The sequence below is a fragment of the Halostagnicola alkaliphila genome (genome assembly GCF_055379965.1).
On record NZ_AP043824.1, the window covers coordinates 115,344 to 173,014 of the forward strand.

General features: G+C 59.3%; 46 protein-coding genes and 1 pseudogene (1 of these 47 only partly in view). 25 read left to right on the forward strand and 22 right to left on the reverse strand.

Features of this window, described 5'->3' with window-relative positions:
• Positions 1 to 1,089 carry the 5' portion of a cytosine deaminase gene (locus ACZ5C7_RS00495; protein WP_464374440.1) on the reverse strand. It extends 210 nt beyond the left edge of the window, so the window shows 1,089 of its 1,299 coding nt (coding positions 1-1,089); it begins with the start codon at positions 1,087 to 1,089; its stop codon lies off the left edge, out of view.
• Positions 1,090 to 1,242: 153 nt separating this feature from the next.
• Between ACZ5C7_RS00495 and codB the strand changes: the two genes are divergently transcribed.
• On the forward strand, positions 1,243 to 2,631 hold the full coding sequence (gene codB / locus ACZ5C7_RS00500) for a cytosine permease (RefSeq protein WP_464374441.1): 1,389 nt from the start codon (positions 1,243 to 1,245) through the stop codon (positions 2,629 to 2,631).
• Positions 2,632 to 2,673: 42 nt separating this feature from the next.
• Here codB and ACZ5C7_RS00505 read toward each other — a convergent pair whose 3' ends face one another.
• Positions 2,674 to 3,099: a universal stress protein gene (locus ACZ5C7_RS00505; protein WP_464374442.1), complete on the reverse strand. Its 426-nt coding sequence runs from the start codon at positions 3,097 to 3,099 to the stop codon at positions 2,674 to 2,676.
• Positions 3,100 to 3,222: 123 nt separating this feature from the next.
• On the opposite strand from ACZ5C7_RS00505, the gene ACZ5C7_RS00510 reads away from it, so the two are divergent.
• Positions 3,223 to 4,266 (forward strand): alcohol dehydrogenase catalytic domain-containing protein, encoded by a 1,044-nt coding sequence (locus tag ACZ5C7_RS00510; RefSeq protein ID WP_464374443.1) that lies wholly within the window; start codon positions 3,223 to 3,225, stop codon positions 4,264 to 4,266.
• 36 nt (positions 4,267 to 4,302) lie between these two features.
• Here ACZ5C7_RS00510 and ACZ5C7_RS00515 read toward each other — a convergent pair whose 3' ends face one another.
• Entirely contained in the window at positions 4,303 to 5,673 is a 1,371-nt protein-coding gene (locus tag ACZ5C7_RS00515; RefSeq protein WP_464374771.1) for a uracil-xanthine permease family protein, read from the reverse strand.
• 138 nt (positions 5,674 to 5,811) lie between these two features.
• Here ACZ5C7_RS00515 and ACZ5C7_RS00520 point away from each other — a divergent pair, with 138 nt between their 5' ends.
• Positions 5,812 to 6,975, forward strand: coding sequence for an MFS transporter (locus tag ACZ5C7_RS00520; RefSeq protein ID WP_464374444.1), 1,164 nt, complete (start codon positions 5,812 to 5,814; stop codon positions 6,973 to 6,975).
• 61 nt (positions 6,976 to 7,036) lie between these two features.
• On the opposite strand, the gene ACZ5C7_RS00525 is transcribed toward ACZ5C7_RS00520, so the two are convergent.
• Positions 7,037 to 8,923 carry a CocE/NonD family hydrolase gene (locus tag ACZ5C7_RS00525; RefSeq protein ID WP_464374445.1) on the reverse strand — a complete coding sequence of 629 codons (1,887 nt, stop codon included), beginning with the start codon at positions 8,921 to 8,923 and terminating at the stop codon, positions 7,037 to 7,039.
• 316 nt (positions 8,924 to 9,239) lie between these two features.
• Here ACZ5C7_RS00525 and ACZ5C7_RS00530 point away from each other — a divergent pair, with 316 nt between their 5' ends.
• From ACZ5C7_RS00530 to ACZ5C7_RS00555, 6 genes are all read left to right on the forward strand, one after another.
• Complete coding sequence (locus tag ACZ5C7_RS00530) at positions 9,240 to 10,844, forward strand: uracil-xanthine permease family protein (RefSeq protein ID WP_464374446.1); 1,605 nt, start codon at positions 9,240 to 9,242, stop codon at positions 10,842 to 10,844.
• Positions 10,845 to 10,916: 72 nt separating this feature from the next.
• Positions 10,917 to 11,393, forward strand: coding sequence for a hypothetical protein (locus ACZ5C7_RS00535; protein WP_464374447.1), 477 nt, complete (start codon positions 10,917 to 10,919; stop codon positions 11,391 to 11,393).
• A 44-nt stretch (positions 11,394 to 11,437) separates the two neighbouring features.
• A complete protein-coding gene (locus tag ACZ5C7_RS00540) occupies positions 11,438 to 12,649 on the forward strand; it encodes a molybdopterin molybdotransferase MoeA (protein ID WP_464374448.1) in 1,212 nt (403 codons plus the stop codon).
• A 90-nt stretch (positions 12,650 to 12,739) separates the two neighbouring features.
• Complete coding sequence (locus ACZ5C7_RS00545) at positions 12,740 to 13,945, forward strand: CaiB/BaiF CoA transferase family protein (RefSeq protein ID WP_464374449.1); 1,206 nt, start codon at positions 12,740 to 12,742, stop codon at positions 13,943 to 13,945.
• 8 nt (positions 13,946 to 13,953) lie between these two features.
• Positions 13,954 to 15,105, forward strand: a complete 1,152-nt coding sequence (locus ACZ5C7_RS00550) for a thiolase family protein (RefSeq protein ID WP_464374450.1) — start codon at positions 13,954 to 13,956, stop codon at positions 15,103 to 15,105.
• Positions 15,106 to 15,115: 10 nt separating this feature from the next.
• Positions 15,116 to 15,478, forward strand: coding sequence for a Zn-ribbon domain-containing OB-fold protein (locus ACZ5C7_RS00555; protein ID WP_464374451.1), 363 nt, complete (start codon positions 15,116 to 15,118; stop codon positions 15,476 to 15,478).
• Positions 15,479 to 15,883: 405 nt separating this feature from the next.
• Here the strand turns inward: ACZ5C7_RS00555 and arcD are convergent, their stop codons facing one another.
• The 5 genes from arcD to ACZ5C7_RS00580 form a co-directional block, all read right to left on the reverse strand.
• Positions 15,884 to 17,320 carry an arginine/ornithine antiporter ArcD gene (gene arcD / locus ACZ5C7_RS00560; protein WP_464374452.1) on the reverse strand — a complete coding sequence of 479 codons (1,437 nt, stop codon included), beginning with the start codon at positions 17,318 to 17,320 and terminating at the stop codon, positions 15,884 to 15,886.
• A 270-nt stretch (positions 17,321 to 17,590) separates the two neighbouring features.
• Complete coding sequence (locus ACZ5C7_RS00565) at positions 17,591 to 17,803, reverse strand: hypothetical protein (protein WP_464374453.1); 213 nt, start codon at positions 17,801 to 17,803, stop codon at positions 17,591 to 17,593.
• Between the two features lie 58 nt (positions 17,804 to 17,861).
• Entirely contained in the window at positions 17,862 to 21,143 is a 3,282-nt protein-coding gene (fdhF, locus tag ACZ5C7_RS00570) for a formate dehydrogenase subunit alpha (protein WP_464374454.1), read from the reverse strand.
• Positions 21,144 to 21,156: 13 nt separating this feature from the next.
• Positions 21,157 to 22,752 (reverse strand): NADH-ubiquinone oxidoreductase-F iron-sulfur binding region domain-containing protein, encoded by a 1,596-nt coding sequence (locus ACZ5C7_RS00575; protein ID WP_464374455.1) that lies wholly within the window; start codon positions 22,750 to 22,752, stop codon positions 21,157 to 21,159.
• A 76-nt stretch (positions 22,753 to 22,828) separates the two neighbouring features.
• Positions 22,829 to 22,990 (reverse strand): hypothetical protein, encoded by a 162-nt coding sequence (locus tag ACZ5C7_RS00580; protein ID WP_464374456.1) that lies wholly within the window; start codon positions 22,988 to 22,990, stop codon positions 22,829 to 22,831.
• Positions 22,991 to 23,293: 303 nt separating this feature from the next.
• Here ACZ5C7_RS00580 and ACZ5C7_RS00585 point away from each other — a divergent pair, with 303 nt between their 5' ends.
• The 6 genes from ACZ5C7_RS00585 to ACZ5C7_RS00610 all read left to right on the forward strand — a co-directional run bounded on the left by ACZ5C7_RS00585 (position 23,294) and on the right by ACZ5C7_RS00610 (position 31,506).
• Positions 23,294 to 24,664 carry an aspartate aminotransferase family protein gene (locus ACZ5C7_RS00585; RefSeq protein ID WP_464374457.1) on the forward strand — a complete coding sequence of 457 codons (1,371 nt, stop codon included), beginning with the start codon at positions 23,294 to 23,296 and terminating at the stop codon, positions 24,662 to 24,664.
• Positions 24,665 to 24,732: 68 nt separating this feature from the next.
• On the forward strand, positions 24,733 to 25,122 hold the full coding sequence (locus ACZ5C7_RS00590; protein ID WP_464374458.1) for a Rid family detoxifying hydrolase: 390 nt from the start codon (positions 24,733 to 24,735) through the stop codon (positions 25,120 to 25,122).
• Positions 25,123 to 25,272: 150 nt separating this feature from the next.
• Positions 25,273 to 26,607 carry an amidohydrolase gene (locus ACZ5C7_RS00595; protein WP_464374772.1) on the forward strand — a complete coding sequence of 445 codons (1,335 nt, stop codon included), beginning with the start codon at positions 25,273 to 25,275 and terminating at the stop codon, positions 26,605 to 26,607.
• A gap of 228 nt (positions 26,608 to 26,835) precedes the next feature.
• On the forward strand, positions 26,836 to 27,483 hold the full coding sequence (locus ACZ5C7_RS00600; protein WP_464374459.1) for a hypothetical protein: 648 nt from the start codon (positions 26,836 to 26,838) through the stop codon (positions 27,481 to 27,483).
• An 846-nt stretch (positions 27,484 to 28,329) separates the two neighbouring features.
• Entirely contained in the window at positions 28,330 to 30,003 is a 1,674-nt protein-coding gene (locus ACZ5C7_RS00605) for a BCCT family transporter (RefSeq protein ID WP_464374460.1), read from the forward strand.
• A 141-nt stretch (positions 30,004 to 30,144) separates the two neighbouring features.
• Positions 30,145 to 31,506, forward strand: coding sequence for an aminotransferase class III-fold pyridoxal phosphate-dependent enzyme (locus tag ACZ5C7_RS00610; RefSeq protein WP_464374461.1), 1,362 nt, complete (start codon positions 30,145 to 30,147; stop codon positions 31,504 to 31,506).
• A gap of 321 nt (positions 31,507 to 31,827) precedes the next feature.
• Here ACZ5C7_RS00610 and ACZ5C7_RS00615 read toward each other — a convergent pair.
• From ACZ5C7_RS00615 to ACZ5C7_RS00630, 4 genes and pseudogenes are all read right to left on the reverse strand, one after another.
• Positions 31,828 to 32,177, reverse strand: a pseudogene (locus tag ACZ5C7_RS00615) (PIN domain-containing protein).
• Positions 32,178 to 32,273: 96 nt separating this feature from the next.
• Positions 32,274 to 32,534, reverse strand: a complete 261-nt coding sequence (locus ACZ5C7_RS00620; RefSeq protein ID WP_464374462.1) for an AbrB/MazE/SpoVT family DNA-binding domain-containing protein — start codon at positions 32,532 to 32,534, stop codon at positions 32,274 to 32,276.
• A gap of 246 nt (positions 32,535 to 32,780) precedes the next feature.
• Positions 32,781 to 34,013: a threonine ammonia-lyase gene (gene ilvA / locus ACZ5C7_RS00625; protein WP_464374463.1), complete on the reverse strand. Its 1,233-nt coding sequence runs from the start codon at positions 34,011 to 34,013 to the stop codon at positions 32,781 to 32,783.
• Complete coding sequence (locus ACZ5C7_RS00630; protein ID WP_464374464.1) at positions 34,010 to 35,386, reverse strand: amidohydrolase; 1,377 nt, start codon at positions 35,384 to 35,386, stop codon at positions 34,010 to 34,012. Before ACZ5C7_RS00630 ends, ilvA begins: the two co-directional genes overlap by 4 nt.
• A gap of 127 nt (positions 35,387 to 35,513) precedes the next feature.
• Between ACZ5C7_RS00630 and ACZ5C7_RS00635 the strand changes: the two genes are divergently transcribed.
• The 3 genes from ACZ5C7_RS00635 (at position 35,514) to ACZ5C7_RS00645 (ending at position 37,311) form a co-directional block, all read left to right on the forward strand.
• Entirely contained in the window at positions 35,514 to 36,485 is a 972-nt protein-coding gene (locus ACZ5C7_RS00635) for an NAD(P)-dependent oxidoreductase (protein ID WP_464374465.1), read from the forward strand.
• A 110-nt stretch (positions 36,486 to 36,595) separates the two neighbouring features.
• Positions 36,596 to 36,952 (forward strand): TrmB family transcriptional regulator, encoded by a 357-nt coding sequence (locus ACZ5C7_RS00640; protein WP_464374466.1) that lies wholly within the window; start codon positions 36,596 to 36,598, stop codon positions 36,950 to 36,952.
• Entirely contained in the window at positions 36,949 to 37,311 is a 363-nt protein-coding gene (locus tag ACZ5C7_RS00645) for a type II toxin-antitoxin system PemK/MazF family toxin (RefSeq protein WP_464374467.1), read from the forward strand. Before ACZ5C7_RS00640 ends, ACZ5C7_RS00645 begins: the two co-directional genes overlap by 4 nt.
• Before the next feature lie 50 nt (positions 37,312 to 37,361).
• Here ACZ5C7_RS00645 and ACZ5C7_RS00650 read toward each other — a convergent pair whose 3' ends face one another.
• The 4 genes from ACZ5C7_RS00650 to ACZ5C7_RS00665 all read right to left on the reverse strand — a co-directional run bounded on the left by ACZ5C7_RS00650 (position 37,362) and on the right by ACZ5C7_RS00665 (position 43,030).
• A complete protein-coding gene (locus tag ACZ5C7_RS00650) occupies positions 37,362 to 38,543 on the reverse strand; it encodes a M24 family metallopeptidase (RefSeq protein ID WP_464374468.1) in 1,182 nt (393 codons plus the stop codon).
• A gap of 212 nt (positions 38,544 to 38,755) precedes the next feature.
• A complete protein-coding gene (locus ACZ5C7_RS00655; protein WP_464374773.1) occupies positions 38,756 to 39,553 on the reverse strand; it encodes an ABC transporter permease in 798 nt (265 codons plus the stop codon).
• Positions 39,554 to 39,588: 35 nt separating this feature from the next.
• The gene (locus ACZ5C7_RS00660; RefSeq protein WP_464374469.1) at positions 39,589 to 40,641 is read right to left on the reverse strand and encodes an ATP-binding cassette domain-containing protein; all 1,053 of its coding nucleotides are present in this window, start codon (positions 40,639 to 40,641) and stop codon (positions 39,589 to 39,591) included.
• A gap of 1,111 nt (positions 40,642 to 41,752) precedes the next feature.
• A complete protein-coding gene (locus ACZ5C7_RS00665) occupies positions 41,753 to 43,030 on the reverse strand; it encodes an orc1/cdc6 family replication initiation protein (protein WP_464374470.1) in 1,278 nt (425 codons plus the stop codon).
• Positions 43,031 to 44,108: 1,078 nt separating this feature from the next.
• Between ACZ5C7_RS00665 and ACZ5C7_RS00670 the strand changes: the two genes are divergently transcribed.
• Positions 44,109 to 44,660, forward strand: a complete 552-nt coding sequence (locus ACZ5C7_RS00670; protein WP_464374471.1) for a hypothetical protein — start codon at positions 44,109 to 44,111, stop codon at positions 44,658 to 44,660.
• A gap of 65 nt (positions 44,661 to 44,725) precedes the next feature.
• Here ACZ5C7_RS00670 and ACZ5C7_RS00675 read toward each other — a convergent pair whose 3' ends face one another.
• Positions 44,726 to 45,376, reverse strand: coding sequence for a type I 3-dehydroquinate dehydratase (locus tag ACZ5C7_RS00675; protein WP_464374472.1), 651 nt, complete (start codon positions 45,374 to 45,376; stop codon positions 44,726 to 44,728).
• A 983-nt stretch (positions 45,377 to 46,359) separates the two neighbouring features.
• Here ACZ5C7_RS00675 and ACZ5C7_RS00680 point away from each other — a divergent pair.
• Positions 46,360 to 47,532: an MFS transporter gene (locus ACZ5C7_RS00680; protein ID WP_464374473.1), complete on the forward strand. Its 1,173-nt coding sequence runs from the start codon at positions 46,360 to 46,362 to the stop codon at positions 47,530 to 47,532.
• A 448-nt stretch (positions 47,533 to 47,980) separates the two neighbouring features.
• Here the strand turns inward: ACZ5C7_RS00680 and ACZ5C7_RS00685 are convergent, their stop codons facing one another.
• The 3 genes from ACZ5C7_RS00685 to ACZ5C7_RS00695 form a co-directional block, all read right to left on the reverse strand.
• Positions 47,981 to 49,462: a tripartite tricarboxylate transporter permease gene (locus ACZ5C7_RS00685; RefSeq protein WP_464374474.1), complete on the reverse strand. Its 1,482-nt coding sequence runs from the start codon at positions 49,460 to 49,462 to the stop codon at positions 47,981 to 47,983.
• A 5-nt stretch (positions 49,463 to 49,467) separates the two neighbouring features.
• Positions 49,468 to 49,935 carry a tripartite tricarboxylate transporter TctB family protein gene (locus ACZ5C7_RS00690; RefSeq protein WP_464374475.1) on the reverse strand — a complete coding sequence of 156 codons (468 nt, stop codon included), beginning with the start codon at positions 49,933 to 49,935 and terminating at the stop codon, positions 49,468 to 49,470.
• 455 nt (positions 49,936 to 50,390) lie between these two features.
• Complete coding sequence (locus tag ACZ5C7_RS00695; RefSeq protein ID WP_464374476.1) at positions 50,391 to 50,810, reverse strand: universal stress protein; 420 nt, start codon at positions 50,808 to 50,810, stop codon at positions 50,391 to 50,393.
• A 401-nt stretch (positions 50,811 to 51,211) separates the two neighbouring features.
• Here ACZ5C7_RS00695 and ACZ5C7_RS00700 point away from each other — a divergent pair, with 401 nt between their 5' ends.
• Positions 51,212 to 51,856 carry an MBL fold metallo-hydrolase gene (locus ACZ5C7_RS00700; protein ID WP_464374477.1) on the forward strand — a complete coding sequence of 215 codons (645 nt, stop codon included), beginning with the start codon at positions 51,212 to 51,214 and terminating at the stop codon, positions 51,854 to 51,856.
• Positions 51,857 to 52,053: 197 nt separating this feature from the next.
• On the opposite strand, the gene ACZ5C7_RS00705 is transcribed toward ACZ5C7_RS00700, so the two are convergent.
• Positions 52,054 to 53,097 (reverse strand): zinc-dependent alcohol dehydrogenase, encoded by a 1,044-nt coding sequence (locus ACZ5C7_RS00705; RefSeq protein WP_464374478.1) that lies wholly within the window; start codon positions 53,095 to 53,097, stop codon positions 52,054 to 52,056.
• A 296-nt stretch (positions 53,098 to 53,393) separates the two neighbouring features.
• On the opposite strand from ACZ5C7_RS00705, the gene ACZ5C7_RS00710 reads away from it, so the two are divergent.
• The 4 genes from ACZ5C7_RS00710 (at position 53,394) to ACZ5C7_RS00725 (ending at position 57,616) form a co-directional block, all read left to right on the forward strand.
• On the forward strand, positions 53,394 to 54,407 hold the full coding sequence (locus ACZ5C7_RS00710; RefSeq protein ID WP_464374479.1) for a Bug family tripartite tricarboxylate transporter substrate binding protein: 1,014 nt from the start codon (positions 53,394 to 53,396) through the stop codon (positions 54,405 to 54,407).
• A gap of 199 nt (positions 54,408 to 54,606) precedes the next feature.
• Positions 54,607 to 55,947, forward strand: coding sequence for a glycerate kinase type-2 family protein (locus ACZ5C7_RS00715; protein WP_464374480.1), 1,341 nt, complete (start codon positions 54,607 to 54,609; stop codon positions 55,945 to 55,947).
• 84 nt (positions 55,948 to 56,031) lie between these two features.
• Positions 56,032 to 56,721 carry a 4-carboxy-4-hydroxy-2-oxoadipate aldolase/oxaloacetate decarboxylase gene (locus ACZ5C7_RS00720; protein ID WP_464374481.1) on the forward strand — a complete coding sequence of 230 codons (690 nt, stop codon included), beginning with the start codon at positions 56,032 to 56,034 and terminating at the stop codon, positions 56,719 to 56,721.
• Positions 56,722 to 56,839: 118 nt separating this feature from the next.
• Complete coding sequence (locus ACZ5C7_RS00725) at positions 56,840 to 57,616, forward strand: IclR family transcriptional regulator (protein WP_464374482.1); 777 nt, start codon at positions 56,840 to 56,842, stop codon at positions 57,614 to 57,616.
• Positions 57,617 to 57,671 lie beyond the last annotated feature (55 nt).

A 57,671-nucleotide genomic window follows, 5' to 3' on the forward strand; every position in this document is an offset into this window, starting at 1 on the left:
GACGCCGAAAACATCGGCGTTCGCCGTCGTGAGCATCTCCCAGAGCGGCCCCACATCGCTTCGGCCGCTCATATGGGCGTAGTGGAGGAGGACGAACGCGGCGTCTAACTGATCGCCGCGCCCGTAGTGATACCACGGATCCATCACGGAGTCGTGCCCGATCCCGACGGTCACGTCGGCCTCGCGCAGTTCGTCGATCCGAGTGTGACCGCGCCGTCGCGGGTAGTCGTCGTACCGTCCCTGCAACACCGCGTTGTCCGGCGGGTTGGTGATCACACTGGCCCCGCTCTCGGCGAGGAGCGAGATCACCTTCGCCGCGTACGCGTTGGAGTAGGAGTGCATCGCCGTCGTGTGACTTGCCGTCACCCGATCGCCGATACCGCGCTTGATCGACTCGCTCGCGAGCACCTCGGTGAACCGCGACCCGGGATCGTCCGTCTCGTCGATGTGCATGTCGACCGGTCGGTCGTAGCGCTCGGCGAGATCCATCGCGAGTTCGACCGACGCGACACCGTCCTCCCGCGTGTGTTCGTTGTGCGGAATGCCGCCGACGAGGTCGGCACCCATCTCGAGGGACTCCCTAAGCAAGTCCTCGTGAGATTCGTCCGTAAAGATGCCGTCCTGTGGAAACGCGACGACCTGGAGGTCAACCAGATCCGCGACTTCTTCGCGGAGTTCGAGCAGGGCACGAACGCCGGTAAGGGACTCCTCGGTGGTATCCGCGTGTGTCCGAACGCGGGTAACGCCGTTGGCCGCCATCCACTCGATGGCCTGTTCGGCCCGTTCTTTCACGTCGTCGGCCTCAAGCGATTCCTTCCGATCGGCCCAGATACCGATCCCCTCGGCGAGGGTTCCGGACTCGTTCCAGCTCGGCTCGCCCGCGGTGAGCGTCGCGTCGAGGTGGATGTGAGGCTCGGTCAGCGTCGGCGTCACGAGCCGGCCGGCCGCGTCGTATCGTCGATCCTCGGGAGCGACGGACGGATCGATCGAGCCGGCGTCCTCGAGCCGGGAGACGGTGCCGTCCGCTATCGCAATATCGACCGAGGATCCCTCGAGCGTCGTTGCATCGGTGATAAGCCACGTAGTCATACGGTCCGAACGTACCCCGGCGCGATAATAGTCTCTTGGGTACGTGGATCAGCCAAATAGAATCGGTTATTGTGCCCAGAGCCAAACTTCTACACCGATACGTTGATCGTTTGTCGGAAAGATTAATTACGGTCGGGTGACCTGTCATGCTCAATGGCAACACGCGACGGTGGCTTCGACTGGCGACGCATCGTATTCGGCGACGAGAACCTTCCCGATCCCGACTATCCGCTCGATCACGTCCCGAAGGACGAACGAAAGGGGCTCGTTAGCCTCTCTGCGGTATTACTCGGACTCGTCTTCTTCGCGGGAACGATGTGGGCGGGTGCAGAAGTGAGTGCGGCGATGGGGTTCCAGGAAATGTTGTCCGCGATGGTCGTCGGCCACATTATCCTCGGCGGGTACGTCGCCCTTCTTTGTGGAATATCCGCGAAGGCGGGGCTCACGACGGTCTTGCTGGCCCGATACTCCTTCGGTCGCGTCGGCGCGAAATGGGCCGACCTCCTGCTTGGCGGGACGCAGGTGGGCTGGTTCGGCGTGACCATCCCGATGGTCGCGGTTCCAACCGCGACGTACCTCGGTCTCGAGAGCGCGGCGATGCTCAGCGCACTCATCCTCATTTGGGGACTCTTACACATGATGACCGCGTACTTCGGGTACGAAGGGATGGAGAAACTATCCTACGTGGCCGTTCCGTTTCTGATCCTCGTCGGCGTCCTCTCGATATACCTCGCGATCGGTGACGCCGGCGGTATCGACGGACTGATGGCCCAGACCGGCGGCGGCGAGATGTCGTTCGGACTGGCGGTGACGATCGTGGTCGGCACGTTCATCAGCGCCGGCACGCAGGCCCCGAACTGGGCGCGCTTTGCGATCAACTCTCGAGTCGCGTTCTGGGCCGGGTTGATCGCCTTCCTCGTGGGGAACAGCTTTCTCTTTCTCAGCGGGGCGGTCGGCGGTGCCGTCTACGATGTCACTCCTCAGGGCGACCTGTACGAAGTGCTGGTCGCACAGGGACTGGCGACGGTCGGCCTGATCGCGCTGATCCTGAACATCTGGACGACCAACGACAACGCGGCCTACGCGTTCAGCGTCGCCGGTGCCGAAGCCTTCGAGTTCGACCGCAAGCGACCGTTCGTCATCGCGGGCTGTCTGATCGGGATCGGACTCGCGCTGGCGGGAGCCGACAACCTGCTCCTGCCGTGGCTCGAGCTGCTGGGACAGTACATCCCACCGCTCGGTGCGATCATCATCGCCGATTTCCTGCTGTGCTGGCGCGGCCCGATTCCGCGAATGGGCGACGTTCGATTTACGAGCGTCCGATGGACGAGCGTAATCGCCTACATCGTAGGCTGTCTCGTCGCGGTGCTGACCGCCGGATCGGTGATTCCTGGCGTCGCGGTGACGGCTCCGATTCCCGGAATGGCGGCACTCAACGGGATGATCGCGGCGGCAGTCGTCCACATTGTCGGCTACTACGCCCTCGAGCAAACCGGCCTGCTTCCGTCTCACCAGATTCCCGAGAACGCAGATCAAGTCTGACCGCAGAACGCGTTTCCGGGCTCTTCTGAACGTTACAACGGACTATCTGACGACCGTCACCGGAACCGGAGACCGGCGCGTCACGTTCTCCGCGACGCTTCCGAGGAGGATCCGGGCCACGCCATCGCGGCCGTGACTGCCGATGACGATCAGGTCGTACTCGCCGTCCTCGGCCCGTTTGACGATCAACTGATCGGGGCGGCCCCGTCCGCGTTCGGTGTCGACCTCGACGCCGCGTTCCTCGCCGCGCTCGCGGGCAGCCTCGAGGATCTCCTCGGAATGTTCAAGTGCGGCCTCGTCACCGGGAACGTTCCCCGTCATTCCGGATAACGCACCGATATCACCCTGCCCCGCCGAAATTACGTGAAACGCCGTGATCTCCGCGTCCGGAAACACATCGATCGCGTACTCGAGCGCGTCGTCGGATCGTGTCGAACCGTCGACCGGAACCAAGATATGGTTAGGCATACCAATCTGATGGACGGCATCGGTATTATATCTTCTCCGACATTTAGGATCGCGAGAAGGAGAAGATTGCGAGAGCGTATCCGTCGGGGATAACGCTATTAGTCTCCCGCGAACACGGTACGTATGACCATGAACGCTTGCGTTCTCGAGGAGTGGGGCGGATCGCTCTCGGTCGAAACGGTCCCCGAACCCGAACCCAGCCAGGGAGAAGTGCGGATCGACGTTCGCGCGTGTGGCGTCACCCGAACGATCGAAAACGCGATTCAGGGCGGGCTCTCGGACGACACCAAACTCACGCCGCGGATTCCGGGTCACGAGTTCGCCGGGATCGTCGACGCCGTCGGCGAGGATGTCGAGGGCGTCACGCCGGGCGATCGAGTCCTCGCGTACTTTTACCTCTCGTGTGGCACCTGCGAGGCGTGTCGCCGCGGCGAGACGAACCAGTGTCTCGACTTCGGCGGCTGGTACGGCGTGAACTGCGACGGAGCCTACGCCGAGAAAGCGGTCGCACCCGCGACGAACGTACTCCCACTGCCCGACGGGGCGAGTTTCGCCGAAGGGGCAATCGCCGCAGACGGGCTCGCGACCCCGCTTCACATCTGCCGACGAACGGAGATCGACGACACCGACACAGTCGTCGTCATCGGGGCCGCGGGGCGGGTCGGTATCCACCTCTCACAGCTCGCGGCCTGTCGGGGCGCTCGAGTGCTTGCAACCGATATCGACGACGAGCGACTCGAGCACGTCGACCGCGTGACCGGCGGAGCAGTTGTGCCGATCGACGCTCGCGGAGGCCGACTCGACGAGCGGCTTCGCGAGGCGGCGGCGACCGACCGCGGACCGACGGTCGTCGTCGATACGGTCGGCGACGTCGACACGCTCGGTGACGCCTGGAACGCGCTCGGAATGGGCGGGCAGGTCGTCACGCTGACGACCCACCACGACCGCTCGTTCGCACCGCTGTTGAAAGAGTTCGTCGTCAAGGAAGGATCGCTCGTTGGATCGCGATACGCGACGAAAGACGAGATCGTCCGAGCGGGGGAGCTATTCGCCGCAGACAGGATAGAGCCGGTCGTCACCGACCGTATCGGCCTCGAGGAGGTTCCGGATGCACACGAACGCATCAGGAACGGCGAAAGCCACGGGATGGTCGTTCTCGAGCCGTAATTCGTCGAGAAAAACTCCTTATCACTCACTATCCGTTCAGTCGTCGCTCACCGTTTGGGCCGATTCTTTCTCTAGTCCACCGTCGCCCGGCAGAACCAGGTTGAGAACGAGCGCCGCGACGCCGCCGACGAGCAGACCGGAGCCGACCAGCACCTCCACGTCCTGCGGCAGTTGCTCTAACATTTCGGGGGTGATTTCCACGCCGACGCCGAGGACGACGGAGGCGGCGATGATCGTCAAGTTTCGGCGATTAAGTTCGACGCGATTTGCGATGATACGGAGGCCGATGGAGAAGATCATCCCGAACAGGACGATGGCGGCACCGCCGAGTACGGGATCTGGCATCGCCGCGGCGACGGCCGAGACTTTCGGGATGAGGCCGAGGACCACGAGAAAGATGCCGCAGATTCCGACGACGAATCGACTCGCGACGCCGGTAAATCCGATGAGCCCCACGTTCTGGGAGAACGACGTGTTGGGAAAGGCGTTGAACACGCCGGCGAACATGCTCATGACGCCGTCCGCGAGAAGACCGCCGCTCATTTCGTCCGAAGTCGCTCTTCGACCCACCGTTCCGGTCGTTCCTTCGATGTCGCCTATCGTCTCGATCGAGGCAATAACGTAGGCGAAGGCGGCGATCAGGATGGCGCTCGGGTGGAACTCGAGGCCGAACTCCAGGGGCATCGGCACTTCGACCCACGCGGCGTCGGCAACCCCCGAGAGATCGAGCAAGCCGAGCGGGTACGCGACGAGGTAGCCGACGACGACTGCGATCAGGATGCTCGAGATCGAGAGAAAGCCCTCGAGGTATTGGTTCAGTCCGATCGCGAGGACGAAGACGAGTCCGGCGAGTCCGAGGTTGTACAGCGCGCCGAAGTTTTCGGACCCCGCCCCGCCGGCGGAGTAGTCCATGGCGACCGGAATGAGCGTGAGGCCGACGAGCATGACGACGATTCCCGTCACGAGCGGCGGGAACAGTCGACGAAGATCCTCGTAGAAGTAACCGATCGCGAGTTCGACCGGTGCGGCGACGATCACCGCGCCGAAGATCGCGGCAACGCCGTACGTCGCGCCGATGTTGATCAGCGGAGCGACGAAAATCGCGCTCGTGCCCATCACGATCGGCAACCGTGCGCCGACGGGTCCGATCGAGTACACCTGAACGATCGTCGCGAGGCCGGCAACCAGCAACGCCATCTGCACGATAAACGCAGTTTCGGCGTCGTTGAGCCCGATAGCGCCCGCGATCACAAGCGGCAATGCGACCGTCGAGAGGAACATTGCCAGCAGATGTTGCAACCCGAGCGGAATCGCCTCGGCCAGCTTGGGTTTGTCTTCGATCCCGTATTCGATCAGTTGGTCGTCTCCGGACGAAGAAGAGCGCGTAGCGTCACCATCTGGCTGCATAGTGTTACCATCCATCTTACAAACTGAGATTAAATTTCACACGTATATACTTTTCTTCGGTTTATCCACATTATCGACAACTCCGGCGTCGACGCTTCGCCGTAACGCATTTAGCGGGGTAACGGGTTGGACATTCCAATGGCAACCGCGAAACGGGCATCGGCCAGTAGCCGAGAGATTCCTTGGAATGCCGTGAGTTCCGTCGGCGTCGGATTGTTCGGCCTGGGCCTCGCCGTCGGCGCGTACGGAACGTACGTTTCGTTGCTTATTGCAAGCGGCGTGGAACCCGATGCGGCGGGATTCGGCATGTCTCTGTTTTTACTCGGCCAGCTGCTCGCAGTCGTTCCCGCGGACAGGCTGACTCGGATGGTGCGGGTCGAACGGGTCGCCGCGCTCGGACTCGCCGGAGCCGGCGTCGGAATCGCGATCGGGGGCGTCGTTACCCTCGAGACAACGTACCTCTCGAGACTCCTGCTCGGGCTCGGACAGGGGACGGCGTTCGTCGCGGGAATGAAATACGTCGGACTGCGAACCAGCGGTTCCGATACCGCGACCGCACAGGGAATGCTCGGAGCGCTCTTTACGCTCGGACTCGCCGTCGGGTTGGCAGCGAGCCCGCCCACAGTCGACGTGTTCGGGGAGACCGCACCCGCGATAACCGCAGCCGCGGTCACGTTCGCGGGCTGTGCGCTCACGGTCCGACTCGCCGCCGTTACCGGGAACGCCGTAACTGCGCTCCGGTCGTACGTCGAGCCGTTCACCTCGGCAAGCGGGCTCGCGCTCGGGCTGGGAAACATGGCGACGTTCGGCTTTCTGATGGTCGCGGCGACCTGGTACACGGAAGTCCTCGCCGACGTCGCCGTCCCTGCGGTCGCCGTCCTCGTCGGATTCGCGCTGGCGACCGTTTTGGGCCGCGGGCTCGGCGGGTGGCTCTCTCGAGATTACGGCGAGCGGGCGACGGTCTCCGGATCCCTGCTCGGGCTCGCGGTCGTCCTCGTCGGGCTTGCAGTGGCTATTCGAGCGGGTTCTCCGATCGGGATTTCGGCGGGACTCGTCGCGACCGGGTTCGGATTCGGAATCCCCTTCGGCCCGCTGTTCAGCCTCGCCTTCTCCGAGCTGACGGACGACTCGGGGGTGACGCTCTCGGGGATGTTACTCGTCGGAAACGCCGGGGCGCTCGCGTACCCGTGGCTCGTCGGGTGGTTACTAACGGCGACGGCGGGGTACGCCGCGGGCTTCGCGGCGATGGGACTCTCCGTCGGAGCGATCTGGCTGCTCTGGATCCGGTCGGTCGGCTACTGAAAATCGAAAGAGTGCGACGAAATTCGGAAAGCGAGTTCGACGGAGCGCTGTCAGCAATCGGCTACCGGGGCTGGACCGGCAATTCGATCTGCGTCGCGTACTCGCTATCGTGGTGGACCGTGTTGTTCGCGACGTTGTACTCGCGGTCGCCGTAGAGCGGACCGCCGGTGTTGTGGTTCACGTCGAAGCGCGGGTAGTTCGACGAGGAGATGTCGAGTCGGATGCGGTGGCCCTCCTCGAAGACGGTCGACGTCGGGTACGGCTCCATCTCGAACTCGTAGACCTCGCCCGTCTCGAGGAAGTCCGGTTCGTCGCGGTAGCCGCGATAGCGACCGCGGCAGATGGAGTCCGAGACGTTGACTGCGAATCCGTTCGGGAAGTCCTCGCTGGCTGGATACTCGTCGATCAGCTTCGCGGTGAAGTCGGTATCCGGCGCGTCGGTCGATCCGTACACTGTCACGCTGATCGGACCGGTTACCTCGACGGCCTCCTTGAGCGGCGGCGTGCGATAGACGAGCACGTCGTTTCGCTCCTCGAGCGGCCCGTAGGGTTCGTCCGCGCCGAGCGTGTCGGGGCGCGTGCGCTGGTCGTAGCCGCCCCGACCCGTGAGATCCTGCAGTTTCCGCTGTGCGAGGGGGTACTCGAGGATGTTCTCCTCGCGCTGTTCGTAGGTGATGTACGACGAGCAGTTCCCGCCCAGCGTCGGGACGGGATCTTTCGGGTCGAACTCGTAGGTGGTCGAAGCCCCCTCGACGGTCGGTTTCTCCGTCGAGAGCGTCCCGTCGCCGTGAATGTAGTAAGTCTCGAATTCGGTGTCGGGAAGCGGCCACTCGGTCGCCGAACGCCACTCGCCGCCGTGGAAGAGGCGGTCTCCCGAGCGCGAGCCGTCGCCGGTTCCCATCTCGAAGTACTGGACCGTCGGCTGGTTCGACCACGTGTCCTCGCCCTTGAGGTAGTGATCGAAAAAGCGCAAGCGGGTGTGTTGGTAGTCCCGGAGACTCTCCTCGCCGAACTCGAGTTCGCCCGAGTAGGACTTGTTCCACGAGGGCAGCGGGTAGCCGTTCCAGCCGTGGGTCCACGGGCCCATCAGCAAGTAGTGGTCGCTCTCCTTGCGGTCGGCCAGCGACTCGAAGTTGTCGCAGGTCGCCTTCGTGTAGGAGTCGTACCACGCGCCCGAGTAGACGGTCGGCACGTCCGCGGATTCCTCGTAGAACGCTTCGAAGTTGAGACCGGGTTCCTGCCAGAGTTCGTCGCTGGCGCTTCCCTGCGTCATGATGTCGAAGGCCCACTCCTCGTAGTCGGGGATGTGTCGGAGCGGCGACTGTCCGCGCTGGACGGGGCCGTTCTCGAGGACATCGCCGACGTCGACGTTGGCCAGTCGCTGCTGGACGTCCTCGTTCTCGAGCGCTCGTTTGGCGAAGCCGCCGCCGAGGGTAAAGGCCCAGGCGAGCCAGCGCAGTTCGAACGCACCGTTGTGTCGGAACGTCGCCTTCCGGCCGTTGGCCGCGCCCTGATTGACGAACATGGCCTCGAGGTGGGGCGGGTCCTGCGTCGCGAGCGCGCTCTGGACCCACGCGCCGTAGGAGGTACCGAAAGTACCGACCTGTCCGTCACAGTAGGGCTGTTCGGCGAGCCACTCGACGGTGTCGTAGCCGTCTTCGGGTTCGTTCTTGAAGATATAGTACTCGCCCTTGCTGTCGAACCGGCCGCGACAGTCCTGTATGGCGACGACGTAGCCGCGTTCGGCGTACCATTCGCCGTGTCGTTCCATGCGTCCCCGCTTGCCGTAGGGCGTCCGATCGAGCAAGACCGGTTTCGGCTCGTCGATCGGCTCGCCCGTCTCCGGGTCTGCGGGACGGTAGACGTCCGTCGCAAGCTGTATCCCGTCGCGCGTTTCAACCTGCACGTTCAACTCGGCGTGGACCGCGTACTCCGGATCGGATGCCATCACTCCCACAGAGACGGTCATCCTGTAAGAGTGTATCCCCACGTGATCGGTTTCTGATACGGGCGGTCGCACCCGAGGAGAGAAATTAGTACGAGTAATCGCGCTTGGATCGGGAACTCGAGAGATTTCTGGACGAATACCGATCGACGGCGCGTATTTCCGACCAACGACACACGGTGGACCGAACCCCGTCGAATCGTTCCCGCTTGCGCCGGTACCTTTATGTACATTCCCTGGGTTTTTGGTCGCATGTCTGTTCGAGTGTGGCATACCCTCGTACAGCACACTCGGTGAGAACCGAGGGAAAGAGATACACATGACACAAGATACTGGAAATTCGGACGATATAGAGACGGACGGGGGCTCCGTCTCTCGAGAAGAAGCATCGTTCGTCGAATACGGAATCGAAGATAAACCGCCGCTGGGGGAATCGATCCTTCTCGGGCTACAACACTATCTGACGATGATCGGGGCGACGGTCGCGATTCCCCTGATTCTCGCGGGAGCGATGGGAATGCCCGACGGGGAGACAGCAAGACTCGTCGGGACCTTCTTCGTCGTCTCGGGAGTCGCAACCCTGCTACAGACGACGTTCGGGAATCGATACCCGATCGTTCAGGGCGGGACGTTCGCACTGCTTGCACCCGCGCTGGCGATCATCGGAGCGCTCGGCGCGCAAGGCGTCGGTTGGGAAGTGACGATTCTCGAGTTGCAAGGGGCGATCATCGCGTCCGCGGTCGTCCAAGTTGGACTCGGATACGTCGGCGTCCTCGGGAAGCTCAAGTACTACCTTTCACCGGTCGTGATTGCGCCGGTGATTGTACTGATCGGTCTCTCCCTGTTCGACGTCGCGGACGTGACGGCGGTCGATCAGAACTGGTGGCTGCTCGGGCTGACCCTGTTCCTGATCGTGCTGTTCTCGCAGTACCTTGATCAGTACAGTCGGTACGCGAAGCTGTTCCCGGTGCTTCTGGGGATCGCCGTCGCCTGGATCGTCGCCGCAGTACTCTCGTTTACCGGCGTCTACGGCTCCGAAACGACCGGCTACGTCGACACCGCAGCTGTCGCCGATGCGTCCCTGATTCAACCGATCACGCCCCTACAGTGGGGTATTCCGGAGTTCACCTTCGCGTTCGCGATCGGTATCTTCGCCGGAATCCTCGCGTCGATGGTGGAAAGTCTCGGCGACTACTACGCGGTCGCCCGAATCGCCGGCGTCGGCGCGCCGAGCGAGAAACGGATCAACCACGGAATCGGGATGGAAGGTGTCGGAAACATCATCGCCGGCATCATGGGAACGGGCAACGGTTCGACCTCCTACGGTGAGAACATCGGCGCGATCGGTATCACCGGCGTCGCATCCCGTTACGTCGTCCAGATCGGAGCGGTCGTGATGCTCGTCGTCGGGTTTATCGGCTACTTCGGCGCGTTCATCACGACGATTCCGGCACCGATCGTCGGCGCGCTGTACATCGCGATGTTCGGACAGATCGCCGCGGTCGGTCTCTCGAATTTGAAGTACGTCGACCTCGACTCCTCGCGCAACGTCTTCATTATCGGTATCGCCCTGTTCATGGGACTCGCGATTCCGGTGTACATGGGCAACATCGAAGCGGCCGCCGGGGCCGCCGATATGGGTGCAACCGACTACTTCCGTGAGGAAATTACGTCCAACGCCGCCGTTATTGGGCCAATCCTCGGTCAGCAGGTGATTTCTGATACGATCTTCGTCATCGGATCGACGACGATGGCGGTCGGTGGGATCATCGCGGTTCTCCTCGATAACACGATCCGCGGCACTCGAGAGGAACGCGGGCTCACGCAGTGGGACCAGCTTGCCGAAGGCGAAGACGAATTCGTCACCTACTTCGAGCAGATGCGTTCCGGTGACGAGCAAAAACCGGTCGATCAGGCGGACTAATCGACGCGGCTCGACGCGTTTTTTGCGAGTCGGGGGAAAATTTGATTAGGTGGCTTCACTCAGTGACTGACAATGCCGAGCAGACATGGACTCGACCTCGATCGCGGTGAACGGCTTCACTACAGAGGCGAGCTTCGAAAGGACGGGGAGGTCGGTGTCACCGAAAAACGTCTGCTCGTCAATGGAGACGACGGACTCACGAGTATCCCGTACACGAACGTCGACGAAGTCAACAACGAGGCGTTCAACTGGTTTCTCGCAATCATGAGCGCGGCGCTCGTTGCCTTCGGAGTCTACTCGATGACGTCGAATCCACTCCTCGGGGGCGGGTTTGCCGCGGTCGGGATCTGGAGCCTGTATCGAAGTTACCGCCACCGAAATCGCGTTCGGATACATACCCACAGTCAACCAAAGCCCGTGGAAATCTTTCCCGAGGACGTCGAGACGCTCTACGCGGAACTCGAGCCCGCAATCGAGGCGGTCCGCGAGGAACAAGAACGAGACCAGAAACGAGAGCAAGAACAGCGACGAGAACGGAACCAAGAGTAGCCGATTCTCCAAACGCTTTTTTCGATTCCGGGTGAGCTAGTGCCATGAGCGAGTACGACGATCTCATCTGGCGGGAGGAAGCGACGAACCGTGTCCGCTCCGTCCGCACGGAGTTCCTCGAGTCTCAAGCGACGATGTCCCGTCCGGTCGAGGATATCGCCGGTCACCACCTCGCCGAGGATCTCCTCGCATCCGCCGATCAGCCCGCCACCGATCGGGCGACGATGGACGGCTACGCGTACAATTCCGACGACGACGGACCGCTCGAGGTTGTTTCCGAAACGAGTTACCCGGAATCGGATCGCCCGGAGATCGAATCGGGGCAAGCGATCGAAATCGCGACGGGAGCACCCCTGCCCGAGCGAGCCGATACGGTCGTCAAACAGGAAGACGTCGACCTCGAGGGCGGACGATTCGACAAACCAACGCTCTCGGCGGGAACGTACGTCTACGAGCGCGGCTCGAACCTCTCGGCTGGCGATCGACTCTACTCGAGCGGGGATCAACTCTCCGCGATGGACGCGATTTTGCTCCGCGATATCGGTCGCGAAGCGGTCGACGTCGTCGAACCGTTCTCCGTCGGCGCGCTTGCGACCGGCACCGAGATCCACGAGGGCCGTCACACCGACCTCGACTCCCCGATGCTGTCTAACCTGATCCGCTCGTGGGGTCACGAGCCGATCTACGAGGGGTCGGTTCCCGACGAAGGAAACCGAGTCGAGATGCGGATCGAAGAACTCGCCCTCGAGCACGACGTGGTCGTCACCACGGGTGGGACGAGCGTCGGCGCGAAGGACTACGTCATCGACGCCCTCGAGAGCCTCGGGGACGTCGACTTTCACCGCGTCCGAATTCGTCCGGGGAAACCCATCGCCGTAGCCCGTCTGCCGGAGTACGATGCGCTCGCGGTTGCCATTCCGGGAAAGCCGATCGGCGCGTACGTCAGCGCCGCGTTCGTCGCCCGAGCGCTGTTCACCGGCGAGAAGGATGTCCCCACCGTCGAACACCGAATGACCCACGATATCGGTCTCGGCCCAGAAGGGTTCGAATATGTGATTCCGGTCACGCTCGAGGACGAAACAGCGACCCCGCTCGGTCACGTCGATTCCCCGCTCGCGGTGTACGAGGAGACGTTCGACCCGAGCGTGCTCTCCTCGAGTACGCGGGCGGCCGCGGCCGACGGATTCGTCCTGACGACGAGCGATATCGCGGCCGGCGAGAACGTGGCAGTGGTTCGAACGTCGGCGCTCGAGTGACGGCCCGTGGAGGCCAACGCTCGCTCGGGCAGGTCGCCGAATCTGATAGGAACCTTTTTCCCCGATCCGAACAGAGTGATACGACATCACATGACTGGCAGCGATCGCATTTTAGACGGCGTGAGAGTCCTCGATCTAACGACGTTCGTCACCGGCGGCTTCTGTTCGTTGATGCTCGCGAACCAGGGCGCGGAGGTCATCAAAGTCGAACGACCCGACATCGGCGACGACAACCGCCACTCCGGACCGCCGTTCGTCGACGGCGAATCGCCCTACTTCTGGTCGGTCAACTACGGAAAGAAGAGCGTCGAACTCGACTTGAGGTCCGATGCCGGCCGAGAGGCACTTTACGAACTCGCGAGCGAGGCCGACGTTTTCATCCAGAACTACCGTCCCGGCACCGCCGAGCGCTTGGACGTCGACGAGGACGCGATCCGATCGCACAACGACGACATCATCTACTGTGCGATTTCGGCGTTCGGCCAAACCGGTCCCTGGCGCGAACGACCCGGCTACGACTTGCTGATTCAGGGCATGAGTGGCATCATGAGCGTCACTGGAGAGCCCGACAGCAAACCCGTCAAAGTCGGGCTTCCGATGACCGACCTCATCACCGCGATGTGGGCCGCTTTCGGCGTCTCGAACGCGCTCTACCGACGCGAGCGAACCGGCGAGGGCGAGTACATCGATCTGGGCATGCTCGACGCCGCGCTCCCGTGGCTGACCAAACAGGCCGGCAAAGTCTTCGCCGACGAATCGCCCTCGCGAATGGGAACCAAAGATCCCGTCCTCGCGCCCTACCAGACGTTCGAGACCGCCGACGGCCACATCAACGTCGCCTGTCTGAACCAGAAGCTCTGGAAGGGGCTCTGTACGGCCCTCGAGCGGCCCGACCTCGTCGAGGACGAGCGCTTCGAGACGAACGCCGACCGCGTCGAACACATGGACGAACTCGAGGCGGAACTCGAGGAGACGTTCCGCGAACTGACCACCGACGAGTGGATGGTCCTCCTCGTGGAGGAAGCCGGTATTCCCGCGGGGCCGGTTCTCGAGGCCGAAGACGCCCTGTACAACGAACAGACCGATGCTCGCGACAGCGTCACGACGATCGAGGATCCCGAACGCGGCGAAATTCCGGTCATCGAGCATCCGCTCAAGTACGACCGCTCGAGTAGCGGGTTCGAGTCCCCGCCGCCGCAACTGGGCGAACACAACCGGGACGTGTTCGCGGCCCTCGGCTACAGCGAGGACGAACTGGACGACCTCGAAGCCCGCGGCGCGTTCGGCGGGGAGTGACAGCCCGGATGGACGTCTCCATCACCGGCGTCGGCATGACTCGCTTCGAAAGCGACGGCTCGGCCAACACGCTCGAACTCGCCGAACGAGTCGCCTGGGACGCCCTCGAAGATGCCGAGATCGGCCCCGGAGTCGTCGAATCGGTCCACGTCGGAAACATGGCCGCCGAGGCACTCGACAGTCGAACGGGCCTCGAGAACGCCGTCTGTGGTGCGCTCGGAATCGTTGGCGCGACGGCGGATCGAATCGAAAACACCAGCGCCAGCGGAGCGAGCGCACTCCTTCGTGCGGTCGATGCGATCCGCGCCGGTCGATCGCAGACGGCCCTCGTCGTCGGCGTCGAAACCATGTCGTCAGTCGACACCGACACTGCGACGGACGTAATCAGCAGTCTCACACACGATCGCGAGTACGTGCAGGGACTGACGCTGCCCTCGTTCGCCGGACTGGCGGCTGACGCGTACCTCGAGCGCTACGACGCCGACCGAGAGGCGCTCGCGACGGTCGCGGTCAAGAACCACCGAAACGCGGCCGCAAACCCGTACGCGCAGTTTCAAAAACGAATCACGATCGAGGACGCGCTCGAGTCGCCTCCGGTCGCCGAACCGCTCCGACTGTACGACTGCTGTCCGACCAGCGACGGCGCGGCCGCGGTGGTGCTCACCGCCGGAAGCGACGGCGCAGACGGCGAGATTCGGCTGTCCGCCATCGAAGGGGCGACCGGCTCCCACGCGGTCGCCGAGCGAGCCGACCCGCTCGAGATCGAGAGCGTTGCTCTCGCGGGCGAACGGGCGATGGCGAACGCGTCGATCACCCACGAGGACGTCGACGTGGCGTGCATCCACGACGCGTTCACGATCCTCGAACTACTCGAACTCGAAGAGTTGGGCTTTTACGACAACGGGGAAGCCTGGCGAGCGACGATGGACGGGCGCACCGATCTGGACGGGGAGTTGCCGGTCAACCCGGGCGGCGGGCTCAAAGCTCGAGGGCATCCCCTCGGCGCGACCGGCGTCTCGCAGGTGATCGAACTCGTCTGGCAACTTCGCGGCGAGGCTCCGGGCGAAGGCCGTCAACTCGACGACCCGACGGTCGGGCTGGCGATCAACGTCGCCGGGTTCGGCAACAATTCGATCTGTACGATCGTGAAACAAGCATGAGAAAGGAACCATGAACGAACACGGAGAACCGACGGTCGAGAACGAAGACGCCGATCGGGCGCTTCGATGCGAAAGCTGCTCGAGGAGTTGGTATTACACCCGCGCTCGCTGTCCCGACTGCGGATCGTCGTCGTTCGAGACGTACGGACTCGGCTCGGGACGGGTCTTCGCGACGACGACCGTGCACGCGACGCCGCCGGGCGTGAGAACGCCGAACCGACTCGGACTGGTTCGGTTCGACGACGACGTGAGCCTCATCGCGCAGTTACGGGATTCCGATATTTCGATCGGCGACTCTGTCGGCTTCGGCGAAATCGTCACGCTGCGGGACGGAGACGCGGCGAGTACCGGTCCGCAACTGGCAACCGAGTAACGGCCGCCGCTCGAGCGACGAACGCAGGTATCGGTTTGGGAGCAACGAAGTTGAAGACTACTCGGAACCAATATATTATACAGTAGTCGGCATATTTAGTGGCTAATTGCAGCTTTCGATAGAATTATCGAGAGGTCGAAAGCGCAGGTATCGATCGTTGAACTCTCTGTTGCAGAGGTTATTTTCTAGTATACGCTAATTTCGCCTAAAATACGACATACGATAGTTATTTAGCAGCAATATTCTTATTCAGCAATTACAAGCTATCCGATCCCGCGCCAAACTCGATAAACTCCGGACGCACCCCAGACCAGTAGAAGTTAACACACACTGACTAGATTCCAAATGCCTAATATTACAAACAGATACTATCTCCGATGCAGCCACTCGATTACCGCCCGTCTCTCAATCCGCCGTTTGAACTGACTCGGCGCGCTGTGTCGACGGAACGCCGAACCCGGTTAGCGTCATCGCGAACAGAACCAGCGGGGAGAGGATCCCGAACAGGTAGTACGGAGCGTACTCGAGCGTCGGAACGCCGGTGGCAGAGGCCATGAAGACTCCGCCCGCGTGCCACGGGATGAGCGCGCCCGTCGGCGTGCCCGCCGCCTCGACCGCTCGAGAGAGTTGGTCGCTGTCCAGATCGAACTCCTCGTAGAGATTCCGAAGCGTCATTCCCGGGAGAACGATGCTCATGTACTGCTGTGCGGTGAGCGCGTTGATGAGGATCGCGGAAACGCCCGTGCCGGCGATCAGGCTGCCCGAACTCCGCACTCCTTGTGAAAGTCGGTGGGCGAGGACAGCGAGGACTCCCGTTTTCTCGAGGAGGCCGCCGAGAGCGAGCGCCGCGACGACGACCGTGATCGTCCAGGCCGATCCGGTGAGGCCGCCGGTCTCGAGGAGTTCGTCGACGAGGTCCGAGCCAGTCGCGGGAACCGTTCCGGTCAGAAAGACCTCCCAGGCGGGGACGAATCCGGTCCCCTGGACGAGTATCGAGGTGAAGACGCCGGCGAAGACGCCGACCACGAGCGTCGGGAGCGCGGGATAGCCTCGAAGGGCGAAGCCGAACGTGATCACGAGCGGGAGAAAGACCAGTGGCGAAACGTCGTACGTTCCGGCGAGTGCGCGCTGGATCTCCGCGACTTCTTGGGCCGGAACGGCTCCGCTCGACTGCAGGCCGAGGAACGCGAAGGCGAGAACCGCGATTCCGAACGCGATCAGCGTGCCCGGTCGCATGCGATGGATGTGGTCGTACAGCGGCGTATTCGTCACGCCAGCGGCGAGGTTAGTCGTATCCGAGAGCGGCGATTGTTTGTCGCCAGCGTACGCTCCCGAGATTACCGCACCGACCGTCATCGCACCGGGAACGCCGAGGCCGGCGCCGATGCCGACGAACGCGACGCCGAGGGTTCCGACCGTCGTCCACGAGGAGCCGATCGCGAAGGCGACGACGGCGGCTAAGATTGTTGCAACAGGCAGGAACACGGCCGGTGACAGCAACTCGAGCCCGTAGTACATCATCGCGGGGATGGTTCCCGCGTCGACCCACGTCGCAATGAGTGCATAGATGGTGAAGATGATGAGCAGCGCCTGCAGGCCCATGAGGAGGCCGTTCGAGATGCCATCGTAGAGGTCGGACCACGAGTAGCCGAGGTACTGTCCGAACGCGCCGACGAAGACGATGCTCCAGAGCAACGGAACGTGCGGATCGAGACCGAGCACTGCGGAGCCGATACCGAGAAAGACGACGACCGCGAGAACCGGAAGGAGCGCGAGCCGAACCGACGGGCGCCGGTCCGGATCCAATTCGTCGATAGTCATCGGAGTGAAATCGAGTGCCATTGCCCCCGATATGTCCTCAGGGAATAAAAATAGATTGTTTAATTACCACTACGTATGTTTCCTGCTACCGATCGTCATGTTCCCGATGACCATACCGGCGAGCACGCTCGAGGAGTGTCGTCGAAGAGACGCCGTCTCGCCGACGAGACGTACGTCGAGCTACGAAAGACGCCGGCAACTCGAAAATCGATCGGATCCTTCCGGGAGCCTCGCGCCTGCTCTCGTCGGTCCAGTTCTTCCGACCTTGCCGCGACGGCTACCGACCGTCCGTTATCGCTTTTCGGGCTCGAAGAGGATCACCTGCTCGTCGGTAATGTCCTTGATTTCGTCCACGTCGACGTCCTCCTCGCGTTCGGTGTCGCCAGCACCGGTGAAATCGACGTACAAGTGATTGTCGTCGATTTCGGCGACGGTTCCGATCTCCTGTCCGCCGTCGGTGACGACCGCTTTTCCCACCACGTCGTCCGTGATTTCGACTGTCATGATGCGTAGACGGTCGAGGCCGAGGTGAATAGGCCTGTGGCCTGCGGTCGCTCGGTTATCAGTCGTCCAGGTACGTTCTCGGCGGGTAGTTATCCGTCTCCCCGATCGGTTCGGTGTCGGGGTCGGCTCCCCTCGAACGGACGCGGACGCTCGCGAGTTTGTAGTCCGGAATCCGGCTTATCGGATCGAGTTCCTCCTGCGTGAGTTCGTTGACCGCGCCGACCGCGAAGTGCATCGGAATGAAGACCTTCCCGGGCGCGGTTCGATCGGTCACCTTCGCACGGACGACGATAGACCCCCGTCTGGATTCGACCTCAACGTACTCGCCGTCCACGACGCCGATCTGTCCGGCAGTCTGCGGGTGAATCTCCGCGTAGCTCTCGCCGACGTGGCCCATCAGTCCCTCGCTCCGTCGAGTGAGCTGGCCGGTGTGCCAGTGATACAGCACCCGGCCCGAGGTGAGTGCGATAGGGAACTCCTCGCCGGGTAGCTCGGTCGGATCCCCCAGGTCGGCCGGGACGAACCGCGCCTTTCCGTCCTCGAAGTTGAACTCCTCCTCGTAAAGATAGGGCGTCCCCGGGTGCTCCTCGTCCGGGCAGGGCCACTGGAGTCCGTCGCCGTTCTCCTCTAATCGTTCATGGGTGATCCCGCCGTAGATCGGCGTCAGGTCGTTTATCTCGTCCATGATCTCGGTCGACGAGTCGTACTCCCAGTCGAACCCGAACCGTCGAGCGAGGTCCTGAAGGATCTTCCAGTCCGCTCGAGCCTCCCCGGGCGGTTCGACCGCCGGTCGAACCAGTTGGACGCGTCGCTCGGTGTTCGTGACGGTGCCGTACTTCTCGGTGAACGTCGCCGCCGGAAGGATCACGTCCGCGTACTCCGCGGTTTCGGTCACGAAGATGTCCTGAACCACGAGGAAATCGAGTTTCTGTAAACTCTCTCTGGCATTCGTCACGTCGGGTTCGGAGATCGCGGGATTCTCGCCGATCACGTACAGTCCGCGGACGTTCCCCTCGTCGACCTCGTCGAACACCTCCGTGACGCGAAGCCCGGGTTCGTCCGGCGGTCTGACGCCCCACGCTTCCTCGAACTCGTCGAGCACGTCGTCGTCGGTGACGTCCTGATAGCCGGGGAGGTTGTCGGGAATCGTACCCATGTCGCCGCCGCCACCCTGCACGTTGTTCTGTCCGCGAAACGGCGACAACCCCGAGTTGGGCTTGCCGACGTGACCGGTTACGAGCGCGAGGTCCGCGAGGGCGAGAACCGTCTGCGTTCCGTACGTGTGTTGGGAGATACCCATCGCCCAGCCGAAGACGCACGTCTCGGCCTCGGCGATGGTTTCGGCCGCGTTCTCGAGTTCCTCGGGCGAGACGTTCGTAAGCTCCTCGACCTTGTCGGGCGTAAACGCCTGCACTTTCTCCGCGACGTCCTCGAAACCCTTCGTTCGCTCCTCGATGAATTCCTCGTCGTGCAGATCGTTCTCGAGTATGTGGCGGATCATGCCGTTGATCCACGCGATGTCGTGGCCGCCCGCCGTTCGCGTGAACTGATCTGCGTGCTCGGCGAGTTCGATCTTCCGCGGTTCGAAGACGAACAGATCCGCACCGTCGCGAACGTTCTGTTTGAGCTTCGTCGCTAACACGGGATGGCTCTCGGTCGTGTTCGAGCCCGTGATGAGATAGCAGTCGGCGTTACCCACATCCTTGATCCGGTTCGACATCGCCCCGTAACCCATCGTCTGTTTCAACGCCGCGACTGTCGAGGAGTGACACAGCCGCGTGCAGTTGTCGATGTTCTTCGTCTCGAGCACCTGCCGGGCGAATTTCTGCATCAGGAAGTTCTCCTCGTTGGTCGCCTTCGACGAGGAAAAGACCGCGAGCGAGTCCTTGCCGTGGGTAGCGCGTGTCTCGGCCAGTTCCTCCGCGACCCGCGAGAGCGCCTCGTTCCACGACGCCTCCCGGAACTCGCCGTCCTCCTTGATCAGCGGCGTCTCGAGGCGTTCGTCGCTGTTGGCGAAGTCGTAGCCGAACTTGCCCTTGACGCAGGTCGAGTAGCCGTTCGCGGGCGTCGCGTCGGGGTCGGCCGGCCGCGTTCCGAGGATTTCACCGTCTTTGCCGTACAGATCGAACCGACAGCCGACCGCGCAGTAGCCGCAGGTCGTTTCGGCTTTGTTCACTCGGTCGAGTCGCCGGGAGCCGACCGCGCGGCCGATATCGAACAGCATCCCCTCGGGGAGCGAGTTCGCCGCGAAGAACTCGGCGGTGTGTTCCGTCTCCTGGAGAACCATGTCCGCCGTTTGGCGGGCCTTCTCGCTGGCCAGCGTTTTCGCGTTCTCGACTTGCTGTTTCGCCCGGGACATCATCTTCGCGACCCCCGATTTCTCGGCGACGTCCACGTCCGTCGGCACCCGTCCCGTGACCGCGCGGTTCGGCGACTCGCTCGTTTCGCTCGTTTCGGCCCGTGCTCCGCGGATCGTCTTCCCGATCGAGTTCTCCTGGTTGAAGCCGGGCAGTGGAAGCGTCGTCATCTCCGTCAGCCCCTCCTCGACGATCGCGCCCGTCGGACAAACCGTCGCGCAGTGGCCACAGGAGATGCAGTTCGAGTCGCCCATCGTTTCGGCTTCGCTCTGGAAGCCGATGCGGGTATCGGGACCGTTACCCTCCATTCGAAGCACGCCCGCGACCTGAACGTCGCTACAGGCTTCGACGCACCGATTACAGAGGATGCACTTGTTCCGATCGATCTGGATGAACGACGACGTCGAGTCGATCGGCTCGTACTGATCGCGTTCGTCGAACACGCCGTATCGCGGGTGCTCGACGCCCTGGTGAATCGAGGCTTCCTGAAGCTCGCACCAGCCGTTTTTCGAGCACGTCGTACACCGGAGGTTGTGGTTCGAAAGGACCAGATCGAGATTGACGTCGCGAGATTCCCTCGCATCGGCCGTGTCCGTCCGTACGGTCAGGCCGCCCTCCGCGGGAAAACTACACGACGGGACCAGGCCGTATTTGTCCGTCTCGACCATGCACGTTCGACACTCGCTTCGCGGCCCGATCTCGTAGCGCCCGTGATCGCCCGAGTCGCCCTCGTCCCCCCGTTCGTAGTAACAGAGGGCGGGAACGTCTTCGTGGGCGTCGGTTCCCTCGAGACCGTCGAGGACGGTCGCCCCCGGACGCATGGTACGTCGCTCGCCGTTGACGGTGATCTCGGTCTCGGTCGCCGTCACGTCGACGTTCGGATCGTTCGCGGTCCCCTTGTTGAAGTCCTCGGTCAGCGGCGTCTCCGGCTGGGGATCGTCGATGTTCGGGACCTGCGGTCGCGGATCTTTGTCGCTACTCATGGATCGGTGGTCATCATGGGTTCGTCGATTCGGGTCGTCGCGGTTCGGTTCGACGCTCGGTCTCCGCGCGTTCCTCGCAGAAGCCGGCCGGACAGTACCCCTCCGTGTGGGCGGTAAACTCGCTATCGAAGTGAGCGATCGCGGTCGTCACCGGACGCGAAGCGGTGCGACCGAAGTCACAGATCGACGACCGTCGCATCACTCGAGCGAGTTCTTCGATCATGCCCCGGTCGTAGTCGCCCTCGTAGATCTCCCGGAGAAGTTCGACGAGCTGCTTGGTCCCTTCGCGACCGGGCACGCAACGCCCGCAGTTTCCTTCGCGAGCGAACTTCGCACGCTTCCCGGCGACCGCGACCAGACATCGGTCGTGATTGAGTCGCTCGACGATTCCGTTCGTTCCCAGATTCGACGAGCGAAGCGATCCCGCACTCGGCGCGACGCGAAGGTCTCGAGTGATCCCGCCGAAGACGCCGCCGACGCAGGCGGCTTTGAACTGCCCGTCGCCGACGACTGCCTCGAACGCGGTTTCGAGCGAGCCGTCGGTCGGAAGCTCGACGGTAGCCGGTGATTCGACGTCGCCGGCGACCGTAAAGAGCCGCGTTCCGGGATCGATTTCGTCGGCGTTGTGCGGTTCGTCCGTCGCGACGAGCGCCCGAACCTGTGCGAGCGTCCGAGCCGTATGGATCGCCGTCGGTCGACCGAACAGGCCGTGCTCCGCGGGGCCCGGAGGGCGACGGCGCGCCTCGAGCCGGTCGCTGCCTTCGAGCGATTCGAGCGCCATCGTCATCTCGCCAGCCGTGTACTCGTCGGGGCCCGTCGCGACCTGTACGTTCACCTCGTCGACGGCGTCGTTCATCGCCCCCGCCGCCTGTTCGACGCGTTGGCGTGCGAGCGTGTCCGCTTCGTTGAGATAGACGACGATGTCGGGCGTGTCGAGAATCGACGCGACGAGGCGGGCACCATCCAAGACGTCGATCGGCACGCCTTCCAACAAGAGCGAGTCCAGTCGAGCGCTTTCGTCCGCCTCGTTCGCGTTGACGACGACGACCGGCTCGCCTGACGCCTCTCGAACCGTCGACCACGCGTCCGCGACCGGCTCGTCTGTACTTCCGTCGCCGCGTCCCCGTCCGCGGAGACCGAGCTCGGTGATTCGCTCGAGCGCGTCGTCGGGCTCGGTGCTGTCGGAGACAATTCCGGCACCGGGTTCGTAATCGGCGACGCTCACGGGGACGACCCAGCCACATCGAGCGAGGACCGTACGATCCCCGACCGCCAGTGGCCCCTCCTCGGGAAGCGGAAGGCTCGTCGTCTCGGAGTCGTGAGAGACGACGGCGTGAGCGCCGTCGGTCGGGGTGTCCCCCTCCTCGAGCGTTTCGACGAGCGGCTGAACGTCGTTTCGTTCGGTGGCGATGTGAAACGCCGTCGTTCCCTCGCGGGTTGCCAGTACGAGCGGTTCGAATCGGGGAACTCCGACCGGGCCGACCTCCACGACATCGGTCGTTTCGGCCGTCTCGCGTGCAGTCTCGAGTACCTCCTCCGGCCGAGAGTCTCTCGAGCTACTGATTCGGATCGCCGGCGATCGACCGACTACTCCGCTCCGAGTACGCATACCAACCCGCTCACTATGTACGTCTAAAAGCGTAGTGCAGTCGTTTGCTGGCTAATCCATTATTAGTGTAACTCGATTAAACGGTTACGAACGGCGCCGTGAATTCGGATTTTGCTCGGAACCGAGAACGAAGCTCGTTCGCCGCCGCGAGCACTCCGAGCAGACAAGCGCCGGCGAGCAGACAGCGACGGATCGGTCGTGGCGATTCAACCGTCGAGCGGTCCTCGAGAGCGGCCATGCGCGTACTTGCACCTCGAGAGCCATATAATCCGACCGACTGCCATCACTCGAGGGGGTCGCCAGGTCGACTAGCCGCCCCCAATGGGTACGGGAAATCCGTCTCGAATATCGGTTGAATACGGCAGTTGGCTCTCGGTTGAATACGGGTCAGTCAATCCGGCGACCACGCGAGAGTGCGTTTGTCCAGTTGATTTCCGAGAGTGGCCACTATCCACTGCCACTCTCCGATATTCAATATCTGTATATGGTCGATATGGTTATCGTAGACAGTTTTTTATAATTGATTCACCTGGTACCATATATGACCGCTGGACCGCCCATCGAGGAGATCCACTTCGAAAACGCACCGAACGTCGGTTCCGTTCCCGGACCGAACACCCGACAGTTACTCGAGAAACAACAGGAGATAGACAGCAGCGCCGTCGCCTACCCGAACGACATTCCCATCGCGTTCGAGGAGGGAAAGGGCGCGACGGTACGGGACGCGGACGGCAACACCTACATCGACATGTTCGCCGGAATCGGTGTACTCAACGTCGGCCACTCGAATCCCTACGTTCTCGAGGCCGTCCACGAGCAAGCGGACAAGTTCGTGCACACGGTCGACTTCCCGACCGAGGCTCGCCTCGAGTTGATCGAAAAACTCGACGAGATCGCACCCGAGGGATTGGCAGGGAACAACCGCGTCGTGTTCGGGGGCCCGACGGGCAGCGACGCAATCGAGGCCTCGATCAAACTCGCGAAGTACAACACCGGCGGTGACGGCCTCATCGCGTTCCGCGGAGCCTACCACGGCGCGACGACGGGCGCGATGAGTCTGACGTCGAACAAGAGCTTCAAAGAACACTACACGCCGCTGCTCTCGGACGTCGTCCACGCGCCGTATCCGGACCCGTTCCGGCAGGACAAAGCGCCACAAGAAGCCGTCGATCACGCCCTCGAGGAGGTCCAGGCCATCGTCGAGGATCCGTACGGCGGCCTGGCCAACCCTGCCGGCATCGTGGTCGAGCCGATTCAGGGAGAAGGAGGCATCGTGACGCCGCCGGAGGGGTTCCTGCAGGGATTGCGCGATATCGCGGACGATAACGACATCATCCTCGTGTTCGACGAGATCCAGAGCGGGCTCGGCCGCACCGGCGAGTGGTGGGCGAGCGACTGGGAGGGAGTCACGCCGGACGCGATGACCTCGGCGAAAGCCCTCGGCGGCGCGGGCTTTCCTCTCTCGGCGACGATGTACCACGAAGATCTCGATACGTGGGGGCCGGGCGACCACGCCGGCACCTATCGCGGTCACGTCGTCGGCATGCGAGCCGGGACCCGCGCGATCGAGTACATTCAGGAACACGAACTCCTCTCGCACGCCCGCGAACTCGGCGGGTACATTCAGGGTAGGCTCCAGGAAGCCGCAGACGGAAGCGACCGTCTCGCAGATATCCGCGGTCGCGGGCTGTTCATCGGTGCCGAGTTCGTCGACGAAACGGGTAATCCGGACGGCGACCTCGTCGACGACATCCAGCAGTACTGTTTCGAGCGCGGCGTGCTGGTCTGGACGGCCGGTCGCCACGGCAACGTGCTCCGTTTCCTCCCGCCGCTCGTGCTCACGCACGACCTCGCGGAGACGGCCCTCGACGTCGTCATCGAGGCGATCGAACAGACGACCAACACGAGTTGAACACGATCAACACGAACTGAACACGACCAGCACGAACGGAACACTGCCAACACACGAGCTAAGCACGAATGTCCGACATCGAACCCATCGAAACCGACGACGCACCGAGCAACGACAACCCCTACTCGCAGGGCATTCGCGACGATGGGACGCTCTACGTCTCCGGGTACGGGCCAGTCGATCCGGCGACGGACGAGGTCGTCGACGGCGATATCGCGGCACAGACCGACCAGGTCCTCGACAACATCGCCGCGGTCGTCGAGGAAGCCGGCGGGAGCGGTCTCGAGGATGTCGTCAAGGTGACAGTCTACCTGACGAACCTCGAGGATTACGACCGAGTCAACGACGCCTACGGTGCCAAGTTCGGTGAGACTCCCCCCGCCAGGGTCTGCATCGAAGCGTCCCGGCTCCCCGACGACGTTCGCGTCGAACTGGACGCGATCGCTTCGCTCGAGTAGCAGCCGAACACCGACTCCACGATTTCGTAATTGCGGACGATATTTCGAGCGAACGTCAAACTAGTTGACCGAATTATACACCGATCGTGATACTATCATATCCGATTATTGACTACGATTAAGTGTCCCCCCTCCGTTGTGCGGACTATGATGGAACACGACAGACGACACGAACTCACCGAGCTTCGCCGGGCGTTTCATCGCTTCCCCGAGCCCGGCTGGCGCGAGTTCCGGACCACCGCCAGGATCGTCGAGGAGATCGAGCGAATCGGCGTCGACGAACTCGCCGTCGGGCGGGACGCGCTCTCGTCGGAAGCGCGGATGGCGGTTCCCGACGACGAGGATATCGAGCCCTGGCTCGAGCGGGCACGCGAGGCGGGCGTTCGCGAAGAGATCCTCGAGCGAACCGCGGGCGGGCACACGGGTGTGGTCGCAGTCATCGAACAGGGCGCTTCCGACGTTGAAAAAGAGAGTGGGCGGCGTGACGAGAACGGTGCTGAGGGGCAGGGACCCTGTGTCGGGCTCCGCGTCGATATGGACGCCATCTCGCTCGAGGAGTCCGACGAGCCGGGTCATCGACCCGCGGACGAGGGGTTCCGGTCCGAGCACGACGGGTACATGCACGCCTGCGGCCACGACGGACACATCGCAATGGGACTCGGGACCCTCGAGGCGGTGAAAGAAAGCGACTTTTCTGGGACGTTCAAGGTGTTCTTCCAGCCGGCAGAAGAGATCTCCGGCGGAGGCCGAGCGATGGCACAAAGCGGATACCTCGACGATGTCGACTGTCTCTTCGCCGTTCACATCGGACACGACCATCCGACCGGAACGATCGTAGCGGGCGCCGAGAAACCGCTGGCGATGGCACATCTGACCGTGACCTTCGAAGGGGCGAGCGCACACGCGGGCAAAGCGCCGAACGACGGGGCGAACGCGATGCAAGCCGTCGCGAGCGCCGTCCAGAACGCCTACGCGATTCCGCGCCACAGCAACGGCATGACCCGGATCAACTTCGGTCGGATCGAAGGCGGCACCGCGAGCAACGTCATCGCCGAGGAGATCACCCTAGAGGGCGAAGTCCGCGGCGAGACGACGGCGCTGATGGAGTACACCAGAACAGAACTCGAGCGGGTGCTCTACGCCGCCGCGGAGATGCACGACTGCGACGTGACCCCGCGCGTCATAAGCGAGTCGCCCCGCGTCGATAGCGATCCGGCGCTTCGGGATCTCGTCGGCACCGTCGCGGGGAGGATCGACGATGTCGATTCGGTCGTGCCGACCGCCGAGTTCGGCGCGAGCGAGGACGCGACCTTCCTCATGGAGCACGTCACGGACAACGGCGGACTCGCCTCGTACGTCCTCATCGGAACGGACTCACCAACGAATCAACAGACGCCGACGTTCGACATCGACGACGAAAGCCTCGAGATCGGCGTGTCGGTGCTGACCGATGCCGTCGTCGAATGCTCGGAGCAAGGCCAGTAGGTTCTCTATCTTCTCACACCAGATATCGAACGAGGTGCTGGTTACTTCCTGTGATAGTTGCCAGCTCTCGAGCGGAGAGAGTCGCCACAACAGCGCCTTTCCCGGGAACAACAGTGCTGTTAACCCGATATCGAGTCCCGTTGCACTCCGTTTCCGCCGAACCTGTTCGTCAGGCATCACGTGTATCGGATCAGAAGCATTAATCCGCGGGCTACCCGTGTTCAGTGTATGAGTCAGGACGAGATGCCGGAGTCGCTTCGGACGGCAGCGGACGCGGATCGCCCTCGCGGTATCCTCACACCATCGGATCGCGACTTCTTGCTCGGCCGGAAGACGGACTACACCGACCACTCGAAGAAACAAAAACGAAATCGCATTCGGCGGCGGGTTCGAAACGCGGTGCTCGATTTCAGTATCCTCTTCGAATACATGGAAGAACGGGACCGGAACACGGTCTTCGACCCCGACGACGAGGAACGAGACGCCTACACGCAGGGAATAACGGACATGCTCGCGTTTTTGCACCTCGGAACGATGGGCTATCACACGCCGTTTAAAGACATGCTTTCGGAGGGAGTCGGCAAGGCCGAACAGCGACTCGCCGGATCGAACTACCGCATGGTCAACGTCGAGTTCAACGTCGATCCCGTCGGTCAGATCAACGTCGACGAAGTCGTCGAAAAGCTCGAGAACGAGGAGTTCGCCCAGCTCACCGACGAAGAACTACGGGCGTTCGTCCGGCTGCTGACGATGTCCGACGAATTCTCGCCCGACGAAACTCGAGAGGAGATCAAAGACCGCGTCGACGAGTACACCAAAAAGGTCAACGAGAGCGCCGAAACGCGCGACCAGAAACTCGAGGAACTGACGAACTGAGTTGGGATCCGCGATTTCTTTGCCGTCATTTTAGGGAGCGAGAACATGTCAACCGAACAGGTTGCGATAGGAGTCGGGCGTTTTTCCGATCGGACAATCGACTTCGGGGTTCCGCAATCGGTCGCCGAAAGGATGCCCAGACTCATGAACACCGAATATTCCATGTCGTCAGCCGCCAGTGTTAGATCCGGGTACCGTCCGGCGCCAGTACCGATGACTCGGCACTTTCGGTGAACAATTTGAAAATGAAGAACAGTTGAGTACAGACGAACGGTGGAAAAGAGCTCTTTATCGAATCTATAGCTAACTAGCACCGGTCGAATTACTCACACGACGGGGGGTACGGACACAGTCAATTTTGACAGTCCGAACGTTATCACACCCGTCTCCAAGAGAGATTACCCTCGCGTCGAACTCGACGCGTGATCTCTCCTACCCCTACCCTTTGAGACACCACGTGTGAATGGAGATTACACCGATCATTCTTACGCCGATCATTCACGTCCGGAATAATTCACGTACCCAGGGTGGAGAACCGACGCGGACCTATGGAATTCTCCCCTCGTTTCTCGAACACAACTAACGCGTTTTCCCAGATACTCGTCCACTCGAGTTGCGTTTCGACGAACACTACACGTTCGGTCAATTCAATCTGAGATTGACGACGCGTAGTTGGACGTTCTCCATAAACAAAATCTGTATATGCCAGTTACAAAAAGGAAATATTTATATCGTATACTAACAACAAGTTCGGTATGCCATCGCAAAGCATGGTGTTCGGTAGGTGGAGTCAGGAGTGGTGTCGGCAACCGGCACATTCCGCAACGGTATCGGTGGTGAGTACCGATGAGTGACGCCGACGGGGGGATGGTCGACCGGTTCTTCGAAGAACTCGATCCGATCGTCTTCGTGTTCGGGGCGTTGCTTTCGGTCGGCGTGATCGCCGCATTCTTCGTCAATCGAGATGCCGTTTCGACCGGAATCGAAGTCGTCCACGACGAGATGCTCAGCTACCTGAGCTGGGCGTTGTTGGTGATCGTGTTCTTGATCGTCATCTTCTTGCTCTTCTTAATCGTGGGGCCGTGGGGGAAGATCAAGTTCGGGGACGGCGATCCGGAGTACAGTTTCCTCTCGTTTTTCGCGATGTTGTACTCCGCCGGGTTCGCCGCGGGCGTCGTGTTCTGGGGGCCGACAGAGGCGCTATTTTACTACGACGATCCGAATCCGCTGTTCGGGGCCACCGGCGGCTCGAGCGAGGCGATTTCGCTCGCGGTGCAACAGACCCTGTTCCACTGGGCGTTGCCCCAATTAGCCGTCTTTACGATCATGGGAATCGCGATCGGTTACTTCGCGTACAACTACGAGAACGTCCCGCTCCGGGTTTCCTCGGCACTAACGCCTATCATCGGCGCCGACAACCTCGACGGTCCGGTGGCAAAAGTCATCGACATACTCGCGGTGTTTGCGACGATCGGCGGCGTCGCGACCTCGCTAGGGTTTATCGGAAGCCAGTTCGTTAGCGGACTGGACTACCAGTGGGGGATCAATCTGGGCGATATCGGCGTCCTCCTCGTGGTGACGACGATGACGATCCTGTTTACGATCTCGATGGTGCTCGGGATCGACAAGGGAATCCGTCGGCTGTCGAACTTCAACATGATCCTGTTCGTCGGACTCATGATAACGACGTTCATCGTAGGCCCGACCATGTTTCTCCTGTTGCTCGGCTCTCAGGCCGTCGGCGGGATGATCTCGGACTTTACGGCTATGAGTCTCTACACCGGTGCCGGCGAAGGAGGGACGGGGTGGGTCGAAGCCTGGACCGTCTTCTACTGGGCGTGGGCGCTCTCGTGGTCTCCGTTCGCAGGACTGTTCATCGCTCGCATCTCCAAGGGACGAACCGTTCGCGAGGTCGCGTTTACGGGAATCGTCGCGACGTCGGCGGCGACGATTCCGTGGTTCACCTTCGTCGGCGGAACCGCCGTGTGGGCCCAACACAACGGCATCGCCGACTTCGGCGAGGTTCTCGCGGGAGATGCCGGTGCGGAAGTCTCGGGCTTCATCCTGTTCGACGCACTACAGTTCTCGGTGAATCTGGGGATCGCCGAATTGACGTTGCCGGTCGGTTCGATCCTGATACTCGCGTTCATGGTCCTCGTAACCACGTTCTTCATCACGTCCGCCGACTCGTCGACGCTCGCCGTCTCGATGATGACGACCGGCGGGAAGGCGAGCCCCTCGAGCATCAACCGAGTCTTCTGGGGGATCGTTCTCGGACTGACTGCCGCGATTCTCATTATTCTCGGCGGCGAAGGTGGTGCTGATGCGTTACAGCAAGCCGTCGTCATCACCGGCGCACCGTTCGCGTTCGTCTGTTTCCTCGCCATGCTCTCGCTTATCAAGAACTTCAGCGAAAATCACGGTCGAGTCTTGCTTCAGGAAAAGACCGTATTGATCGGACCAAGTGAGGAGCAACCGGAAAGCGATCCGCCGGCGAGCGTCGATCCAGGTGACGACTAGCGGGCAACGGAATTCGACTTCACCGTTACAAAGACCGAATCGAAAATCGAGCGGAAGCCTCGAGAAACGCTTTGACCGCCGTCCGAACCGGTGAGACTGCCTATAACAAGTTTTAATGTATGTCATACACATATTCTGTGTATGGATAGGAGCACGGCGGAGCCCGACGTGGCCGCGTTTCCCGGGCCGAACGCTCGAGAGTGGGTCGAGTTTCACGGAGCCAACGCGGCGCCGAGCGAGTACTCTCACGAGTTCGTCTGGGATATCACCCGCGAGGCCGACGGCCCGTTCGTCACGGATGTCGACGGAAACGTTCTGCTGGATTTTACGTGTCACATCGGCGCAGCGCCGCTCGGATACAACAACGAAAAGATCCTCGGCAAACTCCGCGAGTTCGACCTCGTCGAGCCGATGAAAATCGCGGGCCAGGACATGTACTTCGGAGCAGGGCCGACCCCGGGCGAATCCGACGTTCCGGGCTCGAGTCACCTGATGGCGAAACTGGTCGACGTCTCGAGCCAGTACGGGATGGACACCGTTTTCCTCTCGAACTCCGGCGCGGAAGCGATGGAGAATTCGATGAAAATAACGCACGATTATCGCGCACCTGCGAAGTACGGCGTCGCGTTCGAGGGGAGTTTCCACGGACGAACCCTCGGCACGCTCTCGCTGACGAAATCCAAGGAGGTCTACACCCGACACTACCCCGAAATTAGCGGGATCGAGACGGTGCCGTTCTGTGCCGACCGCGGTTGTAGCGAGGAAACGTGCGACTGCGGATTCTTTACCGGAGCGGGTTCCCGGCTCCGAAACTCGCTTTCGCCCGAAGGAGGTCACATCAACCCGGACGAAATAGCCTTCCTTACCCTCGAGCCGATTCAGGGCGTCGGCGGCTACCGCTTCCCGAGCGAGGAGTTCATGCGCGAGGTCGCGGATGTCACCGACGAGTACGATATTCCGCTCGTCGTCGACGAGATTCAGTCCGGCGTCGGTCGGACCGGCGAGATCTGGGCCTCGGACCACTATCCGATCGAACCCGATGTCATCGCTAGCGCGAAGGCGCTTCGCGTCGGCGCGACCATCTCGCGGTCGGAGATTTTCCCCGAGGAGAAGAACCGACTCGGATCGACGTTCGGCGGCGGCGACCTGCTCGGGTCGATGATGGGCGCGTTCACCCTCGAGGCCATCGAGGAGTACGACCTGCTCGCGAACGCTACAACGCGCGGCGAGCACGCCAAAGAACTGCTTCGTGACGACGCGCCGGACTACGTCGAAGACGTGCGCGGCAAAGGGCTGATGCTCGCCGTCGAATTCGATACGGCCGATCGGCGGAACGCTGTGGTGAAGGAGTCGCTCGAGCGCGGGTTGCTGACGCTCGGCTGCGGCAAGAAGACGATCCGACTGCTCCCGCCGCTGGACTCGAGCGAACGCGAAATCGCGCTCGGTGTAGGGATTTTCCTCGAGGCGATCGACTCGGTCGGAACGAGTCCGAGAGCGGCCTAACGGTCTCTTGCGATGTGTACGTCTTGCGATGTGTACCGTCGCGGATTACTTGGAATCGTGTCCAGTTCGCACGCAAGGTTGCAATGAGTAAGCGAAACCCACAAATACGACAGTAGGTGCGATCTCCAGCGCATTCCCAATTTGCGGGGAACGGCTGTAATTTTTATACTCAATCGCCTCCAGTATCCGAATACCCGTGGGCAACAGACCTTGCCCTCCACTCCACCCATCCCCACTCAGCCTTCATCTCCACCACTCTCGTCCCATAGGCATCCCCCGGGCATCCCACGGGCTTTCACAAAACAATAGCGTGCGGATTCGCTATTCGGGTCCCTCTATCGGGAGACGGTCGTCCGTAACACGGTCGAGGGACTTGTCCGAGGAGATGATGGCGTTTTCATCCGCGTACGCGACGTTATACGCATCAAAGGCAGTAAGGTCATCTTGCTCCATGTAGTCTGCCGCCTGGAACAGAACGTCTTCGTCCTCCGGAACCGACGCGATTTCGAGTGCGTACGTAAGCGCCTCCATCCGATCGAACTCGAATCGGTTGGAAATCATCAGAATTCGAGCAACGTTGCGCGTGAGGTATAGATTCGGCCCTCGTTCTCGAGAGCGATCTGGGCCGCTCGATCCTGCAGCCAATCGTCGTCCGTTACTAGGCGATGAATCGCTTCGGGGTCAAGTGGTTCGAGAATCGAAGATTTCCGAACGACTTCGAGGCATTCTCCCGTATCGTTTGATAAAGCGGTCCGTGTCAGCGTAGATCATCGCAGATTTTTAGACAACCTGTCTAACTCATCTTCTCGAGCGGCCTCGCGGGACTCTCGTTTAATCTCTGCGATCGATTTATCGTCGAACGCGTCGCCGACGGCATCGCGGAGTCCTTCAACCGGGTCGTCGTTGAGCGGAATCAATTCGACCCGGTCTTCGCGTTCGACGACACGATATCGGTCGCCGTGTTTCTCACGGGTCTCGTGAGGAATAACGATCCGGCCTCGATCGTCGGCCTCAGCTGTTTTGCTCATCGTAGTCCCCATTACAACGGGAATGACGAAAAAATGTTCCCACGAGAGATGGTTTGTTCCCCAGCCTGCCCGATCGGAAGAGACCGAATTTCTCAGCCACCGGTGCACGGTATGTCAGGAGCAGGACACCAATTCAACCCAAAACAACGGGCTGACAACAGTCGCTTCTTTCGCTCTCCCGTACAGAGGCGGGTGACTCCTCGGAATAGAGTTCGATCGTTCGGAGCGAATCAGCCCGCGGACGGTTCATCGAGGCTCGAGCACCGAAATTCCGTCCAGTTGCTCGAGCGCCTCGAGAACGCCCGACAGATGCTCGGGACCGCTTCCTTCGAGTCCGATCGTTACCGGAACGCGATTTGGCCGATCGACGGGGCGACGACGAGCGCGCTCGAAAACGTCGAGTTCGGCTCCAAGGTCCTCGACCGTCTCGAGCACCTCGCCGAGTGCTGCGGGCCAGCCGTCGACGGCCAGCCTAGCTTCGGTATAGCGCTCGAGTTTTCCCAATCCGGTTCGGGTCAGTTCCGCGTGCTCGGTGAGATTCACGTTGCCGCCGGAAACGACGACGCCAACGTGTTGACCCTCGAGGCCGAGGGCGTTCGAATCCGAGAGCGCGGCGGCCAGCGGCGCGGCTCCGGCACTCTCGACGACGGTTTTGGCGCGTTCGGCGAGCAGCGTTACGGCGACGGCCATCTCGTCGTCGCTAACGGCGACCACGTCGTCGACGACGTTGCGGGCGACCGCGAAGGTCGTCTCGAGCATCCGAGTGTCGGCGATGCCTTCGGCGACGGTATCGACGGATTCGAGTTCGTGAATTCGATCGCTCTCGAGCGACGGCTTCGCGTGGAGAGCGCCCTCGGGCTGGACGCCCACGACGCGGATATTCGGATCCGCGGCTTTCAGCACGGTTCCGATGCCGGAAATCAGACCGCCGCCGCCGATCGCGACGAGCGCGGTGTCGAGTTCCGGATACTGTTCTCGCAACTCGAGCCCGATCGTCCCTTGGCCGGCGATGATCGCCTCGTCGTCGAAGGGGTGAACGAACGTCTCTCCCGTTTCTTCGGCTCGCTCGAGCGCGTGCTCGTAGGATCGTTCGTAGATCTCTCCCGCCACGATGACCTCGGCACCGTAGCCGCGGGTCGCCTCGATCTTCGCGGCGGGCGTGACCTCCGGAACGACGATCGTGGTGTCGATACCGAGCACGTCGCCAGCCAGCGCCACCCCCTGTGCGTGGTTGCCCGCACTCGAGGCGATGACTCCCGCGTCGCGTTCCACATCAGAAAGCTGCGCCATCGTGTTGTACGCGCCGCGGATTTTGAACGAACCCGTTCGCTGGGTGTTCTCGAGTTTGAGCCCGACCGATTCGGCACCGCTCATCTCGGCGAACGTCCGAGACGTATCGAGCGGCGTGCGGTGGACGACGCCATCGATGCGTTCTCCGGCGGCTTCGACGTCCTCGAGCGTGACGAGATCCTCGTTCATCTCTCGCCCTCCGAATGCTGGGCGGCTCGTTCCTCCGACCGCGAGACGGCACGTTCTGCCGACCGCGGGCTGGGACGTTCGTCCGACCGTGGGACGGGATGTCGGCGTTCGAGTTCTCGGATCGTCTCGACGAGCACCGAAACGCCGTGCTCGAGGCTCGCCTCGTCGACGTCGAACGTCGGCGTGTGGTGGCTCGTCGGATGATCGGTACCGACGATCAGGTACGACGCGAGACCGCCGTCTTCCTGTACGCGTTCCATCAGAAACGTGGCGTCCTCGCTCGCCCCGAAATCGGCGGTGGGAACGACGTCGTCGATCCCCTCGACGGAACCCGCGACGGTCGCGATGACGTCGACGAGCGCCGAATCGCTGTCCGCCCGCGGCGACTCGCTGATCACGTCCACGTCGGCCCGGCAGCCGTGCATCGTGGCTGCGGACCGCATCACCCGATCGAGTTTGGCTTTCGCGTACTCCATCAGCTCCGTCGTTTCACCCCGCGCTTCGGCCTCGAGGTGGGCGCGTTCGGCGATGACGTTGCTCGCGGTTCCAGCCTCGGCACGACCGATGTTTACCCGGGTCATCCCGCCGCTGTGTCGGGGAATGCCGTAGGTGTTCTCGATTGCCGTTCCCATGGCCTGCATCGCGTTGTCGCCCTCCTGCGGGGCCTTTCCCGCGTGGGCGGACGTTCCTTCGATCGTCACATCGACGTGACACATCGCGAGCGGTTTCTCGATGCCCGCGATGACCTGTCCCGTCGGGTGGTCAAGACCCACGTGGATCGCGAGCAGATAATCCAAATCGTCGGCGAAGGGGCTCTTCGCCATCGGATAACCGCCGCCGCTTACCTCCTCCGCAGGCTGGAAAAAGACCACCAGTCGACCCGAGAAATCGCTCTCTTTGATGGCTTCGAGAACGGCCAACCCCCAAGTCATGTGTACGTCGTGCCCGCAGGCGTGCATCGTCCCTTCGATTTCCGAGCGGAAGCCCTCCGCGTCCGGCACGTGGTCGTCGCCAGCAGCTTCCTCGACGAACAGGCCGTCGATGTCGACGCGGAGACCGATTCGGGGACCGTCGCCGCGTTCGAGGACCGCAACGGCCCCCGTGTTTCCGCCGGCCATTCGCTCGAGCAGTTCCGGGTCGGCACCACGTTCGTGCGCCTGCCGATCCCAGGACGCGAGTTCCTCATCGTCGGGAACGGCCATTCGGTCGCCCGAATCGTAGGCGTCCGGCCCGACGGCGAGTTCGTCGACGCCGATCGTTCTGATCTCCTCGACGAGTTGCGCGGTCGTGTAGAACTCCCGCCACGCTGGTTCCGGATGTCGGTGGAGACTTCGGCGGAGCGTGACGAGGCGATCCCGAACCGGTTCGTTCATGAGACTAGCTGACGCGCCCCACTAACTTAATAATACACAATTCTCGTTAACGCCGGTTACACATAAAGGATAAGAGCGTTCGTGACAATCCTCGCTTACGCGTCATGCGGGCGCAAAAGAGATCGATATGAGCACGAACCCAGACGTCGTCGTCCTCCGCGAAGGGACGGAAGGCCTGTCGATGGAATCGTACGCCGAGACACTGCGCGAGCACTTGACGAACCACACCGTCGAACTCGCACGGACGCCGGAAGCGGAGCGCGAGCTCGTCCCGCAAGCGCGGGTCGTGACCGGAATCACGATCGACGAAGGCCTCCTCGAGCGCGCCGATCGGCTCGAACTCTTTGCGTGTACCTTCGCCGGCACCGAACACGTACCGGTCGATGCGCTCGCCGAGCACGGCGTGGCCGTGACGAACGCCGGCGGGATTCACGCCCCCGGTATCGCCGAACAGGCGATCGGGAACATGCTCGTCTTCGCACGAAACCTCCACGAAGGGTGGCGTCGCAAGGCGAACAACGAGTGGCGTCACTTCCAGTCTCACGAGTTCACCGACAGCACCGTCACGGTCGTCGGCCTCGGCTCGATCGGTCAAGAAATCGTCCAGCGACTCGAGGGCTTCGGCGTCGAGACGATCGGTATCCGGTACACGCCCTCGAAGGGCGGGCCGACCGACGAGGTGCTCAGCTTCGACGAAGAAGACGTCCACGAGGCGTTCTCACGGAGCGAGTACGTCGTCCTTGCGTGTCCGCTGAACGATCTGACGCGCAACCTCGTCGACGAGGACGCGCTGGCGACCCTGCCGCCGGACGCGGTGGTCGTCAACGCCGCCCGCGGGGGCATCGTCGACACCGACGCCCTCGTCTCCGCGCTCCAGTTCAACGGCATCCGCGGCGCTGCACTCGACGTCACCGACCCCGAGCCGTTGCCCAACGACCACGAACTCTGGGACCTCGAGAACTGTCTGCTCACCCCACACACCGGCGGTCACACGCCGAAACACTGGGATCGGCTGGCGGACATCGTCGCGCACAACGTCGACGCACTCGAGTCGGGCGATAATTTGGAAAACGCGGTGTCGCAACCGGCCCCGCGGTGAGAGGCCGTACTGGCTGGAGATGGATACATAATACACGATTCAGAATACGGACCATACGAGAGTACATTTATACGTATCGCGGCCGTTTCTGTCACTAACAGGATCGCCCCATGCCAATCAGCATCGACGAATTCGATCAGTTTGATTCGCCACAACGCCACGAAACGAACGCTGAACGAGTCGTTCGGTTTCTCGTTACGAACCGAGAGCAAGCGTTCAAGGCGAGCGAAATCGCCGACGAAACCGGCATCAACGAGAACTCGATTCAACCGGTTCTCAATCGGCTCCGATCGCGCGAACTCGTCCGGCACAAGGAGCCGTATTGGGCGATCGGCGACCTCGAGCGGGTTCGTGATGCGTTCGTGTTTCAGTCGACGAGTCAGTTTCTCGACGAACGGTTGGGCGCAGAAGACCGTCAAGAGTGGCTCGACGCCGCGAAAAATTCCGGCGCCGAGGACGACGAGTGACCGATTCACGGCCGTCGTCCGACTGCCTCGAACGGGGACACGTTGTCCTCGCGCCGGACCCTTTCAAAGAAACCGACGAGGCGACGAGACCCTGGGTAGTCGTTAATAATGAAACACACCCGTTCGACGGGGAACAATACGTCGTAATGGGATTAACAACACGAACGTGGTACCAGAGACGTGTTCCACTGAGCGATGCCGACTTTCGGCATCGTGAAGCACCGAGCGATAGTTCGATCGTTCCACACGCTGTTGCGTCGCTTCAACCCAATCTGGTAACCGACTACGTCTGCCGGATTCGTGCCGAGCCGCTCGAGGATGCGATCGAGATGCTTCTCGAATATCTGCAACAGCCCTAGAAGAAGCTAAAGAGCGGTACGATTCTGGAGCCGAGACAGTCGGGCGTAACCTACGTCGTGAACAGCTCCCGCGGGAACTCCGCGAGCGTCTCCGCGCCGTCGCCGGTGACGTGAAACGTTTCGCTGATCTCGACGCCGACTTCGTTCGTCCAGATGCCGGGGATCATGTGGAAGGTCATGTCCTCCTCGAGGACCGTTTCGTCGCCCGGCCGAATGCTCGCCGTGTGCTCGCCCCAGTCCGGCGGATACCCCAGCCCCATCGAGTACCCGATCCGGTCTTCCTTTTCGATGTCGTACTTCGCGATGGTTTCTCGCCAGGCCTTCTCGACGGATTCGCAGGTGACGCCGGGCTCGGCGGCGTCGAGCGCGGCCTCGAGGCCCTCGACGACGATCGCTGCGGTGTCCTCGAGGATCTCGGGTGGCTCCCCGACGAACGTCGTCCGCGCCAGCGGGGAGTGATACCGGTGGCGACAGCCCGAGAGTTCGATGATCACCGGGTCGCCCTGTTCGAATGGTCTGTCCGTCCACGTTAGATGCGGCGTCCCGGTGTGGTCCCCCGACGGCATCAGCGGAACGATAGACGGGTAATCCCCACCGAACGTATCGGTGCCAGTGATCAGCGCTTCCGAGATCGCAGCCGCCGCTTCGTACTCCGGGACGCCCTCTTCGATGGTCTCGAGACCTGCTTTCATGGCCGCCTCCGAAATTCTCGCGGCTTCGCGCATGTACTCGAGTTCCTGTTCGGATTTTTTGACCCGAACCCAGTTGACGAGCAGCGTGTGGTCCTCGAACTCGACTTCCGGGAGGTTCTCCTGCAGACGCGTGTAGGATTTCGCGGTGAAGTAGGAGGCGTCCATCTCGAGACCAATATTGCCGTTGTCGACATCCAGGTCCTCGAGGACACCCGCGACGTAGTCCATCGGATGCAGATCGTACGGCGAGTGAACGTGGTCGTCGCTGTAGGAGCGAATGCTCGGCTCGGAGAGCCAGGCCGTCGCCCGCGCGCCGTTAGCGTCCATCTCGCGACCGACCCAGACAGGTTCGTCGTCGGGGTCGGACGTGACGATGACGGCCTGATGGACGTAAAACGACCAGCCGTCGTACCCCGTCAGGTAGTTCATGTTCGCCGGGTCGGAGACGACGATGGCGTCGAGGTTCTCCTCGCGCAACCGCGCTTTCGTCCGACTCACTCGACGCTCGTACTCGGCCTCGGTAAAAACATCTCGTGACATGATAACAGGGACTCTAGTGAGAGAATCGATCAGGAGGATTAAAAGTTTTTCGTGTATGCCGATAACAAATAGTGTGTATATCTCCCCATCCGCGATAAGGAGCGGTGCACACTCCAATGGAATCCTATACGAGAAACGTCCACCAGTGACTGCCAGTCAATTTGCTCCGGGACCGTCTAATCTTCACCAACGAAAATATGGCAAGGATTGCGTTAGGTCGACGTACGGAAGAGGTACATGGTAATCGGCCCGAAAACGACCACGAGCGCGACGGACATCGCGAGCACCACGCCGATTTCACCGGCCGTGGCGCTTCCGTGCATCAGCCCGCGCATCGCCGTGACGAGGTGACTAACCGGGTTGATCTCAACGAACGCCTCAAGCCATCCGGGCATCGTTTCGGGGTCGACAAACACGTTGCTGACGAACGTGAGCGGAAACAGGATCATCATGCTCACGCCCATGAGCGACTCGGGCGAGCGCATGACGAACCCGAGTGCGGTCCAGATCCACGACAGGCTAAAGGAAAACACTAACAGGAGCGCCACCGCCGACAGCACTCCGACTACCCCGCCTTCCGGCCGGAATCCGAGTATCAGGCCAAGGACTATCACCAGCGTCGACGCGATCGTGTACCTAACCGCGTCGCCGAGCAGCGCACCGACGATGACCGAGGGCTGCCAGATCGGTAACGTCCGGAAGCGATCGAAGACGCCCTTGTCGATGTCGTTGTTCAGCGTGACCCCCGTGTAGATCGTGATGAACACGACCGTCATCGCGAGGATACCCGGCAGGAGATCCTGCAGGTACGCGCCCGTCGAACCAGCGAGTGCCCCGCCGAACAGGTACGTGAACATCAACAGGAACATGATCGGGAAGACGGTCACGTCGAACAGCTGCTCCGGGACGTGTTTGATCTTCAGCAACGCCCGCCAACCGAACGTGAGCGACGACGAGATGGCGTTCGGACTCTCCGGTCGGTCCCCGGTCGCCACCGCTGACTGTAGCATTTCGACGTCCGCCTCGTCGGGCTCGCTCGAGACCGTCACCGCGAATCACCTCCCGTACTCGATTCGTCGGTAGCCGGTCGATCGGTGAGCGCGAGGAAGACCTCGTCGAGACTCGGCTGTCCGAGCGCGAAGTCGGTGACCTCGATCCCGGATCGAGAGAGTACCGCGAACGCGTTCGCGGCGTTTTCGGCGTCAGAAATTCGCGCCGATAATGCCGCCGGATCGGACTCGAGTTCGACGGGTTCCTCGAGTATCTCAGCTAGCAGCCGTTCGGCATCAACTCGGCGTTCTGGATCGCGCAATCGGACGTTCAATACTCCAGAGCCGATCGAAGATTTGAGTTCGCTCGGAGTGCCCTCGGCGATGATCTTTCCGTCATCGATGACGGCGATCCGATCCGCCAAATAATCGGCCTCGTCGAGGTACTGCGTGGTCAGGAGGACCGTCGTCCCGTTGTTGACGAGCGCTCGGATGATGTCCCAAACCTGATTTCGGTTTCGCGGATCGAGGCCGGTCGTCGGTTCGTCAAGGAACAGTAAATCCGGCGTGACGACGATGCTCGCCGCGATGTCGAGGCGGCGTCGCATGCCGCCCGAGTACGTCTTCACCTGGCGCGTCGCCGCATCGGTTAGTCCGAAAGCGTCGATCAGTTCAGCGGTTCGATCCTTGGCTCGTGACCTCGAGTAACCCAACAACCGAGCCAGCAAGCGGAGGTTCTCGTTTCCGGTGAGATCCTCGTCAACCGACGCGAACTGGCCGGTCAGACTCACGCTGGATCGCACCGCGTCACTATCGCGGACGACGTCTTTTCCGAGTACCTGGGCCGTTCCTTCGTCAGGCTGTAACAGCGTCGCAAGCATCCGAATCGTAGTCGTTTTACCCGCACCGTTCGGTCCGAGAAGGCCGTAGATACCTCCCGCAGGAACTGCAAGATCAATTCCGTCGACGGCTTTCGTCTCGCCGAAGTGTTTAACGAGTCCGCTGGTTTCGATCGCGAGAACCCCGCTATCGGCGGACCGTTCGCTCTCCGCCGTCGAATCGATACCCTCCTCGAGCGACCGAACTCGAGTCCGATCGGTCTCAGTCACTGTGGGTGACTGGTGGGACTGACTCGGCTCCACAGAGGTCTCCTCTACAGGTGCTGGCGATTCCGAAATATCAGGGCGACTTGCGCCCGATTCGGGTTCGGTCATTTACTCACCGCCAGTTCACTACCGTCGCATCGTGGGGAATCACGAGTGGACCAACGCATTACACCACGAGTGGAGTTACGCATTACACCACGAGTGGAGTTACGCATTACAGCAGTCTCAGTTTGGGGATGGGTGATCATCACGTTCTCCTCACTAAGTGGACGCTTCCGGAGTGTATGAACCTGCGCCATGAGTACTGTGAAAGTAGTCACTCGAGGTGCTGAGAGAGCCGGTATGTGGTGATACGAAGTGTGTCGAATCAGTTTCAATCACCCCTTAGCTGCCAACGCTAATTCGACGAATACGACGGTGATCGACAGCGTACGTAACTCGAACAGTATCACTCGTTCGACGATCCGACTACTAGTTGTTCAACGTCCGAATTTATTAGCCGACCGAAACAGAACGACTCCTTCTCCCATTATTCGTCGATCAGTCTCCCATTATTCGCCAACCAGTATCGCTTTTATCGAACGTCGCCCGATGAAGTATTCGAAGAAGAACAGACGAATGTCAACCGATTACGGCTGTCGGTAACCGTTTTCACGCCGTTTGTGGTTCGAATTTCTCGATACTCTCGGGTGATGTTTGGAGCAAATTATCTCAACTCGATAGCTGAATGAAATTTGTATTATAGTTACACAAAGCAACCACGTGATTGAAATCGTCTGAAATTATCTTTTTCCACACCATTGTGTCCGCTGTTCGAGTTTGCAATTTCGCTCCTCGGTGTTTGTCACCGGAGAAAAAAGAACACAGGGCAACGGCACTGCTTTGGCAGTGCGGAGAAGAACCCCTTGGTTTCGAGAGATAAACTGTCGGAGCGATGCTGAATATCAGGGGAGACGTTATGGAGAAGGTCAGTACAGACGGGACACCGAGACAAATCGTACCGTGGAATCGACGCACTGACCGATGAATTACTCCGGACACAATGGTGTTCTGTCGAAATATTAGTGGAGAAAGAGTGGATTCAGCGAACCCTAATCACTACGTAGCGGCCGAATCATTGAAATTCCAACAACGATGTGTCCCCGCTCGGCGAATTTCCGTCAGCGAGATATTGTTGCACAGAATCGTGAATACCGACCTCCTCGAGAACGTCATCGAGCGCTGAAAGAATCAGCTCGATATCCATATCGAGCGTGTACTCCCGATACGTTCCACCTCTTCGACCTTCGTTACGCTCGGTGACGGAGACCAGACCGAGCATAGCGAGCTCCGAGAGGTGATCTCGCATTCGGCGCGGAACGAGAGGGTCTCGTCCCGCCCGCTGTGCAAAGTTCGTGTACCGTGGACGGACGTCACGCGATCGAATCGGCGTTTCATCTTGAAGGTGTAACGTGAGAAGGGAGTACAACACGAGATGTCCGTGCTGGGTCAGACCGTTAATTCCTTCCTCAATACGACCTCGTTCCAAGTCGTGGCGACCTGCCTCGACGTGTTCTTCGGTGATGATGATCTCGGTTGCTTGTTCCTGAGTTACCTCTTCTTCACGAGCCAGATCCCCTGCTTTCATGAGGAGATCGATCGACTGGCGAGCATCACCGGCATCCTTTGCTCCGTACGCAGCACAAAGAGGAATTACCGCGTCGTCGATGACGCCATCGTGGAACGCAACTTGTGCGCGCTGTTCGAGAATTTTCTGGAGATCTCCCGCATCGTACGCTGGGAAATGGATTTCCTGTTCACAGAGTGAACTTTTCACCTTCGGAGATAGATCGTCTCGGAACGAAAAGTCATTCGAGATTCCGATGATACCGATCTTTGCCTCGGTAAGGTTATTGTTGGCACGTGCTCGAGGAAGCTGGTAGAGAATAGAATCATCTTCGACGTGGTCGACTTCGTCGAGAACGATCAAATTGGTCCCACCGAGCGAATCGAGATCGTCCCACAACATTTCGTACACGGTCGCTCGTGGATAACCGGTTGTACTGATTTGATTCGTTTCTTCGCGGAGTTCGTTGACGAGTCGCGTTGCGATTTGATATGACGAAGTCAAGCCGTCACAGTTGAGAAACGTCAGGTTGAGATCGATGTCGTCGTACTGGCTCGCATCTTCCTCGAGGTGTGAAAGGAGGTATCTCGTCGCAGCCGTTTTTCCAACGCCGGTTTTCCCGTAGAGAAAAACGTTGTTCGGTTGTTCGCCGTTGATCACCGGCTGGAGTGATGCTTGGTACATCTGAATCTCTTCGTCACGTCCGACCAACTCTTCAGGTTGATAATCTTCGCGAAGCGCGTCGCGGTTTTTGTAGATCTCTGTGTCGCGTTCGAATAGACCCATTCGTGTTCTTAGCACAATCGTTATCGTGAATGGTTATAAAACCACCGCGTCCGGAGTGTCCGCTGTTCTATAGCACATATAAAGAACGGGGAAACACACCCCCTCCATTGTGTCCGCTGTAATGTGAATTAGGAGATGGGGTGGGAAAACGAGACTTCTTAGATGGAAAGTTTTATGCTACAACACAATAAGCTAGTCCGTAGTAGACCTTGTTTGTTGAATACAGGGGCTGGTGGGTATAGATCATCCCTTCTCCATCTGAAACTTACCCACCTCCTTTTGGCCATCCATCCACTGCCGGTAGAACAGCGGACAAAGTGGGGTGAGGGTGTGATCTCTTCTGGAATCGTATCCGGAGTTTCCTCAGTCGTATCTGTGACCACTTGCTGAAGAAAGTAATTGGCATCCATTGACGCTTTACCGATCTATCTTCACCGAGATGATCATCACCGATTTCGATCTATATTGTTCACTCACTGGAAGAGAACTACTTAATTCGGTATGATCAAAGAAATCCCTATTCGCTATCGACTTCACATTCACTATCAACTTCACATTCACTACAACTTTACATTCACTATCGAGTTTACTGGGTATTGGCTGTATCGTTGGTCTACAAATATCTACAACACGATAATCAGGGATGGACTCTCTTGACATTGTTTCGTCTTTCGGTTTGGACACCATCGTGTCCGCTGTTCTATCGATAGCGAATCACGGGAACGGCGGACACGGTGGTGTGGGCGTATTCGATTCTATCGATTAATTGTATAACTCTTGCTCTGTTATTCGCCTCACCTATTGCTATTCGAACACCACCATGTCCGCTGTTACATTTAATCGAGTGACACCACATTGTCCGCTGTTCGTCTTCGAAAGTGGCTACCCAATAACAGCGGACACGGTGGTGTCTGACGCCTTCTCGTCTTGATAATCAGCAGACTAAAAATGGGTTGCAATTTCGACGGACAGCGACGCTTTCGATCTGGTTTAGTAGCATTGACTCGAGGCGTCTGAAACTCAAGCAAGCTAATTACTGCAAAGACCTTATGAATCTCTCTGTATTAATTCCTCCACCATGGGAAATGAATCTAAAGAAGCTGTACGATACGGAATTAGCGGTACATACGGGTGGCCAATCGGTGGCATTCTTGGAGGGATAATCGGAACAGCGGCGTTCGGCCTTCTTATGTGGTTCATGAACCCGGAAATCATTCACGCTACGATTCCCGGATTGTACGGTTTCGAACCCGGTGGAGAGATCGGGTGGGTAATTCACTTCGTTCACGGTGCTATACTGGGTCTCGCTTTTGCTTTTATTGTGACTCGAGATATGGTTCTCGGAACGTTACTCGCATCCGTCGAAACCAACGTACTCTCTGAAGTTACCGACACTATCAGGTTCGTCGGAGCTGGATTTTTCTATGGGCTTTTGATTTGGACGATTCTCCCTGTATTCGCGGCGCCGGCCCGACTCGGTCTTATCAGTCCCGCGGCGATCGAAGAATTTCCTGCATTAGCTGCAGAAGCAATGGTCGGGCACGTTCTCTTTGGCATGCTACTCGGTGCGGTGTTCGCCGTTTCGGTCGACGTTTCCGCTAGGTCTGTCGATGATACATTCGATAACTAATCAAACTGCGACAAAAACAATCAGAACCGACCAATCGAACTCAAAATAGTTGGTCGTTTACAGAATTAGTCCGTTTGGCTAAACCCTTGCGATACTGAGGCGCTTTCTTTTACTCCGCCAATTATCTGTGTCTCCGTTTCTCCCTGCTTGATCGCCTCGATTAGTGATCTGAGTCGTTGAAGAGAAATTTGCCCTGGCGCGTATTCGCTCGTATCGGTTTCGAGGGGTGCGTATCCAAGTTTTGAACCGTACAGTGGACCGAGAACTCGAATGTGACTCCCAATTTCTCCCATCGAGATTCCGGCAATCTTTGTTCCGTTTGTAGTTGCCGTATTGATCGCGTCTAGCATTCGGAGCGTATCAGTTTGATCGTTGGCGAAGGTCGCAACCTTTGCGATATCGCCGTACTGAGCACACTCTTCGATGATTGCATTAAGCGTTGGCTGGTCTGGCGTTTCCTCGAATTCGTGAAATGAGATGATTAGTTCGATGTCCGTCTCGCGAAATTCGTCGACAACCCACTCTTTTCCGCGAGCGGTTTCTAACTCGATGTCGACCATTTTGACGGCATCGCATCGTGCGGCTTCCATCAACCGGTCGAGGCGACCGTGATCGACCGCGTTTCCGCCGAACCATTGTGAACGGTTGGTCGCGATGATCGGGAGCTCCCCGTCGTAGGACTCGAGTTGAGCAATTGGCTCGTCTGCCTTGTCCATACGAAATTCAATAAAATCTGCCGTCCCTCGAGCTTCTGACTCCCGTGTCAGATCATTTGTTGTCGCCGCCAGAGCGAACTCGTCGCGGTCCATGGTATGGTTTATCACTCGAACTTATAAAATGTTCCTATTCCTCCTTCAATCAACGATAATCGTTCATTATGTACAGGTGTGATCTCTTTCGAACGCCCAGTATTCCGACATCATCTGTCTTTCAACTCCGTTCCTGTATCATTCATATGTATGGGTTATGATGTTGGTACCATCTGTAATCTATAGAATTGTACAAAACCATCAAGAGTAATTCACCTTTCGGTCGACTGACGTGCCATTAGGTGCAGGACCGATCAACTCAGATTTTGATGTCTGAAACCTGTTTTCGATCAGGTTCCGACAGGTATCATCGATTTAACCGCTGACCTAGTCGATTGAGTCGAATCAGATATCGTTGGGTAAGAGGCAGTCAGATCATCAACTGCCGACGAATTATCGTCGATGAAACGGATCGTCGCCGGGTCTGCGTATGATTACGATGAAACGGATCGTCGCCGGGTCTGCGTATGATTAAAGGGAGCACGAAAGTGGAACACGGCTCCTGTAGACAAATATGGAATAGGCTAGCTGAAGACCGTGGAATACGGTGTTTGAATTGCACTTCTATCCGAAAACTTGGATATCGTCTCTCAATCGAGAGTCACGATTACCTAGTCCAATTTATTGCTATTTCACTACAATACTGTCTACTATTCTTCCTAACAGAAATTCTAATATAATCTCAAAGCGGCGAGAGGCACGAAACGGCGAAGCCAGTACGAATGCAAGTCTATGGAAATCATTCGTAGTCACCCGTGCGATTCACCGATACTAGTCAGCTCACTGATGTAGTCGATTCGCTGATGCGGTCGATTCACCACGATGTAGAGACGTCGTCAAGCGGTTTCCAAAGTGTTTAGATAGCTCAACATGAAATGATCCTATCATCGATGGGTTGGCAATATCGGGATACAGTCCTAGCGATCTGTACATTAGCGCTGTTCGTGACAGTATTTGGTCGCTTGGCGATCAGTCCGGTCGTTCCTGATATCGCAGCAGCGTTCGAGATTTCGAACACGCTCATCGGCATTTCGCTAACGTGTATGTGGCTCGCGTACGCGCTTACCCAGTTTCCGAGTGGCATCCTCGCAGATCGGTACGGTGAGCGATTGATTATTCTCATCTCCGTTGCTGGAACGGGTCTGACAACACTTATCATCGTTGTAGCCCCTGCTTTCAGCGTCTTCGTTCTTGGAACGATTCTTCTCGGTGGTGTCGCCGGTCTTCACTACAGCGTTGCAACGACGTTGCTTACGCGGATCTACGACGATATCGGGACCGCAATTGGCATCCATAATTCGGGTGCTCCGCTCGCCGGGTTAGCAACGCCGGTTCTCATTTCGTGGATTGCCGTTCGCTATGGATGGAGACCTGCTATTTTCACCACGGCCATCGTCGCATTTCTCGTATTCGGCCTGGCCTTGTGGAAAATTCGGCCGATCGAACCGTCCAATCCAGGCCAGCCGCTGCTAGAGCAATTTAAACTCGAGCCGATTTTGGCGTTGCTTTCGCGCCCACCAGTCGTATTCACGGGAATAATCGCTATCGTAACCGAGTTCACCTGGCAAGCTGTCGCGTCATTTTTACCTGCCTTCTTGGTCCAGCAACACGGCTTTTCCACGACGTTTGCGGCGGTCTTGTTCGGATTGTATTTCCTTTCTCAGGGCGTTTTACAGGTCGGTGTCGGGGCCGTTGCGGATCGTTTTGGTCGTGATCTGGCGATCGGAATCTGTATGGTATCTGCAATTGTTGGGTTTTTATTGCTCATTCAGGGTCCGGGGACCGCGTTGATGATCCTCGGTGCACTCCTGCTCGGACTCGGAATGGCGTGGGGTGCAGCGGTGTTTCCTCGGCTTATGGATCGCCTTTCGGAAAACGAGCGAGGATTCGGGTTTGGCCTCTTTCGGACGGTGTACATGACGATCGCTGCATCTGGGTCTGTTGTAGTTGGATTATTGGCAGATCTGTTTGGGTGGACCGTCTCCTTTGGCTTTTTGACTGTACTACTCGTCGTTGTTTGTTTGTTACTCGTCGTCAACTACGTCTTTGATCTCGGCTATTGAACACGTCAACGTGGCGTATCCGGCGTTATCAGCGTTCTCAGTGGTAACGACTACGAGCGGAACAGTGGATGAGGCCTTCTTCGTGCTCGAGGTGGATACATCGGACTTGCCTGAAAGTTATTGTTGCGTTCGGCTCGAGGTGGTTAGTTGCGTTCGACTCGAGGTGGTTAGTTGCGTTCGACTCGAGGTGGTTAGTTGCGTTCGACTCGAGGTGGTTAGTTGCGTTCGACTCGAGGTGGTTTATTGTAGTGCGGTCGTATATCGCCCGAGATAATAGCGGCGGTGATTGTCGAGGAAGCCGTTCTCTATCGCCCACTCGAACTCTCTCCTTTTCGAAATGTATCGTCGAAACACGGCAGCAGACGGTAGTGTGGAATTTCGCTGATAGCCTTCGAGTACTGAACTCAAGAGAAATTGAGCGAGAGCAGGGTATCTGGACGACGGCAGCTTAGTCTCGAACGGCTCTGATCGCCGGTACCGCGACCGTTGCGATACTCAGAAGGATAACGGTGAGCGCGATCGGGCTGGTGTAGAAAATGTCCAGCGAGCCACCGGAGATGTCCAGTGATCGTCGGAGGTTCGATTCGGCGATCGGTGCGAGTATCAGTCCGAGCACCATTGGTGCGAGCGGATATCCGCGGAGGCGCATCACGAAGCCAAGCCCTCCTGCGGCGAGCATCACCCAGGCGTTGAAGACTGTTCCTGAGAGAGCGATTGCTCCGATAACACAGAGGACAAATATGATAGGCCAGACGTAGTTCTGTGGAATATTGATGAGTCGGGCCCAGTAGTTTGCACCGAGGAGCCCGAAGATGAGGATGATGACGTAGATGAGGAGGAATCCGACGAATATCGTGTACAGGAGGCCGGATTCATCTTGATAGAGTTCCGGGCCCGGGGTGACGTTGTGGACCATCAATGCACCGATGAGGATCGCGGAGACGGAGTCGCCCGGAATTCCGAGCGTGAACGTTGGAATCAGCGCACCACCGGTACTCGCATTGTTTCCGGATTCAGCTGCTGCAACGCCTCGAATGTTCCCTTCACCGAACGACGGCGTGGTATTTTTCAACCATCGTGTGGCTTCGTTGTAGGTGATAAAGGAGGCAATATCTCCACCTGCTCCAGGAATCGCACCGACCAGTGACCCGATGAAGCCGGATCCGATAGAAATTGGCGCGATAGCTTTAATATCCGAGAGAGATGGTAACACGCCCGAAATATTTTGATTGATCTGATTCTGTTCGTTATCGATGCCCTGAGCGTACTTGCGCAACCCCTCTGCGATCCCGAACAACCCGATCATTACCGCGATAAATTCGATTCCGCTCATCAGGTTAGGGATTTCGAACGTAAACCGCTGGTAACCAGTTAGCGGATCGATTCCGACGGTCGCAATTAGCATTCCCAGAAGGCCCGATATCATCCCCTTGGTGAGCGAGTCTCCGCTGACGCTCGCAATGATTGTCAGGCCAAAGAGTGCGAGCGCGAAGAACTCCGGTGATCGAAACCGAAGCGCTGCGTCTGCGATGATAGGCGAAAGGAACATCAACGCGAGCACGCTGATAAAGCCGCCAATGAACGATGCGACGGTGCTCATCCTGATCGCGCGTCCCGCTTCTCCCTTTTGTGAGAGGGGATAGCCGTCGAAAATTGTGGCGGCGGCTGATGGCGTTCCGGGTGTCCGAATCAAAATTGCTGGAATCGACCCTGCATACACCGCTCCGCCAAAGATACCGAGAAGAAGCATCATTCCCGTTGCGGGCTCTAACGTAAAGGTAAAGGATAACAATACCGCGATGGTCATCGTGGCGGTCATCCCCGGAATCGATCCCATGAGGATGCCTAATAATACCCCAAAGATCATTAGAGCGAGTATCGTGGGGTCCAGTACGTTTGCGAGGCCGTAGGAAATATCGTTCATTACCATTGTAATCACAGTGGAAGTGGCGGGAGGAGTCGTGATATCGGAATTATTCCCTCTGGTAGCCTGACCATAAAGAGATCGCTAAAGATATAGAACAACACTATCGGTAGCCCAACCGAAATAAGAGTGATCATCAGTTTCGATCGAATGTTCGAGTAGTAGAGTCCAATCGGTAAGAACAACATCGTACCGACAAGAAATCCGGTATACGGCATGAGAAGCAAGTATGCCGTCAGAAAGACGAACATGACGGCCGCTGGGATCATGGAGAAATCGCTCATCTCGAGTTCGGTATCGTCGTCGACTACAATATCCACAACGGCGAATACGATGATCGCGGCTGACACCAGAATCGGGAAGAATCCGGGGCCGAGCTCGCCGCCTTCGGGGAACTGACTTGCGTATGTGATGACCACAACTGCGACCAGAAGAAAAATCACCGCGAGTGGGTTGGATTTGAGTTTAGTGAGTACCATAACTGAGTGTAGAGCAGGCTATTTTATTACCGGCGTATTCGGTATCTCGAGCGTTGTTACCGGGGTACTCGATATGCCGAATTCAATACAGTATTTTGCGTCGGATAGGGGATCGTACGTTACACGGAAGTTACTGTTCGTAATCATCTTTATCCCGGTTCGATAGTACAGTGGCTATCTTACATCTGTATAAGTTTACTGGTGTGTGCTGATTTAAACGCCCCTCGATCGTTGTAAGCCCAGCTCTGAAGATACTACTACGGATCCAATGCGTTCTGGGTATACTCTGTACTGGTATAGAAACAGGCACTGATCTCGGTGGTTTGTCTCCTCGCGGCGATGGTTGGTACTCTCGGTTGCCGCCCATCGCTTCCCGTTGGTGCTCGCTCACACAGACGATTCGCTGTTAAGTACGCTGTTAAGTAAGATAATTCGCCATCAAGTACAGCGTGGATTCAGCTAACGGTGACGACAGGGCAATTCGCATCCAACAAAACCGATTGTGCAACGCTCCCGAACAGCGCTTTTCCCGCCGGAGACGTTCGTCGTGGGCGGACGACAATGTATCGAGCAGCCACCTCGTCGGCGTAGTTGATGATTTCCTCTGCTGGATTACCAACGAGTCCGACGGTCTCATAACTGCCGACGGTTTCTGGAACAGCTTTCGCAGCCATTCTCGCCGCTTCATCCCGTATCTGATTTAAGTTGAGCGGATCGTCCGCTTGCGCGTTCGTCGTTCCGAGGGTAACGAATTCCGCCCTGGTCAGTGCGTGAACGACGTGAATCGATTCGTCGAACTCGGTTGCCAGTATTTCAGCTTCTGAAACGACGTCGGATGCACGATCGGATCTATCCACTGCTGCGACGACGACCATGGTCTATTGCTCTCGAGACTCCTTATTATTGTTTCGCCGAACAACTCTTGTCAGGGCGTACATTGGATTCGAATTGGCCAAGGACTGATACGGGTTATTGTCCTGCTTTCCGCCGCATCTGCGGGCGGATCGGCAGTTCACCGGTGATGGTTAACGGAGATCCATCTGAGTGGTGACCCGGTTTGAAGGGGCTACCAGAGCAATTTGAATAGGTCATCAGAGCGAAACGTAGCGCAGGGTTCGAGCATGGGACGAAATGGATGTGAGTACGGGGAGAGGCGATGACAGGTGTCTAAACGCGACTCCGAGGCTGGAACGCGCTGGAATAGCCGGATAACAAACCAGTCGATACTACCTAATCGATAGCTTTAATTGCCGAAATACGCCATCTGTAACTGATAATGAGCTTTCGTACCGTTACCGATGGTATTGCACAGGTTCAGTTCGAGCACGTTCGCGTGCTGGTACTCGAGGATGTCCCGTCCGGAAAGACGACGCTCGTCGACACCGCTTTCGAGGAAAATGGCGAAGAACTCGTCGACGTTCTCGAGGAGGAGTACGGCACCATCGACCGCGTCATCATGACGCACGGCGATCACGGTCACCACGGCGGACTCGATTACGTTATGGAGGCGTTCGACCCCGAACTCGTCGCCTCGGCAAACGAGGACAAACTCCACGAAGCGATCGATCACGAACCCGACGTTCTCTTCGAGGACGACGACTTGCTCGACGGAAATATCCGCGTCATCGAGGTTCCGGGACACACTAAGGCGACAGCAGCGCTATTGCTCGAAGACCGCGACATCCTAATCTCCGGAGACGCACTCGACGGTGCCGATCGCGGAGGCCTTCCGGAGGGATACCTGCTCCCGCCGCCGGCGCTGTTCAACGACGATCACGAGGCTGCGGAAATCAATCTCTACGACCTGCTCCAATACGACTTCGAAGCCCTCCTCGTCTTCCACGGCGCTCACGTCTTCGAGAACCCAAAGCAGAAATTGGACGATTTCCTCGTCGAACGAGAGTGGGATCCACGTCCGTAACTGTCGCGATAAGCGGGTAACTGTCGCAATAAGCGGGTAACTGTCGCAATAAGCAGGTAACTGTCGCAACGGCTGAAACACACTCGAATCCAACTGTCTCAGTTGATCAATTTTAGCTCTTACTATCTCTCGAGTTTAGTTTCTTCCCATTTCTCGATCCCGTCCTCGGCGTCTACCGGTTCGTTCGGGGAGTCGAGTTACTCCCGAAGGACGGACGCGTCGAAGACGGGTTTACACGTTTCGCCCTCGAGGAACGCGGTGAATGCCGCTTCTGACTCGAGCAAACTAAATCGGTCATCAAGGAAGGTTTCGTGGTCGACGTCACCGGAGCCGATCAGTCGGAGTGCGTGTTCGAAGTCTTCGTACGTTGCACCGTAGGAACACTGCAGATCGATTTCTGACCGGACGAGGGGGGTGTACGCCATCGTCGTTTCACCGGTCTGACCGATGAGCACGATCTGACCGCCCTTTCGGACTTCGTCAGTTGACATCGTGAGTCCCGACGGGTGGCCGGTGGTGTCGAAGACGACATCGTAGCCGACTCCCGCTGTCCGCGCGTCGCGTTCTGCCTCGAGATCGTCGAGTTCCACGTTGATCGTCGGGAATCCCAGCTCTTCGGCCAGCGGCAGTCGATACTCGGTGTCCTGGCCGACACCGGCAACGACGACGTCGGCTCCTTGTGCGTCGGCGATCTGTGCGGTAAGCAGTCCCATCGGACCCGGACCGGCCACGAAGACGCGATCGCCAGCGGTGACTCGAGAGTTCTCGATCACCGCTCGAGCACAGATCGCGGTCGGTTCGACGAGGGCCGCGTGCCGAGGTTCGACGGAATCGGGAACGTGTTGGATGACGGATTCGGGGACGGCGATATAGCCCGCGTACGCGCCGTCGTGATCGACGCCGGTAATCTCGGTGTCCTGACAAATATTTTCTTCGCCCATCTTGCATTGATAACACTCTCCACAGCCACGGATCGGTCGCTCGACGACGCGATCTCCTGACTCGAAGTTCGTCACTTCCGCACCGGTTTCGATCACGCGACCGGTGTATTCGTGTCCGATTACGGTGGGCAACTCCATTCGTTCGAATGCCGGTTTGAACTTGTAGATTCCCGCATCGCTTCCACAGAGACCGGCGTATTCGATCTCGATCAGTACTTCGTCTGACCCTGGTGTGGGCCGTTCGAGCTCGACGAGTTCCATCGCTCCAGCGTCGCGACTGGTTTTAGCTAAACCGCGCATACTGGGACCTCATTGGTGCCTCTGTATAAAGTTGTGGATTGGAGTGAGACTTCTTCCAAACGTCCTCGAACGGGATTGGATGTGTACGTTCGACTGGATGTGTACGTTCGATTAGTATTTGTATACGTCCGATTGGTATTCGCTCGCTGTTGACTAACCGTCATCGAGAACGAACGCCAAATCACAGCTCAACTCGCATTCGCTCCGCTCGATCTGTCGGTCATTTTTAGGTAGCACACCTGTTCGAGGCACCCATTCGAAAGATTTAAAATTATAGATCATAACTTACCGGTAGAATGCCAAGCATTCACAGTAGCGAAACCAGTGGGAAGCGTGTACTAACTCGCCGCAGTGCTCTCAAGGTCGCCGGTGGGGCCGGTCTTGCAACGACTGCGGGGTGTCTCGACGAACTGCAGTCCGATGGGGAGTGGCCGTCCCGGCAGATTGAAATCGTCGTTCCGTGGGCATCTGGGGGCGGCGCTGATACGACGAGCAGAGCAGTAGCCGATGCAGCGGAGGAGTTCACGGACGTGTCTTGGAACGTCGCTAACCAGGAAGGCGGGTCCGGTTCCGTCGGGATGAACGAAGTTGCGAATGCGGAACCCGACGGACATACGCTGGGGGTTGCTGCCCCAGAAATCACCCTGTTCGATCACCTCGGCCAAGACGATCTGAATCCGGACGATATTACGCCGATCATGCAGTACGCCGATATGCCGGCGGCGCTCGCGGTCCACGAAGATTCCGATTATTCCTCGGTTGGCGAGTTCGTCGATTACGCCGAAGATAACCCCGGTGACCTCGATATGTCGCATTCGGGAACCGGATCGTCGTGGCATCTCGCCGGAGCCGGATTTGCAGATGAAGCAGGGATCGAAGTCGATTATGTCCCCTACGATGGTGCAGACCCAGCGATCACGGCGGTCGTCAACGGCGAAGTGGATTGTACCGTCGTCGGTGCCGCGGAAGTCCACTCGCACGTGGTCGACGGTGACCTGATTGGACTCGGCGTTATGTACGACGAGGAACTCGATGCGCTCCCCGACACGCCGACGATGACGTCGGAGGGTATCGATATCGAAATCGGGTCGTGGCTCGGCCACTTCGCACCTGCGGATCTCGCAGACGACGTTCGAGACGATATTGCGGATGTCTATGAGTCAGTTTACGATTCTGACGATTTCTCCACGTTCCTCGAAGACAATCACTTCACGCAGGCGCGTCGAGGGCCTGAGGAGTTCCAAGACTTCCTCGACGAACAGTACGAATACTATGAGGAACTCGTCGACGACCTCGGCATCGAAGGATAACCCGAACCGGTACGACTTTCTCGAATCTCTCTCCGTCGGAATATTGGCGTGCTGTCGACCTATTCGATCTCACTTTCGTCGAAAGTGAGATCGAACCTCCACTATTACAAGCCCAAATTACAAACTCTCATCACAAATCCAAATTACAAATGGTGGTGGGAAAGAAGGATTTATGGTGTGACACGAATCACCACGAACCATGATCCAACGCGACCAAATCCAGGCCGGGACGCCCGCTCACGGGTTGGTACTCGATGCCCTCGAGGCCGGAATCTCGGCTGCACATCCAGAGACCGTGTTGGCAGAGTCGGTCGCGCTCGAGAACGGGACGCTTCGAATCGGAACCCAGCGGATCGATCTCTCGTCGTACGACGACATCCGCGTACTCGGCGGTGGGAACGCCGCGGGTCGAGTTGCGAGCGCGCTCGAAGACGTCCTCGAGACGCACGTGTCCGGCGGAATCGTGATCACGGACGATCCGGCACCTGCGGGCCCCGTCGAAATGGTCGAGGGGAGCCACCCGTCACCAACCGAGACGAACGTCGAGGGAACTCGTCGTCTCATCGAGCAGGCTCGAGACTGTGACGAACGGACGCTCGCGTTAGTTCCCGTCACCGGGGGTGGAAGCGCTCTCCTCGCCGCACCCGTCGACGGCGTCGCACTTTCGGAGCTCCAACGCCTGACGGACGAACTCCTTCGAAGCGGCGCGCCCATCGCGAAGATCAATGCGGTTAGAAAGCACGTCTCCTCGTTGAAAGGCGGACAACTGGCGCGAGAACTCGCACCCGCGACGGCGGTTGGGCTCGTCTTCAGCGATGTGACGTCGGGTGATCCGTCCGTGGTTGCGAGCGGTCCGCTGTCTCCGGATCCGACCACGTATGCGAACGCCCGCACCGTACTCGAGGAGTACGACATCGACGTACCGAAATCTGTCGCAGATCACTTGCGGGCGGGTGAGAACGGCGACGTGGCCGAGACGCCGATCGATGACGACCCCACGTTCGAAACAGTCGCGGTCTCCGTTCTCGCGGATAACTTCACCGCGCTCTCGGCTGCAGCCGATGTCTGTGAACGCGAGGGGCTGACCACGATGATCCTCTCGTCGTCAGTTCGCGGCGAGACGCAGGCGGCAGCCAAAACCCACGTGGGAATCGCCGAAGAAATTCGGCGCACCGGAAACCCGGTGTCCCCACCGGCCGCAATCATCTCCGGCGGCGAAACGACGGTGACGATTACCGGGGATGGAATTGGCGGTCCGAATCAGGAATTCACACTGAGTGCGGCGCTCGAGCTTCCAGATGACGTCGTTCTTGGTGCGATCGATACGGACGGTATCGATGGACCGACCGATGCCGCCGGCGCACTCGTTTCGAACGAGACGATCGAAAGCAAATCTACCGCACGCGCTATCCTTTCGGATAACGACGCATACACCTATCTCGACGAACGAAACGCGTTGATCGTCACCGGTCACACGGGGACGAACGTCAATGATCTCCGCGTCATGTTCGTCCCAGAAACCCCAGGGTCGGGCGACTGACTCGCGTCTGTTTCTCTCTCCAGCACTCGTATCCGATCGTCAAAAATCGGTAGATTAACGTTATTCATGGGTCTTCGTTCTCCCATGCACACGATCGAGCACGACGTAGAGCGTCCAGATCCATCTGTCGTCTCAGACTTCGAAACGGTTCCGAGTACGATCGTTTCGGACGTTACGGGAAACATCGGTCTTACGATGGACTCCGGCATCAAGCCGTGTCGCAGCGATACCGATATGGCCGGGACCGCTATCACCGTCAACGGGTCGCCCGGAGACAACCTAATTATCCACAAAGCGATTACGATGGCCGAACCCGGGGACGTTCTCGTCATCGACTGCGATGGATTCACCGAGGCCGGCCATTTTGGTGAACTCATGTGTACTTCTTGCCAGGCCAACGACCTCGCAGGGCTGGTCATCGACGGGAGCTACCGAGACAAAAGCGAAATTGCCGACATGGGGTTCCCGGTCTACGGCCGCGGCGTCCATCCGAAAGGCCCGCTCAAACAAGATCCCGGCTCGATCAACGTCCCGATTTCCTGCGGCGGCGTCACCGTCAATCCGGGCGATGTCGTGGTCGGTGACGACGACGGTCTGGCCGTCGTTCCAGCCGACAGCGCCGAAGAAGTCCTCGAGCGATCGAACGAAAAACTCGAGTCCGAAGATGAGGTCCGCGCGGACGTTCAGGATGGGACGTACCTTTACGAACGAAACGGGTACGATACCTTGTTCGAGAACCTGAACGTCGTCGGTCCCGAAGATTCGATTCAGTAGGTCGAGACGCAGACTTCTGGTGTCGAGCCCAGACGAGTCGGTTCGACTATCTTCCCCTTCTTTCAACACTGTCGAATTCTTCCACAGGGCTTATGCTGACGTACAAGAAGATAGTATCATGACCGACAGCGGAAAATCAGATCCTCGGCGGCTCAAAAGCGTGTCTCAGTCTTTTACTATCGTCGAATTTCTCCAGAACACTGATACGGCAACGCTTTCGGAGATCGCTGACGCGCTCGATATGCCGGTGAGTACAGCACACATCCACCTGGCAACGCTTGTCGAAACGGGGTACGTTCTCAAAGACGACGACGAATACCGCTGTACGTTTCGATTCCTCGAGGTTGGCGGCGAGATGCGCGATCGGATGGCGCTCTACCAGGCGACGAAGCCGGAGATCGACGATCTTCGCGAGATTTCGGGTGAGCATGCGAATCTCACCGTCGAGGAGGGTGGACACTCGGTCCAGTTATACAAATCCGAGAGCCCGGAATCAATAGACGACAACGCGCCGTTAGGCCAGCACCTGTACATGCACTCGACTGCGACGGGAAAGGCGATCCTCGCACAGTTCTCGACGGAGCAGGTAACGGAAGTGATCGAAAAGCACGGCCTACCACAACAGACGGATAACACCATTACTGCTATCGATTCTCTGCACGAGGAACTCACTCGAATCCGAGAACGGGGCTATTCGATCAATCAGGGTGAACACTTCCGTGGCGTCTGTGCCGTCGGGACTTCAATAGTATCGAAACAGGACGGAGTCGTCGGAGCGATCAGCATCAGCGGGCCTCGCAGTCGGATGGGAACTGACCGAATCGAGTCCGAGCTCGCCCCGGAGCTGCTCGACAAGAAGAATATCATCGAACTCAAGATACGCCAATTTAGTTGAGGCCGTCGTACTACCGGTACCCGATTCTCTCGCTGATCCCGTTTGCGCTCCGCAA

What these genes read in the sequence shown, in the direction of transcription:
- codB (WP_464374441.1), top strand. Translation starts at nt 1,243, where the DNA reads ATGGCAACACGCGACGGTGGCTTCGACTGGCGACGCATCGTATTCGGC.
- ACZ5C7_RS00505 (WP_464374442.1), bottom strand. Translation starts at nt 3,099, where the DNA reads ATGCCTAACCATATCTTGGTTCCGGTCGACGGTTCGACACGATCCGAC.
- ACZ5C7_RS00510 (WP_464374443.1), top strand. Translation starts at nt 3,223, where the DNA reads ATGACCATGAACGCTTGCGTTCTCGAGGAGTGGGGCGGATCGCTCTCG.
- ACZ5C7_RS00515 (WP_464374771.1), bottom strand. Translation starts at nt 5,673, where the DNA reads ATGCAGCCAGATGGTGACGCTACGCGCTCTTCTTCGTCCGGAGACGAC.
- ACZ5C7_RS00520 (WP_464374444.1), top strand. Translation starts at nt 5,812, where the DNA reads ATGGCAACCGCGAAACGGGCATCGGCCAGTAGCCGAGAGATTCCTTGG.
- ACZ5C7_RS00525 (WP_464374445.1), bottom strand. Translation starts at nt 8,923, where the DNA reads ATGGCATCCGATCCGGAGTACGCGGTCCACGCCGAGTTGAACGTGCAG.
- ACZ5C7_RS00530 (WP_464374446.1), top strand. Translation starts at nt 9,240, where the DNA reads ATGACACAAGATACTGGAAATTCGGACGATATAGAGACGGACGGGGGC.
- ACZ5C7_RS00535 (WP_464374447.1), top strand. Translation starts at nt 10,917, where the DNA reads ATGCCGAGCAGACATGGACTCGACCTCGATCGCGGTGAACGGCTTCAC.
- ACZ5C7_RS00540 (WP_464374448.1), top strand. Translation starts at nt 11,438, where the DNA reads ATGAGCGAGTACGACGATCTCATCTGGCGGGAGGAAGCGACGAACCGT.
- ACZ5C7_RS00545 (WP_464374449.1), top strand. Translation starts at nt 12,740, where the DNA reads ATGACTGGCAGCGATCGCATTTTAGACGGCGTGAGAGTCCTCGATCTA.
- ACZ5C7_RS00550 (WP_464374450.1), top strand. Translation starts at nt 13,954, where the DNA reads ATGGACGTCTCCATCACCGGCGTCGGCATGACTCGCTTCGAAAGCGAC.
- ACZ5C7_RS00555 (WP_464374451.1), top strand. Translation starts at nt 15,116, where the DNA reads ATGAACGAACACGGAGAACCGACGGTCGAGAACGAAGACGCCGATCGG.
- arcD (WP_464374452.1), bottom strand. Translation starts at nt 17,320, where the DNA reads ATGGCACTCGATTTCACTCCGATGACTATCGACGAATTGGATCCGGAC.
- ACZ5C7_RS00565 (WP_464374453.1), bottom strand. Translation starts at nt 17,803, where the DNA reads ATGACAGTCGAAATCACGGACGACGTGGTGGGAAAAGCGGTCGTCACC.
- fdhF (WP_464374454.1), bottom strand. Translation starts at nt 21,143, where the DNA reads ATGAGTAGCGACAAAGATCCGCGACCGCAGGTCCCGAACATCGACGAT.
- ACZ5C7_RS00575 (WP_464374455.1), bottom strand. Translation starts at nt 22,752, where the DNA reads ATGCGTACTCGGAGCGGAGTAGTCGGTCGATCGCCGGCGATCCGAATC.
- ACZ5C7_RS00580 (WP_464374456.1), bottom strand. Translation starts at nt 22,990, where the DNA reads ATGGCCGCTCTCGAGGACCGCTCGACGGTTGAATCGCCACGACCGATC.
- ACZ5C7_RS00585 (WP_464374457.1), top strand. Translation starts at nt 23,294, where the DNA reads ATGACCGCTGGACCGCCCATCGAGGAGATCCACTTCGAAAACGCACCG.
- ACZ5C7_RS00590 (WP_464374458.1), top strand. Translation starts at nt 24,733, where the DNA reads ATGTCCGACATCGAACCCATCGAAACCGACGACGCACCGAGCAACGAC.
- ACZ5C7_RS00595 (WP_464374772.1), top strand. Translation starts at nt 25,273, where the DNA reads ATGGAACACGACAGACGACACGAACTCACCGAGCTTCGCCGGGCGTTT.
- ACZ5C7_RS00600 (WP_464374459.1), top strand. Translation starts at nt 26,836, where the DNA reads ATGAGTCAGGACGAGATGCCGGAGTCGCTTCGGACGGCAGCGGACGCG.
- ACZ5C7_RS00605 (WP_464374460.1), top strand. Translation starts at nt 28,330, where the DNA reads ATGAGTGACGCCGACGGGGGGATGGTCGACCGGTTCTTCGAAGAACTC.
- ACZ5C7_RS00610 (WP_464374461.1), top strand. Translation starts at nt 30,145, where the DNA reads ATGGATAGGAGCACGGCGGAGCCCGACGTGGCCGCGTTTCCCGGGCCG.
- ACZ5C7_RS00620 (WP_464374462.1), bottom strand. Translation starts at nt 32,534, where the DNA reads ATGAGCAAAACAGCTGAGGCCGACGATCGAGGCCGGATCGTTATTCCT.
- ilvA (WP_464374463.1), bottom strand. Translation starts at nt 34,013, where the DNA reads ATGAACGAGGATCTCGTCACGCTCGAGGACGTCGAAGCCGCCGGAGAA.
- ACZ5C7_RS00630 (WP_464374464.1), bottom strand. Translation starts at nt 35,386, where the DNA reads ATGAACGAACCGGTTCGGGATCGCCTCGTCACGCTCCGCCGAAGTCTC.
- ACZ5C7_RS00635 (WP_464374465.1), top strand. Translation starts at nt 35,514, where the DNA reads ATGAGCACGAACCCAGACGTCGTCGTCCTCCGCGAAGGGACGGAAGGC.
- ACZ5C7_RS00640 (WP_464374466.1), top strand. Translation starts at nt 36,596, where the DNA reads ATGCCAATCAGCATCGACGAATTCGATCAGTTTGATTCGCCACAACGC.
- ACZ5C7_RS00650 (WP_464374468.1), bottom strand. Translation starts at nt 38,543, where the DNA reads ATGTCACGAGATGTTTTTACCGAGGCCGAGTACGAGCGTCGAGTGAGT.
- ACZ5C7_RS00655 (WP_464374773.1), bottom strand. Translation starts at nt 39,553, where the DNA reads ATGCTACAGTCAGCGGTGGCGACCGGGGACCGACCGGAGAGTCCGAAC.
- ACZ5C7_RS00665 (WP_464374470.1), bottom strand. Translation starts at nt 43,030, where the DNA reads ATGGGTCTATTCGAACGCGACACAGAGATCTACAAAAACCGCGACGCG.
- ACZ5C7_RS00670 (WP_464374471.1), top strand. Translation starts at nt 44,109, where the DNA reads ATGGGAAATGAATCTAAAGAAGCTGTACGATACGGAATTAGCGGTACA.
- ACZ5C7_RS00675 (WP_464374472.1), bottom strand. Translation starts at nt 45,376, where the DNA reads ATGGACAAGGCAGACGAGCCAATTGCTCAACTCGAGTCCTACGACGGG.
- ACZ5C7_RS00680 (WP_464374473.1), top strand. Translation starts at nt 46,360, where the DNA reads ATGGGTTGGCAATATCGGGATACAGTCCTAGCGATCTGTACATTAGCG.
- ACZ5C7_RS00685 (WP_464374474.1), bottom strand. Translation starts at nt 49,462, where the DNA reads ATGGTAATGAACGATATTTCCTACGGCCTCGCAAACGTACTGGACCCC.
- ACZ5C7_RS00690 (WP_464374475.1), bottom strand. Translation starts at nt 49,935, where the DNA reads ATGGTACTCACTAAACTCAAATCCAACCCACTCGCGGTGATTTTTCTT.
- ACZ5C7_RS00695 (WP_464374476.1), bottom strand. Translation starts at nt 50,810, where the DNA reads ATGGTCGTCGTCGCAGCAGTGGATAGATCCGATCGTGCATCCGACGTC.
- ACZ5C7_RS00700 (WP_464374477.1), top strand. Translation starts at nt 51,212, where the DNA reads ATGAGCTTTCGTACCGTTACCGATGGTATTGCACAGGTTCAGTTCGAG.
- ACZ5C7_RS00705 (WP_464374478.1), bottom strand. Translation starts at nt 53,097, where the DNA reads ATGCGCGGTTTAGCTAAAACCAGTCGCGACGCTGGAGCGATGGAACTC.
- ACZ5C7_RS00710 (WP_464374479.1), top strand. Translation starts at nt 53,394, where the DNA reads ATGCCAAGCATTCACAGTAGCGAAACCAGTGGGAAGCGTGTACTAACT.
- ACZ5C7_RS00715 (WP_464374480.1), top strand. Translation starts at nt 54,607, where the DNA reads ATGATCCAACGCGACCAAATCCAGGCCGGGACGCCCGCTCACGGGTTG.
- ACZ5C7_RS00720 (WP_464374481.1), top strand. Translation starts at nt 56,032, where the DNA reads ATGCACACGATCGAGCACGACGTAGAGCGTCCAGATCCATCTGTCGTC.
- ACZ5C7_RS00725 (WP_464374482.1), top strand. Translation starts at nt 56,840, where the DNA reads ATGACCGACAGCGGAAAATCAGATCCTCGGCGGCTCAAAAGCGTGTCT.